The sequence below is a fragment of the Sporosarcina sp. SAFN-015 genome (genome assembly GCF_059415085.1).
On the sequence record NZ_JBPFDR010000002.1, the window covers coordinates 476,893 to 524,980 of the forward strand.

General features: G+C 44.9%; 48 protein-coding genes, 6 tRNA genes and 1 pseudogene. 46 read left to right on the plus strand and 9 right to left on the minus strand.

Translation table 11 applies throughout. The features are described 5' to 3' along the window. Positions 1-36: 36 nt before the first annotated feature. Complete coding sequence (locus ACR65H_RS05505; RefSeq protein WP_440499155.1) at positions 37-1,089, minus strand: P1 family peptidase; 1,053 nt, start codon at positions 1,087-1,089, stop codon at positions 37-39. A gap of 205 nt (positions 1,090-1,294) precedes the next feature. Between ACR65H_RS05505 and ACR65H_RS05510 the strand changes: the two genes are divergently transcribed. The 3 genes from ACR65H_RS05510 to ACR65H_RS05520 are packed head-to-tail and all read left to right on the plus strand — an operon-like array spanning position 1,295 to position 4,890. Continuing rightward, positions 1,295-1,666, plus strand: a complete 372-nt coding sequence (locus tag ACR65H_RS05510; RefSeq protein ID WP_440499156.1) for an ArsR/SmtB family transcription factor — start codon at positions 1,295-1,297, stop codon at positions 1,664-1,666. Next, positions 1,647-3,755, plus strand: coding sequence for a heavy metal translocating P-type ATPase (locus ACR65H_RS05515; RefSeq protein WP_440499157.1), 2,109 nt, complete (start codon positions 1,647-1,649; stop codon positions 3,753-3,755). The genes ACR65H_RS05510 and ACR65H_RS05515 overlap by 20 nt, the downstream gene beginning before the upstream one ends. A gap of 28 nt (positions 3,756-3,783) precedes the next feature. Next, positions 3,784-4,890 (plus strand): GNAT family N-acetyltransferase, encoded by a 1,107-nt coding sequence (locus tag ACR65H_RS05520; protein ID WP_440499158.1) that lies wholly within the window; start codon positions 3,784-3,786, stop codon positions 4,888-4,890. 30 nt (positions 4,891-4,920) lie between these two features. On the opposite strand, the gene ACR65H_RS05525 is transcribed toward ACR65H_RS05520, so the two are convergent. Then, the gene (locus ACR65H_RS05525; protein WP_153009923.1) at positions 4,921-5,076 is read right to left on the minus strand and encodes a lmo0937 family membrane protein; all 156 of its coding nucleotides are present in this window, start codon (positions 5,074-5,076) and stop codon (positions 4,921-4,923) included. Positions 5,077-5,196: 120 nt separating this feature from the next. On the opposite strand from ACR65H_RS05525, the gene mntR reads away from it, so the two are divergent. From mntR to ACR65H_RS05550, 5 genes are all read left to right on the plus strand, one after another. Next, positions 5,197-5,607 carry a transcriptional regulator MntR gene (gene mntR, locus ACR65H_RS05530; protein ID WP_440499159.1) on the plus strand — a complete coding sequence of 137 codons (411 nt, stop codon included), beginning with the start codon at positions 5,197-5,199 and terminating at the stop codon, positions 5,605-5,607. Positions 5,608-5,628: 21 nt separating this feature from the next. Next, complete coding sequence (locus tag ACR65H_RS05535) at positions 5,629-6,492, plus strand: CvfB family protein (RefSeq protein ID WP_440499160.1); 864 nt, start codon at positions 5,629-5,631, stop codon at positions 6,490-6,492. 60 nt (positions 6,493-6,552) lie between these two features. Next, positions 6,553-7,440: a DUF1002 domain-containing protein gene (locus ACR65H_RS05540; protein WP_440499161.1), complete on the plus strand. Its 888-nt coding sequence runs from the start codon at positions 6,553-6,555 to the stop codon at positions 7,438-7,440. 45 nt (positions 7,441-7,485) lie between these two features. Then, the gene (locus ACR65H_RS05545) at positions 7,486-7,767 is read left to right on the plus strand and encodes a GNAT family N-acetyltransferase (protein WP_440499162.1); all 282 of its coding nucleotides are present in this window, start codon (positions 7,486-7,488) and stop codon (positions 7,765-7,767) included. A gap of 371 nt (positions 7,768-8,138) precedes the next feature. Continuing rightward, positions 8,139-8,612, plus strand: coding sequence for a DUF4064 domain-containing protein (locus ACR65H_RS05550; protein ID WP_440499163.1), 474 nt, complete (start codon positions 8,139-8,141; stop codon positions 8,610-8,612). A 44-nt stretch (positions 8,613-8,656) separates the two neighbouring features. Here the strand turns inward: ACR65H_RS05550 and ACR65H_RS05555 are convergent, their stop codons facing one another. Beyond that, positions 8,657-9,154, minus strand: a complete 498-nt coding sequence (locus ACR65H_RS05555) for a GNAT family N-acetyltransferase (protein WP_440499164.1) — start codon at positions 9,152-9,154, stop codon at positions 8,657-8,659. 287 nt (positions 9,155-9,441) lie between these two features. On the opposite strand from ACR65H_RS05555, the gene ACR65H_RS05560 reads away from it, so the two are divergent. The 3 genes from ACR65H_RS05560 to ACR65H_RS05570 all read left to right on the plus strand — a co-directional run bounded on the left by ACR65H_RS05560 (position 9,442) and on the right by ACR65H_RS05570 (position 11,202). Then, entirely contained in the window at positions 9,442-9,786 is a 345-nt protein-coding gene (locus ACR65H_RS05560) for a YbyB family protein (protein ID WP_440499165.1), read from the plus strand. Between the two features lie 315 nt (positions 9,787-10,101). Further along, entirely contained in the window at positions 10,102-10,899 is a 798-nt protein-coding gene (gene yidC, locus ACR65H_RS05565; protein ID WP_440499166.1) for a membrane protein insertase YidC, read from the plus strand. Positions 10,900-10,956: 57 nt separating this feature from the next. Next, complete coding sequence (locus ACR65H_RS05570) at positions 10,957-11,202, plus strand: hypothetical protein (RefSeq protein ID WP_440499167.1); 246 nt, start codon at positions 10,957-10,959, stop codon at positions 11,200-11,202. A gap of 35 nt (positions 11,203-11,237) precedes the next feature. Here the strand turns inward: ACR65H_RS05570 and ACR65H_RS05575 are convergent, their stop codons facing one another. Beyond that, a complete protein-coding gene (locus ACR65H_RS05575) occupies positions 11,238-12,392 on the minus strand; it encodes an MFS transporter (RefSeq protein WP_440499168.1) in 1,155 nt (384 codons plus the stop codon). A gap of 138 nt (positions 12,393-12,530) precedes the next feature. On the opposite strand from ACR65H_RS05575, the gene ACR65H_RS05580 reads away from it, so the two are divergent. Continuing rightward, entirely contained in the window at positions 12,531-13,496 is a 966-nt protein-coding gene (locus ACR65H_RS05580; RefSeq protein WP_440499169.1) for a M15 family metallopeptidase, read from the plus strand. Positions 13,497-13,551: 55 nt separating this feature from the next. Here ACR65H_RS05580 and cls read toward each other — a convergent pair whose 3' ends face one another. Beyond that, on the minus strand, positions 13,552-15,003 hold the full coding sequence (cls, locus tag ACR65H_RS05585) for a cardiolipin synthase (RefSeq protein ID WP_440499170.1): 1,452 nt from the start codon (positions 15,001-15,003) through the stop codon (positions 13,552-13,554). 277 nt (positions 15,004-15,280) lie between these two features. Between cls and ACR65H_RS05590 the strand changes: the two genes are divergently transcribed. Continuing rightward, complete coding sequence (locus tag ACR65H_RS05590; protein WP_440499219.1) at positions 15,281-16,606, plus strand: L-cystine transporter; 1,326 nt, start codon at positions 15,281-15,283, stop codon at positions 16,604-16,606. 44 nt (positions 16,607-16,650) lie between these two features. Here ACR65H_RS05590 and ACR65H_RS05595 read toward each other — a convergent pair whose 3' ends face one another. Then, positions 16,651-17,823: an XRE family transcriptional regulator gene (locus tag ACR65H_RS05595; protein ID WP_440499171.1), complete on the minus strand. Its 1,173-nt coding sequence runs from the start codon at positions 17,821-17,823 to the stop codon at positions 16,651-16,653. 319 nt (positions 17,824-18,142) lie between these two features. On the opposite strand from ACR65H_RS05595, the gene ACR65H_RS05600 reads away from it, so the two are divergent. From ACR65H_RS05600 to ACR65H_RS05620, 5 genes are all read left to right on the plus strand, one after another. Continuing rightward, positions 18,143-19,444 (plus strand): MFS transporter, encoded by a 1,302-nt coding sequence (locus tag ACR65H_RS05600; RefSeq protein ID WP_440499172.1) that lies wholly within the window; start codon positions 18,143-18,145, stop codon positions 19,442-19,444. Positions 19,445-19,460: 16 nt separating this feature from the next. Then, complete coding sequence (locus ACR65H_RS05605; RefSeq protein ID WP_440499173.1) at positions 19,461-20,732, plus strand: S41 family peptidase; 1,272 nt, start codon at positions 19,461-19,463, stop codon at positions 20,730-20,732. 113 nt (positions 20,733-20,845) lie between these two features. After that, on the plus strand, positions 20,846-22,237 hold the full coding sequence (locus ACR65H_RS05610; RefSeq protein ID WP_440499174.1) for a TldD/PmbA family protein: 1,392 nt from the start codon (positions 20,846-20,848) through the stop codon (positions 22,235-22,237). Positions 22,238-22,240: 3 nt separating this feature from the next. Then, positions 22,241-23,593 carry a TldD/PmbA family protein gene (locus ACR65H_RS05615; protein ID WP_440499175.1) on the plus strand — a complete coding sequence of 451 codons (1,353 nt, stop codon included), beginning with the start codon at positions 22,241-22,243 and terminating at the stop codon, positions 23,591-23,593. Between the two features lie 189 nt (positions 23,594-23,782). After that, positions 23,783-24,040: a DUF3923 family protein gene (locus tag ACR65H_RS05620; RefSeq protein WP_440499176.1), complete on the plus strand. Its 258-nt coding sequence runs from the start codon at positions 23,783-23,785 to the stop codon at positions 24,038-24,040. A gap of 128 nt (positions 24,041-24,168) precedes the next feature. Here ACR65H_RS05620 and ACR65H_RS05625 read toward each other — a convergent pair whose 3' ends face one another. After that, on the minus strand, positions 24,169-25,329 hold the full coding sequence (locus ACR65H_RS05625; protein ID WP_440499177.1) for an MFS transporter: 1,161 nt from the start codon (positions 25,327-25,329) through the stop codon (positions 24,169-24,171). Between the two features lie 375 nt (positions 25,330-25,704). Between ACR65H_RS05625 and ACR65H_RS05630 the strand changes: the two genes are divergently transcribed. After that, positions 25,705-25,845 (plus strand): Lmo0850 family protein, encoded by a 141-nt coding sequence (locus ACR65H_RS05630; RefSeq protein ID WP_440499220.1) that lies wholly within the window; start codon positions 25,705-25,707, stop codon positions 25,843-25,845. A gap of 316 nt (positions 25,846-26,161) precedes the next feature. Here the strand turns inward: ACR65H_RS05630 and ACR65H_RS05635 are convergent, their stop codons facing one another. After that, a complete protein-coding gene (locus ACR65H_RS05635) occupies positions 26,162-27,394 on the minus strand; it encodes an FtsW/RodA/SpoVE family cell cycle protein (RefSeq protein WP_440499178.1) in 1,233 nt (410 codons plus the stop codon). Between the two features lie 289 nt (positions 27,395-27,683). Between ACR65H_RS05635 and ACR65H_RS05640 the strand changes: the two genes are divergently transcribed. From ACR65H_RS05640 to ACR65H_RS05665, 6 genes are all read left to right on the plus strand, one after another. Continuing rightward, entirely contained in the window at positions 27,684-28,748 is a 1,065-nt protein-coding gene (locus ACR65H_RS05640; RefSeq protein WP_440499179.1) for a D-alanine--D-alanine ligase, read from the plus strand. A 12-nt stretch (positions 28,749-28,760) separates the two neighbouring features. Beyond that, entirely contained in the window at positions 28,761-30,134 is a 1,374-nt protein-coding gene (locus ACR65H_RS05645) for a UDP-N-acetylmuramoyl-tripeptide--D-alanyl-D-alanine ligase (RefSeq protein WP_440499180.1), read from the plus strand. Further along, positions 30,131-30,835: an alpha/beta hydrolase gene (locus ACR65H_RS05650; protein ID WP_440499181.1), complete on the plus strand. Its 705-nt coding sequence runs from the start codon at positions 30,131-30,133 to the stop codon at positions 30,833-30,835. The genes ACR65H_RS05645 and ACR65H_RS05650 overlap by 4 nt, the downstream gene beginning before the upstream one ends. A 355-nt stretch (positions 30,836-31,190) precedes the next feature. Then, complete coding sequence (gene cshA / locus ACR65H_RS05655; protein ID WP_440499182.1) at positions 31,191-32,675, plus strand: degradosome RNA helicase CshA; 1,485 nt, start codon at positions 31,191-31,193, stop codon at positions 32,673-32,675. 113 nt (positions 32,676-32,788) lie between these two features. Further along, the gene (locus tag ACR65H_RS05660; RefSeq protein WP_440499183.1) at positions 32,789-33,268 is read left to right on the plus strand and encodes a PH domain-containing protein; all 480 of its coding nucleotides are present in this window, start codon (positions 32,789-32,791) and stop codon (positions 33,266-33,268) included. Next, positions 33,258-34,763: a PH domain-containing protein gene (locus tag ACR65H_RS05665; RefSeq protein WP_440499184.1), complete on the plus strand. Its 1,506-nt coding sequence runs from the start codon at positions 33,258-33,260 to the stop codon at positions 34,761-34,763. Before ACR65H_RS05660 ends, ACR65H_RS05665 begins: the two co-directional genes overlap by 11 nt. Positions 34,764-34,798: 35 nt before the next feature. Here ACR65H_RS05665 and ACR65H_RS05670 read toward each other — a convergent pair whose 3' ends face one another. Next, on the minus strand, positions 34,799-35,401 hold the full coding sequence (locus ACR65H_RS05670) for a rhomboid family intramembrane serine protease (RefSeq protein WP_440499185.1): 603 nt from the start codon (positions 35,399-35,401) through the stop codon (positions 34,799-34,801). Between the two features lie 98 nt (positions 35,402-35,499). Here ACR65H_RS05670 and acpS point away from each other — a divergent pair, with 98 nt between their 5' ends. From acpS to ACR65H_RS05775, 21 genes and pseudogenes are all read left to right on the plus strand, one after another. After that, positions 35,500-35,853 (plus strand): holo-ACP synthase, encoded by a 354-nt coding sequence (acpS, locus tag ACR65H_RS05675; RefSeq protein WP_440499186.1) that lies wholly within the window; start codon positions 35,500-35,502, stop codon positions 35,851-35,853. 87 nt (positions 35,854-35,940) lie between these two features. Next, complete coding sequence (locus tag ACR65H_RS05680; RefSeq protein ID WP_440499187.1) at positions 35,941-36,942, plus strand: LolA family protein; 1,002 nt, start codon at positions 35,941-35,943, stop codon at positions 36,940-36,942. Positions 36,943-37,014: 72 nt separating this feature from the next. Then, entirely contained in the window at positions 37,015-38,121 is a 1,107-nt protein-coding gene (gene alr / locus ACR65H_RS05685; protein WP_440499188.1) for an alanine racemase, read from the plus strand. 171 nt (positions 38,122-38,292) lie between these two features. Continuing rightward, a complete protein-coding gene (locus ACR65H_RS05690) occupies positions 38,293-38,559 on the plus strand; it encodes a transcriptional regulator (protein ID WP_440499189.1) in 267 nt (88 codons plus the stop codon). A gap of 4 nt (positions 38,560-38,563) precedes the next feature. Next, the gene (locus ACR65H_RS05695; protein ID WP_060205884.1) at positions 38,564-38,914 is read left to right on the plus strand and encodes a type II toxin-antitoxin system PemK/MazF family toxin; all 351 of its coding nucleotides are present in this window, start codon (positions 38,564-38,566) and stop codon (positions 38,912-38,914) included. Between the two features lie 327 nt (positions 38,915-39,241). Further along, entirely contained in the window at positions 39,242-40,072 is an 831-nt protein-coding gene (locus ACR65H_RS05700; protein WP_440499190.1) for an RsbT co-antagonist protein RsbRA, read from the plus strand. After that, the gene (locus tag ACR65H_RS05705; protein ID WP_060205888.1) at positions 40,069-40,431 is read left to right on the plus strand and encodes an STAS domain-containing protein; all 363 of its coding nucleotides are present in this window, start codon (positions 40,069-40,071) and stop codon (positions 40,429-40,431) included. The genes ACR65H_RS05700 and ACR65H_RS05705 overlap by 4 nt, the downstream gene beginning before the upstream one ends. 2 nt (positions 40,432-40,433) lie before the next feature. Further along, positions 40,434-40,843 (plus strand): annotated as a pseudogene (locus ACR65H_RS05710) (anti-sigma regulatory factor). Between the two features lie 14 nt (positions 40,844-40,857). Next, entirely contained in the window at positions 40,858-41,868 is a 1,011-nt protein-coding gene (locus tag ACR65H_RS05715) for a PP2C family protein-serine/threonine phosphatase (protein ID WP_440499191.1), read from the plus strand. A gap of 71 nt (positions 41,869-41,939) precedes the next feature. Continuing rightward, entirely contained in the window at positions 41,940-42,281 is a 342-nt protein-coding gene (locus ACR65H_RS05720) for an anti-sigma factor antagonist (protein ID WP_440499192.1), read from the plus strand. Beyond that, positions 42,268-42,741 (plus strand): anti-sigma B factor RsbW, encoded by a 474-nt coding sequence (rsbW, locus tag ACR65H_RS05725; protein ID WP_440499193.1) that lies wholly within the window; start codon positions 42,268-42,270, stop codon positions 42,739-42,741. The genes ACR65H_RS05720 and rsbW overlap by 14 nt, the downstream gene beginning before the upstream one ends. Beyond that, a complete protein-coding gene (sigB, locus tag ACR65H_RS05730) occupies positions 42,716-43,501 on the plus strand; it encodes an RNA polymerase sigma factor SigB (protein WP_440499194.1) in 786 nt (261 codons plus the stop codon). The genes rsbW and sigB overlap by 26 nt, the downstream gene beginning before the upstream one ends. Beyond that, the gene (locus ACR65H_RS05735; RefSeq protein ID WP_440499195.1) at positions 43,501-44,097 is read left to right on the plus strand and encodes a PP2C family serine/threonine-protein phosphatase; all 597 of its coding nucleotides are present in this window, start codon (positions 43,501-43,503) and stop codon (positions 44,095-44,097) included. Before sigB ends, ACR65H_RS05735 begins: the two co-directional genes overlap by 1 nt. Positions 44,098-44,185: 88 nt before the next feature. Next, the gene (locus ACR65H_RS05740; protein ID WP_440499196.1) at positions 44,186-46,345 is read left to right on the plus strand and encodes a Tex family protein; all 2,160 of its coding nucleotides are present in this window, start codon (positions 44,186-44,188) and stop codon (positions 46,343-46,345) included. Between the two features lie 21 nt (positions 46,346-46,366). Beyond that, positions 46,367-46,822, plus strand: coding sequence for a SprT family protein (locus ACR65H_RS05745; protein WP_440499197.1), 456 nt, complete (start codon positions 46,367-46,369; stop codon positions 46,820-46,822). Positions 46,823-46,990: 168 nt separating this feature from the next. Next, positions 46,991-47,065 (plus strand) — tRNA-Glu (locus ACR65H_RS05750). Between the two features lie 103 nt (positions 47,066-47,168). Then, positions 47,169-47,243, plus strand: a tRNA-Gln gene (locus ACR65H_RS05755). Between the two features lie 191 nt (positions 47,244-47,434). After that, positions 47,435-47,510 (plus strand) — tRNA-Lys (locus tag ACR65H_RS05760). Between the two features lie 65 nt (positions 47,511-47,575). Continuing rightward, positions 47,576-47,662: transfer RNA gene (locus ACR65H_RS05765), tRNA-Leu, on the plus strand. Positions 47,663-47,683: 21 nt separating this feature from the next. Further along, a tRNA-Arg gene (locus ACR65H_RS05770) sits at positions 47,684-47,760 on the plus strand. Between the two features lie 10 nt (positions 47,761-47,770). Beyond that, positions 47,771-47,844: transfer RNA gene (locus ACR65H_RS05775), tRNA-Gly, on the plus strand. The last annotated feature ends 244 nt before the right edge of the window (positions 47,845-48,088 follow it).

Sequence of the window (48,088 nt, forward strand, 5' to 3'; positions counted from 1 at the left end):
GCACTCACGCTCAAGAATCGCATATCGCCCCCGCGCTCAAGAATCCGCTTGCTCAACAAACGACCATCGCTCCACAGTCCGTCCATGCCTTCCAGTTGTCGTTTTTGCATGCATCAAGGATTGATAAACCGCTTCTTCCGTCGCCTCGATGGCTGCCTGGAAAAGTTTGTTCATCACTTTGGCATCGTCACGCAACAATGTATAAGTTACTGTATCTTCGTCTGCACCCGAATGTGGAATTGTATAAGCGTTAGAGAAAGCAATGATGATGTCTCCGCTGCCGTTATGGATATGAGAGCCTGTTCTACCGAGGCCGATAGAAGCGCGTTTCGCGAGCCGTTTCAATTGCCGGCTGTCAACCGGCGCATTCGTCGCAACGATGATCATGACGGAGCCGTCGGGTTTTTCGCTTTTCATCTCTGCGGAAGAATTCACTTTGTCAGCAGCCGACTTCAATTGTATTTCATTGCGCACAAGCCACTCATCAATCAAGCATTCTTCCGGACTACCGAAGTTTGTCAATGTTAGGACGCCGACTGTGTATGCATCATCTCCATGGGGAACGACTCTTGAAGAGGAGCCGATCCCGCCTTTCTGGCCGAAGCAGATCATCCCTTTCCCTGCACCGACATCGCCTTGCTCGAACTCGCCTCCGCCTGCATTCCGAATTGCTTCGATGGCATGTTCCGGTCTCACTTTCATTGACCGCATCGCATTTAAATAACTGTCATTACATTCGCCTACTACGATATTTAAAGAGCTTGTAGAATCGCCGATTGCGGTATTTTCCTCAAGCATATGACGCAGCGTCCCTTCGAGCACCGCCCCGACGCTGAATGTATTCGTAAGCATGATGGGGGATTCAATGACACCAAGTTCCTCCACTTGAATGAGTCCCGCTGATTTGCCGAAGCCGTTTAAGACGAAGCTCGCTGCAGGCAGTTTTTGCTCAAAGTAGTTTCCACCGTGCGGCAAAATGGCTGTCACACCTGTGCAAGCACTATCTGTATCGGGCTCTTCATATAAAGTCACATGTCCGACTTCTACACCCGGTACATCCGTAATCGCATTCCACTTTCCTCTTTGCATCGTTCCACACTCCTGTTTAACGTATTGATCAATACTCTGTTTCGCAATTTTATAGGAATGACTATCAAATTCCATACTGATGATTAAAACCCTTTATTTTTGAGTGAAATAAACAATCAAATGGTTGTTTGATTATCCTTGCATTCAGAAAAGGGGAAACATATACTGAATTATAATCAAACGATCATTTGAATGAGGTGTCGAAATGAATGTGAAAGATACATGTGATGTGACTGTTGTGCATGAAGATATAGTCAAAAATGTTCAAAAGGGACTGCCTGACGTTGGCGGCATGGTGCGAATTTTCAAAGCGCTGGCGGACGAAACAAGATTAAAAATCGCTTATTCGCTAACGTTGGAAGAGCAAATGTGCGTCTGCGACGTGGCAGCGGTCATCGGCGCATCAAACGCGACGGCTTCCCATCATTTGCGCTATTTGCGGGAGCATAGTCTTGCGAAGTCTGAGCGTAAAGGGAAGATGGTTTATTACTCCCTTGCGGACGCCCATGTATTTGATCTTGTGAAAATAGCCCATGACCATGCAGCGGAAAGGGAGGATGATTCGGATGGCCGCTAAAACAGAGTACAGACTTGAGAATTTATCTTGTGCAAACTGTGCGATGAAATTTGAAAACAATGTGAGGAGCATCCCGTCAGTAACGGAAGCGAACGTCAATTTCGGCGCGGCGAAGCTCTCTTTTGCAGGAGATGCAACGATGGAGGAGCTTCAGGCGGCAGGTGCATTCGATGGCATTCGAGTTGTGCCGTTGACGAAAAAAGAACCTGATCCGAAAATCCCGTTTTTCCGGAGGAAGGAAAATATCGTCACGTTGCTGTCCCTTATTTTCGTTATAGCGGGTATGTATTTCACCTATCGAAACGTCCCTTATCCAGCTGTCGCGACAGGCTTTTTTGCAGCCGCAATCCTGATCGGCGGAACGGGCATGTTCATTACAGGCATCAAAAACCTTGTAAGGCTTGATTTTGACATGAAGACACTGATGACGATTGCAATTATCGGCGCGGCTATCATCGGAGAGTGGCAGGAAGCGGCGGTTGTCGTATTTTTATTCGCAGTGAGTGAAGCTCTAGAAGCGTACTCGATGAATAAAGCGCGTCAATCGATCCGCCAGCTTATGGATATCGCGCCAGCATCCGCGCTAGTAAAACGAAATGGAAGCGTTATGGAGCTGTCGACGGAAGATATCCGAGTCGGCGACGTCCTGCTCGTGAAGCCGGGACAGAAAATTGCAATGGACGGCATCGTTCTGAGCGGTAAATCGACTGTCAATCAGGCAGCGATTACCGGGGAATCAGTTCCTGTATTGAAGCAGGCAGAGAACGAAGTATTTGCAGGCACGTTGAATGAAGAAGGTGCGCTCGAAGTGGCCGTAACGAAACTCGTCGGGGATACGACCATTGCGAAAATCATCCATCTCGTCGAGGATGCGCAAGCGGAGAAAGCACCGTCCCAAAAGTTCGTCGATCGGTTTGCGAAATATTATACGCCGATCATTATTGGCATTGCGATTTTAGTCGCCATCGTTCCGCCTTTATTCGGGGGAGATTGGCATACATGGATTTACCAAGGACTCGCAGTTCTTGTTGTCGGCTGCCCTTGCGCACTCGTAGTTTCCACCCCCGTTGCCATCGTAACGGCGATCGGGAATGCTGCCCGTCAAGGTGTCCTTATTAAAGGCGGCGTCTTTTTGGAGGAGATGGGCCGCATTCATGCAGTCGCATTCGATAAGACAGGCACATTGACGAAAGGATATCCCGAAGTGACGGATTTTATCGCAGAAGATGGAGAGAAGCAATCTATCCTACAAGCAGTCGCTGCAGTAGAATCGATGTCCCAGCATCCTTTGGCAAGAGCGATTGTCGACTTTGCGAAGGAACAAGGAACAGGCGCGGCCGAAATCCAGAACTTCCAGTCGGTCACCGGAAAAGGGGCTTTTGGGGAAGTGAATGGAACGATCGTCCACGTCGGAAGTATGAAGTGGGCGTCCGAACTTGCGGAACTTCCTGCAGAAATGAAAAAACGCGCGGAAGGCTTGCAAAAGGCCGGGAAATCCGTAATGGCGGTTGTTGTTGATCGTGCGTTCAAAGCGTTAATTGCGGTGACAGATCCATTAAGGGAGGAAAGTGCTGCTGTATTACGTCAATTAAAAGATGTCGGAATCCGGCATACAGTCATGTTGACGGGAGACGATGTAAGGACGGCCGAAGCGATTGCGAAACTAGCAGGCGTGACAGATGTGCGTGCAGGACTCATGCCTGAAGACAAGTTGACGGCTGTTAAAGGATTGATCGGTCAATACGACAGAGTTGCAATGGTCGGCGACGGCATCAACGACGCGCCAGCGCTTGCTGCGTCTTCAATCGGAATTGCGATGGGCGGTGCAGGGACGGACGCTGCTCTCGAAACGGCGGATGTCGCTTTAATGGCGGATGATCTTCGTCAATTGCCATATACAATGAAATTAAGCCGAAAAACGTTGCAGATTATTAAAGAAAATATTATGTTTGCATTAGGCTTAAAAATTGTAGCGCTGCTTTTGATCATCCCAGGATGGTTGACTTTATGGATTGCAATCTTCGCAGATATGGGTGCGACGTTGCTTGTCGTGTTAAATTCATTGAGGTTGATGCGGATCCATAAGTAATGTACGCAGCCCGAACGGGGGAATGAAAATGAAATTGCGAGAATGGACGATGGAAGAACAGGAACAGCTCATCCATTTTTTAACGACGAATACGTGGCCGTTTCATGGAAATGCACATCCGGAACGTGAATTGATAGAAAAAACGATAGAAGATGGCGGATATGAATCGGATGAAGTAAAGACGTTCTGGGTGCAAAACGATGAAGATGTCATCGTAGGTATCGTGAAAATCCATGATTTACAGGATGAAATTCCGTTATTCGATTTGCGGATTGCGGATCGTTATAGAGGATTCGGGTATGGACCAAAAGCGCTCCGCCTCATTACGGAGTTCGTCTTCGGAATGCCGGAGGAAAAAATCCGTTTGGAAGGCCATACGCGACAAGATAATTTAGCGATGCGAAAAACGTTTGAGCGCGCAGGGTTTGTTAAGGAAGCCCAATTGCGCAAAGCATGGTTTTCCCCGAAAGAGAATTCGTATTATGACGCTGTTACGTACGGGATGACAAGGGAAGACTTTTTAGCAGGCACAACAACGCCTGTCATGTGGGAAGATGCAAGCTATGGAGAAAAACCGAAAAAGCGAATTCCAAATGTCCCGACTGAAATCGAGTCGGAGCGGCTTATTATCCGGATGCCTGAAGTGGAGGATGCTCTTGACGTGTGGAATGCAATCCGTAATTCACAGCCTGCCTTAAAGGAATGGATGCCATTTGCGCAAAAGGCACCGGAACTTCATACGACGGAAGAAAATTTGCGACAGGCGATTGCGGATTTCATTACGCGGAAGGACTTGCGGCTGCATATGTTTTCAAAAGAAACCGGCGAGTTTGTTGGTTCGACTGGACTTCACCGCATTGACTGGGCAGTTCCGAAGTTTGAAATCGGTTATTGGCTCGACACGAAATTTGAAGGGCGAGGGCTTATGACGGAAGCTGTTGAGCGTTTGACTGTTTTTGCATTTGACGAGCTGGGCGCCCGAAGAGTGGAAATAAGATGTGATGAGGAAAATGTAAAAAGCCGTTCTGTCGCTGAACGGGCAGGATTTGAGCTTGAAGGGACGTTAAAATGCGATTCCCTTTCAGTGGATGGAAAGCAATTACGAAATACGTGCATATATGCGAAAATAAAATAAGAAAGGGTGCCCACGATAGGCACCCTTTCTTTAAACTGATCGTCTGCCGGTCAACAGCTGGATGACGAATATAATTCCTGCGATGACTAATAGTAGGTGGATAAGTCCGCCTCCAACCTTCATGACAAATCCAAGCAGCCAGAAGGCAATTAATGCTACGATAATAATCCAAAGTATTTTACCCATTATTTTCACTCCTTCGAAGTGGTATAGTGAATTTACCCGTAAGTTGTAAAATGTAAACTGCCTTGCATGCATGATTCATGATCAATTGGGCAGGGAATGTACATACTGGAGGTGGAACGATTGGCAACGCCAAGTATGGAAGATTATATCGAACAAATTTATTTACAACTTGAGGCGAGGGGAGAGGCCCGTGTCTCCGATGTGGCAGAAGCGCTTTCGGTATTACCTTCCTCTGTTACGAAAATGGCACAGCGGCTTGACCGTGAAGGGTATGTCGTTTATGAGCGATATAGAGGGCTGGAACTGACGGAAAAAGGTTTGGCGTTCGGAAAGAAGCTCGTCAGAAGACATGATCTTCTTGAACAGTTTCTTAGGATCATCGGTGTGGAAGAGAAGAACATCTATCAAGATGTTGAAGGGATTGAGCACCACTTAAGCTGGAATGCGATGGACCGGATTACGGATCTCGTGGAAGCGATGAGTGAGGACGAGGATTTCGTACGAAAATTGAAAGAACGGCAAAGCTTCTAAATGGAAGAGGGATTAGATGAAATGACAGAACACAAACCAGGGTATATTGCCCAACTGACCGTAATTGGCCAAGAAGGATCCAGATGGATTTTGGATGGCGGCGAACAAGAACAAAGGATTATGATCAATGCATCGGAATTCGATTCCCCGATCAAAGAGGGAGACGACGTTGAAGTTTTCCTTTACATGAACAGGAGAGGCGAACTAACAGCGACTGCAAATATTCCGAAGATGACGTGCGAATCATTCGGGTGGGGGAGAGTCATCCGGATCGATGAAAAGGAAGGCGCTTTTGTAGATATCGGTTCCTCATTTGAAGTACTTGTGAATAAAGCGGACTTGCCAAGAGTAAAAGCGTTATGGCCGAAGACGGACGATGAGCTGTTCATGACATTGCGCACCGATCTTGGCGGCAATATTTTCGGGCGTCTTGCGACAGAGGAGAGAGTGCTGGAATTGATTGCAGATGCACCTGAAACGACTTTCAATAAAAACTTGAAAGCGCGGGCATACCGTCTTTTGCCGGTAGGTTCCTTCTTTTTAAGCATTCCCGAAACATACCGTATTTTTGTCCATCATACAGAGCGATTGCAGGAGCCGCGTTTAGGAGAAGAAGTGGACGTCCGGATTATTGATGTGCGTGAAGATGGCACGTTGAACGGCTCGTTGCTTCCGAGGAAGGAAGAGCGTCTCGGTGATGATGCAGAAACTGTATACCGATATTTGACGGAAGTCGGCGGAAAGATGCCGTTTTCCGATAAGTCGACTCCGGATGAAATAAGTGAGATGTTCGGCATGAGTAAAGGCGCGTTCAAACGGGCGCTCGGCAAGTTGATGAAGGAAGGGAAAATCACGCAAAGTGAAGGCTGGACAACCTTGAAATAAAAGCTGGAACCTTTTTCAATTGCGCAACGTACTACTTCATAGTACTGGAGGGGAATACTTATGAAGAAATTATTGATGGCAGCGAGCGCATTGCTGCTTGTCGTTGGTGGAATGCTGCCGATGAATGCAAAAGCCGATACGGCCATTGATGAAAAATTAGGTGTGCCCATTGTCGTGTTAGGGGCAAACTTGACGGACGCGGAAAAAGAAAGTGTTAAAAAGAGCTTGAACGTTGAAGAGAATGCGGAAGTCGACGAAATTACGGTCGACGGAAATGATCTTGTGAAATATATTAAAGATGGAAATAGCCAGGCAAGAATGTATTCATCCGCTAAAATTACAAGGCAGGATGAAGGAAAAGGCCTCGTCATCAAAATTGTAACACCTGACAATATTACGCAAGTGACGAACGAAATGTATGCAACAGCGATGCTAACTGCAGGAATTGAGGATGCAATTGTTGAAGTTGCCGCTCCAAAGCCGGTGACAGGACATTCCGCATTAGTCGGGATTTATAAGGCGTATGAAGTATCCGGTGAAACACTCGATACCGAGCGGACGGATGTTGCGAATGACGAGTTGAATTTGGCGACGAAGTTTGCGAAGGATTCGGGCATCGATCAAGACAAAGTGGCAGAGCTTCTAACGGAAATTAAGAAGGCGATCGCTGATAACAAGCCAGCGACGAAGGAAGAAGTCGAGAAAATTGTAAATGATCAATTGTCGAAGCTGAATATCGAGCTGAACGAGGCCGACCGGCAAATGCTGATTGACTTAATGGACCGCATCCGGAACTTGGACATCGATTTTGGTAAATTGTCCGAGCAATTATCCGATATGGCGGCGACGATAAAAGAGAAGTTCGGCGAAATCGACCCGGGCTTTTGGGATAAAGTGAAACAGTTCTTTGAAGATCTTTTTGAATCGATCAAGTCTTGGTTCAAGTGATACATGCATGCAATATGATAGAATATTGTAAAAGGAGAGGATCACATGGAATTTGAATTTGTAGAGCTTGGCGGAGATGCCTTCGCATTCCGTAACGAAAAGGACGGGAAGATGCAAGCTGAAATCACATGGACGCTTCTCGGGGATGTCATGGTCATGGATCACACGTATGTGTCCGAAGAATTACGCGGCGGAGGCGTGGCGAAGCAACTGCTTGACCGCGCTGCAGATTACGCCCGTGAAAAAGGTTATAAAATGGAAGCCGTATGCTCCTTCGTCGTCTCGGCATTCGAGCGACTTAAGGATTACGACGATGTAAAGGCATAATCCCAAACCGAAGTCTAGACGATGAAAACAAAAAAAGGCAATCCTTCGATCATCAAAGGGTTGCCTTTTATTTATAATACCAATGAATTAAAGTCCCCATGCCATTGTAACGAAATAGACGATGCCAGTTAGGACAGATGCGCCTGCGACGGTGTAAAGCATGTCCGTCGAGGTGAACATTAGTTTTTTCCCCATATTTCATGCTCTCCTTTCGCTCCCTGTTGTAAATCCTTCATAGGAACATAGTACCCGAAATTAGTAATTCCAAAACTTCCCTTGTGAAAAGAATATAAGTGATATGAAACTTATTGTTTTATCTCTCGTATACTTGTTATGATTAAAAAAACTAGTAGAAGGAAAGGGTGCTTTACTTGAATCGTACAGCAGAAAAGGTATTATCAATCATTGCAGTCATAATGACTACAATTGGAGTAGTTTTTGGATTTTTAGGGATGGCGTTAATTAACTTAATGAAAAATGATCCGACATTCAAGCAGGAGTTCGAAATGGAAATGATGGCTGACCCAGCAATGACACAAGCTGATATGGACGCTATTTATTCAGTGTTTAGCGTCATGGGGGGGTTCATATGGCTAATCATCATCGGAATGATTATCAGTGTCGTATTGAATATTGTTGGGATCGTTAACATCTGGAAAAATAAAAATGCTAAGCTTGCAGGAATTATGTTCATTATCGCGGGTGTTCTTGGCGGGATTGTTTCGCTGCCTTCCATCTTGCTATATGTCGCAGCAATCCTTTGCTTTACGAAAAAGCCTACATTGCTGGATGATGTGCAACACGGAGATCAGTCGTATGACGGCGATGGAATGAGACCATTGTAAATATAAAAAGACGCTTTCCCACATCGGGAAAGCGTCTTTCGTTCTTATACGAGCACGGGCTCATGAATATAGTAAACATACTGAGCTGTTTCAACGGGATATCCTTCGAAATACTCCTCGAAGACTTCCAGCAATTCAAATCCTTGTTTTTCATAAAATGCACGACCGGCAGTATTTCGGCTATCTACGTAAACGAAAAGCTGTTTGGCGTTGCCAAGCATGTTGAGTGTTGAATCGAAAAGTTTTTTGCCATAGCCTGTATGTTGATAGGCTGGTAGGATATACATGGCAGTCAATTCTGAATCACCATCTTCGTCTTCCCTCGTAAAGTTGAGAAAACCTATCGGAGTCCCTTTATCACATTCAGCGACTAGCACATGTGTTTTTTCCATCCGTTTCATCATCATGGCATCGGAATAGTTGCTATTGAGAAATGCCGTCTGAATGTTTTCAGGAATGATCCCCGCATATGTATCATTCCACGTAATGTGGGCGATTTGTTGTATATAACTAATGTCTTCGGTAGTCATCGGTCTGATCATGACGAGTCACCTCCGCAATCCTTTTCGTTATCATAACAAAAATAAGGTCAATAAACTATGCTTGTAATCATAATGAAATATAAAAAAGTAAATTATCTAAAAAGTGAATATAATTAGTGAGGAATCAACTGAATTATTTGAAATGCAATTAGCTATGTGAGATGCTACTATCGAGGAAGATGCCCTGAATATCGAAATTGATTTCAGCTGCCTGAGAGTTTTCAAAATCGAGATAAGGGTATACTGCAAGTATAATACGATTTTTATAATAATGGAGGAATGATATTATGGCACGTAAAGGCGGAAATGGATTGCTTCTTGCTACGTTGGCAGCAGGTGCATACGCATATTTTAGTAAAAAGGAAAACCGGGACAAAGCTATGGTCGCGGTAAATAATATGAAAACAAAAGTTGATTCCTTTATACAATCGCAAAAATTGAACCGTTCCGATGATACGAAAGCCGGTCATTCGGATCCATACGATTTGCAAGATAATAAAATGGTGAGTGAAGGTGCACAAACAAGTGTCCATTACTATAACCAAGAAGTGGAAGATAAGTCCAAGGAGTCAGAAGTGGACGGTCTATACCATAAAAAAGAAGATCCAAGCCAAGCTCCACAAAACCAATAATAAAGTGAAACTTCACTCAGGGGGATCCTCCACTGAGTGTTAGTTGAACCAATCGTGCATTTTCTGGCAGTTGAACTCCCGCTAAAGTGGGAGTTTTACCGCCAGTTAATGCGGGACAAACTCGCTTCCGTTACGGAGGCGTTTTTTCTTTATTAGGATAAAATAGGATTGAAGCGAAAGGCGGAGACTCCCGCGGAAAGCACCTGCCTGTAGCGGAAATCCATTTAAATACTTACAAATAACGAACATTGATTGTAATTGCACAGTGAATTGATGTATACTTTTCAGTAGTTTGAAATAGTGAAGGTGAATTTATTGAAAAAGAAAATTGGTTTATTCACGATATTGATAACCGCTGCCGTTTTCTTGAGTGGTTGTTCCGGAGTCCAAAATAAAGAAGGAACGTTCTATAATATTTTCGTAAAGCCAATGGAATGGCTTCTTCATTATCTTGGTGAGACATTCAATGGGAGCTATGGGTTGGCAATCATTGTCATTACCGTTGCGATCCGTCTTGTGTTAATGCCGCTTATGTTGAAAAACTATAAGTCGCAGCAGGAAATGAAAGTAAAAATGGATGCTCTCCGTCCTGAAATGGAAGATATCCAAAAGCGTCTGAAAGCAGCGAAAGAAAAGGAAGATAAAGAAGAACAGATGAAACTTCAACAGGAAATGATGGGCTTGTATTCCAAGCACGGCGTCAATCCGTTGAACATGGGCTGTCTTCCGTTGATCATCCAAATGCCGATTATCATGGGTCTTTACTTTGCAATTCTTTACGCGCCGCCAGAAGTAAAGGAACATCAATTCCTATGGTTCAATTTGGGCGAGCCGGATAAAATTATGATGCTAGTTGCAGGTGCGGTCTATTTCGTCCAAGCCCGAGTGTCATTGTGGACGATGCCAGAGCAGCAAAAGCAACAGATGAAGCTGTTCATTTATATGTCACCGATTATGATCATGTTCATTTCATTCACAGTGATGGCGGCACTTCCGCTCTACTGGGCGGTCGGTGGGCTATTGCTTATATTCCAAACGTATTTGGGCCGGAAGTTTTATTATAAGGAAGTACAACCGGTCCCTGCTACGGATACGGAGAAAAAGAAAGATTGAACAAAGGCATACGAGAGGCTGGAGAGCAATCTCCGGCCTTTTTTGGAGGGATTTAACATGACGCAAAAGAAAGTGGGCATTGTCGCAATAGTTTTGTTAGGAATTGTGACTTTGTTTTTCGTCGTCAGAGGGAAATTAGATTTTGCGATTCTAACGATGATGGCTCTTTTTACGTTGACAAACGCATCGAGAGCAAAGTCGTTTAAGGAACAAGGATATGATAGAGAGTCCAAGTGGATGCGCTACCTATCCATCCTCTTCGCTATTGCATTCGTTGTCGTGTTATTACTCATTATTTTGTAAAAAAATAGACCCCCTTATGAAGGGGGACGTGTATATCAATAAGCTAATCGTTTACGAGTTACAAGTACAATAATGATAGCGGGTATTGAGCAGACGGTCATTCCTAAAAAAGCGGTTCCCGGTGAGATCTCATATAGATATCCGGCTGGGAACGTCAGGATCGCCGTGCTCAAACTCATTGCGAATGCGGCGTAAACCCCTTGCGCCGCAGCAATCTGCGAATTTGGAAGTTTTTTTGAAATATATTGGATGAATGCATAATGGGCAATGCCGAAAGATGCGGCATGCAAAACTTGCGTCGCGATAAAAACGATGGCGGTCGGGAAGAGAAAGACGAGCACCCATCGCAAAGTAGATCCGATTGCTGCAATCAGGAACATCGTTGAGATTCGAACGTCAGATAACAAGCGATCCGCTTTTGTGAAAAAAAGAATTTCAAATAAAATGGCGACATTCAAAATAATGCCGATATAAAACCCGTTGACATCCAAGTCATCGAGGAACAGGAAGCCGTAATTATAGTAAGATGCATGGGCGCCTTGCAAGAGGATAGCGAGTACCATGACGACTTGAAAGCCTTTTGTTGCAAATAACGTCTTCAATCCTATTTTTTGATTGCGAGAATCCTTTCGAACGGGCATGCTCTGTAAGGCGGCAGGCGCTGGACGGGAGTAGAAGATGGCTGCAAATGCGAGCCCGGCGATCATCATATATAGAATCGCTTTCTCAGTCCACAACGCTGTAGCGGCGCCGACGAGCAACAGTGCGATTGTATACCCGATCGAGCCGAACGAACGGCTTTTGCCATAATGGACATGCTCCTTTTGCATAAGGACGGACGCCCCGCTTTCGACAGCCGGCAAAATAATCGGATAAACGGCGCTGAACAAAACTGTAATAATAAATAATGCTATGAACGGCGAGTTGGGAATGTAGAGAATGGCAAGGAGCAATGACAATACAGTCATCCACTTCATGACACGTACATACGACATCCTTTCCGTCAAATACGGAAAGACGAGGAACGTTGAAAACGAACGGGCAATCATTCCGGCACCCATGACGATGCTTGCATCCTTTACAGTCAATCCTTTTTCAATCGTCAACCAGCCTGTCCAATAGGGAAGAAAAATGCCCCATGTAAAGAAAAACGTTAAAAAGCTTATCGAAAGCCACCGTTGATTATTCATAGATTACTCCTCGCGATCATTCATTTACACTTTAGCAAATAAATGATAGCATACACGGATTGGAAAGAACATCGTCATATGGCGATTTACTCATATTTGAAATAAGAGATACCTAGAATAGAAGGAAGGCCAACTAAGATGAATCAGAAACGAAAGTATAAAAGTCGGAAGAAATCCAACAAGACATTGACAATAACACTGCTTCTGACTGGCTTGATCATGACTGCAATTGTTGTGTGGATCGGTATGAACGGTTGGGATGTAAATAAAACATTGAGACAAGCCGGCGTCGGCGAAAAGCAAGCGCCACCTGTTGAAGAGCAAGTAATAGAGGAAGACACAAGCGAACCGGAAACGAATGAGGAAGTGGTTGAAGTGCCGGAAGAGGAAACACCGGTAGTCGAGGAGAAGCCTGTTGAAGAAGAAGAACTGCCTGCGGAAAAAGAAGAGACGGAAACAAAGGAGCAGGAGAAAAATGTGACTCCTGCAAAACCCGCTCCGAAAAAAGAAGAGAAGCCGAAAGTGACGAATCCGCCGGCAACCCCGAACAAAAGTGGCTATGTCGACGGTCAAAAGCTGCCTGCTGAACCGACAGTCATTGACGGGATCCTCATCGCGAATAAAAAACATCCTTTGCCGAGCACGTACGCACCTGGTGAAAGCAAAGAAGCCCGGGCTGCATTCGACGAGATGGCGGCTGAGGCTAAATTGTCAGGCATCAACTTGACGGCGTTCAGTACATATCGTTCGTTTGAGTACCAAACGTCGCTCTACGACCGGTACGTAAGCAAGGATGGTGTGGAGAAAGCGGACCGCTATAGTGCACGACCGGGCTATTCCGAGCACCAAACAGGTCTCGCGTTTGATATTGGAGAAGTGAATTACGAAAAGTATTGGGCTTCCAATAAATTTGCAGAAACGGAAGCTGGGAAATGGGTAGCGGCAAATGCGTACCGCTATGGTTTTATCCTCCGTTACCCGGAAGGCAAAGAGCACATTACAGGGTATATGCATGAATCGTGGCATTTCCGTTATGTCGGCAAAAGTCTCGCCGAAGAAATCTTTAAACGCAATATAACGTTAGAAGAATATCTTGGTTTATAATGAAAAAATCCTCCTCCATCCTATTACAGATGGAGGAGGATTTTTCTTTGTTTCGTTACAAAATAGGTGATAGTAATCGCGAAACGGATTCTTTAATTTTGATCCAACGTGTCCGATTCATATACATTTCATATGTCAGCTCTGTTGATAATTGCATATCCTGCTCGAATAGTTCGGCAAGTTCGTGGGACTTTTCGCGGTCATAAATAAATGCATTAATTTCAAAATTGAGCTTGAAGCTCCGTACGTCGATATTTGCAGTTCCGACGGTGGACAACTCGTCATCAACAACAATCTGCTTAGAATGAATGAATCCATTTTCGTAAATATACACCTTTGCGCCCGCTCTTAATAGCTTTCCGACGTTGGAATACGTCGCCCAGTAGACAAACATATGGTCAGGCTTATTCGGGATCATAATGCGCACATCGACTCCCGATAGACACGCAATCCGCAGAGCGTCAAGGAAGCTGACATCCGGGATGAAGTACGGCGTCTGGATATAAATATACTCCTTCGCCAGAAAAATCATTTTCAAATAGCCATCTTTAATCTGCTCCCACTCTGCGTCGGGACCGCTCGATACGATTTGCAGTCCTACCGATCCCTTTCGCGGAATTGCGGGGAAGTAGCGCTCGGCGTATTCGATATCTTCCATCTCGGCTGCTTGGTTCCAGTCAAGGATGAACCTTGTTTGTAGAGGGTGGATTGCGCTTCCTTCGATGCGAAGATGCGTATCGCGCCAATAGCCGAATCGTTTATTCAGCCCTAAATACTCATCACCGACATTGAAGCCGCCGACATACCCGACGCGCCCGTCAATGACAACGATTTTCCGGTGATTCCGGTAGTTAAGCCGAGGATTGATGAGTGGAAGGAGGGCAGGAAAGAACGCGGCCACTTCGCCTCCGCAATCGATCAACTCCTTTAAATGGTTGACGCGGAGTCCACGTGAACCGATATCGTCAAACAAGACGCGCACTTTGACGCCTTGCTTCGCCTTTTTGATCAAGACTTCCAATATCCGCTTCCCTAATGAGTCCAATCGTAAAATATAATATTGAAAATGGATATGGTCTTTCGCATTTTCAAGATCTTTCAGCAGGGCATCGAATTTTGCAACCCCGTCATTAAAAACCTGAACGTCATTATCTTGCGTTAAAACGGCGTGGTTATTGCGAAGATGTAGGTAAATCTTATCTTTGTAATGTGCGGTGTCATCCAGTCTGAAATCGAATGTCCCTTCTTCGATCGATTCGATTTGGTAATCGATCAATGTTTCAATTCCGATTCGGTTTTTTCCTTCCCATCTGAATAAATGCTTTTTCCGCAGCTTTCTTCCGAATAATAAATAGATGATAAAGCCGAATAATGGTACGAAGAAGAGGACGAGAATCCACGCCCACGTTGCGGTAGGATCTCTTCGTTCAAGGAAAATCAGCGCAATCGCAAGGAAGATGTTCAATATGAAAATGGATGTTACCGTAATCGTGATTAAACCGGCCATATAAGCCCTCCTTTAGTGACTGCTCATTATTAGTATACCGAAAACCAACCGAAAAAGAAGGGAATAACAACCACAAGTGGATACTATTGTAGTTTACACTCCACTTGTTGGAGAAGATTATAAGAAAGAGAGTTAATCCTACTTGACTGATATGATTTAAGGGTATATAGTCTATTATAGTTTTTTATTTATTCCTGAAGGGGGAAAAGAAGTGAATACAGTTTTATTACTTATAAATATAGTAGCGCTCTTGCTTTTAATAGGACTTCTATATACTATGCATCGGAAAAACGTTTCGTTTTCCAAAAGGGTTTTTACTGGGTTAGGACTTGGAATCCTATTCGGTTTCATCTTGAACATTGCTTACGGAGCCGACTCGGAAATACTGGCGAAATCGGTAAGCTGGTTTAACATTGTAGGGACAGGCTACGTTAAGCTGCTTCAAATGATTGTCGTTCCACTCGTTTTCATATCGATTCTTGGCGCATTCACGAAAGTGACAATCGGCAAGAACTTCGGAAAGATGGCGGGAATGATTTTAGGGATTCTCGTTGGGACAACTGCAATTGCTGCGGCGATCGGTATTTCAGCATCACTGTTGTTTGGCCTGGACGCTTCAGAAATTGTCCATGGCGATGCGGAAATTGAGCGCGGTGTCTCCATGGAAGAGCGTTCTGCGGAAATGGCTGGAAAAGCATTGCCGGATCAAATTCTCGACCTATTGCCAGCAAATCCGTTCCTAGACTTTACTGGCGCACGTCCGACATCAACGATTGGTGTCGTTATCTTCGCGGCGTTTCTTGGATTTGCCTATTTGGCATTAACGAGACGGGATGAAGAAAATGCAAGCCTAGTGAAGAAAGGGATTGACGCTCTTTATTCATTGATCATGGGTGTTGTACGGATTGTGTTGCGTTTGACGCCTTACGGAATTTTGGCGATCATCGCAAGGACTGTTGCAACGTCTGACTTTGCGGCAATTTATAGCTTAGGGAAATTTGTCCTTGCTTCGTATGCCGCTTTAATTGTCATGTATCTCATCCATTTGATCATCATTACGATTTCTGGACTGAATCCGATTACTTACGTCAAGAAGACAGCAGAAACGCTGCTGTTCGCTTTCTCGTCAAGATCGAGTGCGGGTACTTTACCACTTAACATCAAAACACAAACCGATCGTCTCGGTGTTCCAGATGGGGTTGCAAACTTTGCAGGCTCTTTCGGATTGTCGATCGGACAAAACGGTTGTGCTGGCGTGTATCCAGCGATGCTTGCTGTCATGATTGCACCGACTGTCGGCCAAAATCCATTGGAACCGACATTCCTGCTTACGTTGATTGCGATTGTGGCGATTAGTTCATTCGGAGTTGCTGGAGTCGGCGGGGGAGCTACATTCGCGGCAATACTTGTACTGTCTGCCTTGAATCTCCCGGTTGCATTGGCAGGTTTGTTGATTTCGGTAGAGCCGCTTATCGATATGGGCCGGACGGCATTAAACGTAAGTGGTTCGATGACTGCAGGTGTAGCCACTGCACGTATTAATGGCGAGTTGGATAAGGAAGTCTTTAACGGTCCAATTGAGCAACAATCAATTGAAGCATAATAGTAAAATGCCGAGGAAGCATATGTGCGCTTCTTCGGCATTTTTTATTTTTCGTGTAGCAGTTCATAAGTTTCCATAATGAAATCTTTATAAGGCGTGCGTGGCATATTGGACACATTCTTCACGGCAATTTCAATTGAACGGTGAGCTTCCGCTTTTTCCCCTAATTCTAAATGGCAAAGCGCGGCATATGCATCTTTTTCGAAAAAGATGGATAGATCGAATGGATGGTGGATATAGTCTGCAATCACCACTTTTTCAAAGCATGAAAGTGCCTCTTCATATCTTTTTATTCCATACAGTGCCTTTCCTTTTTCCACATAAGCATAGGCAGTGTATGAATTGGAGAGGTGGAGTTCATCGTAATAAGCGTCTAAAAGATGCGATGCCTCCTGATATGCTTTCTTGTAGGAAGTTAAATAATGGACACTCGCAAATTTAGTAAAAAGAACCGAATCTTCATCATCCGCAAACTCCCCATAGAGTAACAATTTTCGCTCGTAATACTCCATCGATTTTGTGTCTCTATTCATCATCGCATGAAAGGTCGCCAAGCGGTAAAGATGATCAATCCGATAAAAGACCTGTTTTTCCTTTGAGAATTCAACCCCTTCATTCATGACTCGAATTGCATCTTCCGAGTTACCAACTGCATAGTGCAGAACTGCTTCCAAATAATCAAAATCGAGACGTGTCAGGGGATCGATAAATCCATTTCTCGCTTCGATTTCGAATCGCTTTTCCAACAAAATTGAAAGGGCACTATTATAATCATGTTCATTGAACTTTACCATCGCAGGAAAAATTCCGACAGTTGCAAGGTGGCGCGTAATATTCAATTTATCGTAAATGTCCGCAGCTTTTTCTAAATACGCCATCCAACCGTCTTCTTTTTCATAATAAAGAGCGCGGCCGTAGATGTCATATAGTCTCGCAGCCTCGTAGCTTTGTGTCAATTTCTCAATATACGGCTCTATTAAAGCGAGAACCTGCTCATGTTCATCCGTTAGTTCATCAAAATCCACCCTTAAAAGTTGCTCAGCAGTTTTCAAAACATCCCGCAATTCCTGTGGATTCGTTTCTTCTAATAGCTCGGACGTTTCAACACCAAGCCGCTCAGCGATATACGATAGACTCTCCATCGAGGGATTCGCTTTATTATTCTCAATTAAACTGAGCATTCCTTTTGTCAGCTGCTCTCCCGCCAGTGCTTCCAATGTTAATTTTCGTTGTTTACGCAGCTTCCTAATACGTTCTCCTAATGTATTCAGCAGGAACACCTCCAATTATGTTTTGTATTTATATGAAAAACACATGTGTCTATCATTGTTTAATGATGAATGAGAACTCTTTGGTCGTAAATGAGAACTCATACACCAATAATGATTCATTTATCCCCGTTACACTTCACAAACAACCGTCATATTATAACTCTGTGAGTATTGTTTAATTATATTAAACTTTTGCTTGAAATGGAAGAGGGAGCATGATATTATTTGTTTAACTAAATTAAACTTATTGAATGGAGTGACTATTTTGAGTGAAGTGATAAAATTAAAGAGGGCGACGTATCATCTGTGGACGTTTACTATCAGTAAGCTGATTTCGTCATTCGGCGCGCAAGTGTATGCGTTTGCCATAAGTTTTTACATTTTACAACTGACAGGATCTGCAACCAGCTTTGCGACGAATCTGATTTGCAGCATTTTGCCGCGTACACTCATGGCGCCGTTTGCCGGTTATGTCGCGGATCGATATTCGAGGAAGACAATCGTCATAACTGCGCAGATTGCAACGACTTTAGCGATTGGCGGCCTTCTTACGGTCAGTCTTACTTTAGGGATTTCACTTCTCGCAATTTATGCAACTACAGCTGTTTTGGCTATCACTTCCACTTTTTCTGGTGTGACATTCAGTTCATCGATAACAGGACTGGTTGATGAAGCACGTATTCAAAAGGCGATGTCACTAAATCAAATGTCAATCTCCTTTGCTGCAATCGGCAGTCCGGCAATTGCTGGAGTGCTATATGGCACAGTCCCAATGCCTGTGTTCCTTATTATTTACATGACAGCTTCAATGATTGCAGTCCTTCTTGAATCTACGATGAATTTTAAGCTGTTTGCAAAAAGGAAAGAAGTCGTAGAAGGGGCGCCGAAAGAATCGATGCTGCAAAGTATGAAAGCAGGTTTTTCCTACTTGAAACTTCAGCCTGTGCTCATGGCAATCATTTGGATTTCGCTGTTTATCAACTTCTTATTCGGTGCATTCATGGTTGGCCACTCTTTCATCCTCATCGAAAAGTTGAAAATGGCACCGGAGCATTTTGGTCTAATTGATGGAGCATTAGCCGTTGGGATGTTGCTCATGTCGCTGTACTTATCAATGCGAAAAGAAGTGAAATTCCCTCTTTTAGTTGGAAAGCGAGGCATCATCGGAATGGCTTTTCTTATGAGCGGAGTAGCATTACCGCTTATCATTTCCCTGCCATATTCATTGATGTTCGCCTATTATGCAACGCTTTTGTTCGGTTTCGGATTGACTCAAATAATTGTCAATACACCATTGATGGTTATGATGCAAAAGACGATCGACGACGATTACAAAGGTCGTGTCTTTTCCATTCTCGAAACGATGGCAATGGCACTGATGCCTCTAGGAATGGTTTTATACGGGTTTCTGTACGATGTATTACCGGCACCGTGGATCCTGATTGTCTCTAGTCTGTTACTAATCGGGGTTGTCCTCGTATTGGCTAGGCCATCTGTTGTACGAATGGCGCATCCGGAATTAGATAAAACCAACATTGTAAAACCTGAAATTGTGCAAGAACAATAGAATGGGGGCAAAAGGAATGGAAAAGATCTTTAAGGAAATTGTGGATATTATGCATAACGATTATGCGGGTTGTCAGGATAAGCAAGGTTGTGACAGACCGGAGCATTTCCTCCGAATGATTAAAGGGAATGACCAGCTAACGAAAAAGGAATTCAAGGGGATTGTTGAAGATTACTTGTTAGATTTCAACGATCAACATATTCATTTCGTTATGGAAAGTGAAGGAAGTGAAACGCTGAAAAATCGTGGTTTCAAAGTACGCCGCTATGAAGAACGACTTTACGTTACGGAAGTGGATTCGGAGGAGCGTCTTCGGCCAGGAATGAGTTTTGTTTCGTTGGGGGGTAAAAGCATCCCTGAATTGAAAGAGCTGCATCATGCACGGTTGAATGAAAACCATCCAGAGCGGGAAAATTGGACGCCTTTACTGATGCTATACCCAGAAGGTGAAGTGGCAGACGAGAGTGGAAAGCGGACATTCACATTCGGCTCCTATGATAAAAAAACCTATGTTCCAACGTACACCGTAGAGAAAAGAGATGACGTGGTTTTCATTACGATGACCGACTTTGCAAACCCGGACGCCATTGTGGAAATGGTCGAGGGCAATAAAGAGCTCCTTGAAACTATGGATAAATGGATTATCGATGTACGCGTGAACTATGGGGGATCTGATTCCAGCATTTATCCATTACTGCCTTATTTGATGCCTGAAGAGGGCGTGGAACTTGCGGATTCTACTGGCGATAAAATGCTGTTCAATTGCACGGAAGCAAGTGCGGATCGTGTATTGCCTGAATTAAAAGAAATGCTCGAGGGAATAGATGATGAGCAAGCACGTCACGTACTGTCTGTTTTTAAGCGTGAATGGGAGCGCAACAGAGGAAAAGGCTTCGTCGAATTTAATTTTGGCGACATGGTCAGTGATACTTTCCTTATTGGAACGAAACACCCCTCGCAAATCATCGTATTGACGGATGTTTATTGTGGTAGTTCAGGAGATTCATTCGTGGAACTCGTGAAGAAATCTAATAAAGTGACGGTTATGGGCAGAGCGACGATGGGACTGAATGATTACGCAAACTTGGTGAGCATGAAGTGGGATGAAGGGTTTGAGCTAATGTACCCGTCATCGAGGCTTTCTCGAATTGATAAAGGGGAAGGGATGACTGGCATTGGCATCACACCGCATATCCACATCCCTTGGTCACCTGATCATATTGAAGTGGACGTTGACGTAAAGAAGGCCTTTGAGCTCTTATTACGAAACAATGCAGTGATAAATTGACGGTACTTCTTTGTAATGGTTAGGCATTTTGCATGATGGAATGAAACTATTTTCAAAATGTGCCGTATATTTATATGTTTAATTAACAGAAAAGTAGGAACAGGGGGAAGATTATGCTGAACAAAGCGCTTATTGAAGATGTGTTGCAAGCTGCACTTGAAACGGGCGGCGATTTCTCGGAAGTGTTTGTTGAGGATCGGTACACAAACCATATGGTCCTTCAAAATTCCCGATTGGAGAAGAATTTATCCGGACGCGATTTTGGCGTTGGGATTCGTGTATTTCATGGGCTGCAAAGCGTCTATGCTTACACGAATGATTTCTCAAGGGATGGACTTTTGAAAGCAGCTCGTACAGCTGCGAAAGCTATCCAAGGGAAAGAAGATGGAAAAACGACAATTATCCCGCTCCTTAAGGAAACGGCTCCGTTGCTCCATCCGATAAAAATCATGCCAACTGAAGCAGCGAAATCGCAAAAACTTGCTGTTATGCGAAATGCGAATGATATTATCAGAAACTACGATCCGGAAATCGTGCAAGCAATCATTAACTTGATTGACGAGGAGCAAAACGTGCTCATTGCCAATTCTGAAGGAAAGTTTGTGGAGGATCAACGCGTAAGAAGCCGAATGTCTATGGTATCGATCGCTTCAAATGGAGCGGATATGCAGACAGGTTTTTATGGTCCTGGCGCGTATCAAGGTTTTGAGTTTATTGAAAACCTTGATCTTAACCATTATGCGAAGGAATCTGCTCGGATTGCCAAAACGATGCTCCATGCTGATCCGGCTCCTAGCGGGAAGTTTCCTGTCATTATCGACAATGAATTCGGCGGCGTCATTTTCCATGAGGCTTGCGGCCATAGTCTTGAAGCGACATCAGTAGCAAAAAATGCTTCTGTTTTTGCGAATAAATTGGGCGAGAAAGTAGCGTCAGACCTTGTTACATACATTGACGACGGGACGCTAGAAAACGAATGGGGCTCACTCAATATTGATGATGAAGGGGAAAAATCCCGTAAAAATGTACTCATTGAGGACGGCATTTTGAAGGGATACATGATCGATAAGTTGAACGGCAGGCGGATGGGAATGGAGTCTACAGGCTCCAGCCGCAGGCAGTCGTACAGATTCGCTCCGACATCCCGGATGACGAATACGTATATCGCTCCTGGAAAATCCACTCCTGAAGAGATTATTGCGGATACAGAATTCGGCATTTACGCAAAATACATGGGTGGTGGTTCCGTCAATCCTGGAACCGGAGATTTCAACTTTGCCATCAATGAAGCGTACTTGGTCAAGAATGGCAAAATCGAGAAGCCGATCCGAGGAGCTACTTTGATCGGAAATGGAGCGAAAACAATTTTGAATATCGATCGCGTTGGCAATAATTTAGGCCACGGCGCAGGAATGTGCGGCGCATCCAGTGGCAGTTTGCCAGTGAACGTCGGGCAGCCGATGGTACGTGTCAGTGAAATTACAGTCGGTGGAAAGGAGGCGTAACAAATGAGCGTTGAACAATTGAAAGAGCGGCTGTTTGCTGAAGGTGAGAAATTGGGGTTTACCGATCTAGAACTATATTATGAGAAAAAAGAAAGTCTTACGATTGGTTTATATGAAGGTGAAGTGGATAAATACGACTTCTCCGATGTTCAAGGGGCATCTATCAGGGGGATGCATAATGGGAAAACCGGTTACGCCTTTACTGAAAAATTTGATGAGGATTCGGTTGCATTCTTGCTGAAGAATGCAGTAGAAAATGCGGAACTGATCGAAAATGAACCGGAAGAGTTATTTACGCAAAAAGCCGAGTATGAAGAAATCCAGTTTTACAGTCCAGAATTGGATACCGTTAAGCCGGAAGATATGATTCTATTTTTGCAGAAAGTGGAGAAGAAAATTCTATCATCTGATCCGCGGGTAAAGAAGGTCACTACATCCCAAATGCAGAACCAGAAATTTGAAAAAGGCCTTTTCCACGATAAAGGGTTGGAGCTTAAGGAAGCGAATAACTTTTTACTATTTTATGTATCCATTCTCGTGCAGGAAAAAGACGAATTGAAATCTGGATTTGTTTTTAGAATCAGTAAAGATTTTAATGAACTGGATATAGACGAAATCGTAAAAGAGGTCGTGGAACAAGGTGTTAGCATGTTAGGGGAAAGGAATTATCCTAATAAAAATTACCCTGTAGTATTGAAAAACGAGGCAGCTGCTTCTCTTTTGTCGACATTCACATCCTCTTTCTCGGCCGAAGCTGTACAAGATAACCGATCCCGCCTGAAAGGCAAAGTAGGCGAGAAGATTGCGGCGGCTCATGTGAATCTGATTGATAACCCATTTCTGCCCGCGGGGATTCAAAGTGCGACATTCGATTCTGAAGGAGTTCCGACGCGAAAGCTTAACATTGTGGAGGAGGGGAACTTACAAACCTACTTCCATAACTTGAAGACTGCGAAAAAAGATGGAGTGGAGACGACAGGTCATGCATATCGCAGTTCCTATAAGGGTTCTGTCGAAGTGAGCCCGTCTAATTTCTATATTGAACCTGCCTATCAAACGTATGAGCAGCTTTACGCAGGGTTTGAGGAAGGTATTGTCATTACTGATTTAGCTGGGTTGCATTCCGGTGCAGACCCGATTTCAGGTGACTTTTCATTGGCAGCAAACGGATATTTTGTAAAGGACGGCAAAATAGTCGGGCCGACGAAGCAAATGACTGTAGCGGGGAACTTCTTTGAAGTACTCCAAGACATTGAGGGTATTGGCAGTGACCTAGTCTTCTCGCCGATGAGCTTTAGCGGGTACATCGGTTCTCCATCGTTGAAAATTAAGGGTTTGGCGGTTACAGTGGATTAACAAATGATTGGAAGTAAATAAGACAGGGCACGGCATATTGCACGATAAATATGTTGTGTCTCTTTTTTTGCTACCGAGTTTTATACGCCTCAAGACTTAGCTTAAATTATATCTCAGGTCCATTACCGTGAATTCGCCTTTGCTGTACAATGAATTCAGTAATTATGTGAATTGTTAGGATGTGAGAATATGAAAAAAAGATGGCTTTTTTGGTGGGTTGCTAACGCTTTTTGGATTGTCGTTTTAGCAGTAGGTTCAGCTTTTGTTTGGCTGAGGGAAGTTGATGGTGCAGGTGTTATTCAGACGCCTGAAGCAAAATTAGTAGCATTTATAGTTTTATTAATCGCATTTATAATTCCGGTTATACTTCAAGTTGTATGGCTAATTGTTAATCTTGTAATCACTAGTAATAAAAAAATAGAATATCATAATGAATTATCGAGTTAAAGTATCATGCGTATTCTGAGAGTAAGAATCGACTTTTGCAAATGGGGACGCGAAAAAGTGAATAGTCAAGGGCATGCCATATTGTTTGTAACCAACAAGGAATGCCCTTAACTTTATGTCTACTTCAATTACGCTGAACGCAATGTCTTCGAAGATTTGCGATACATGAAAATGAAGACAATCGAAATGACAGCAAGTGCTGCGGAAATATAGTAGATTTCGCCTGTCATCCTTGTGAATAGCCATGTGAATAAAAGTGGTCCGATGATGCGTCCCATATTGTCCATCGAATACGTCATACCTGCAGCTGTCCCATATTTGCCGCCAGATTCCTTCGAAGTCAATGAAACAAGTACCGTACGGGCGAGTGCGTTCCCTGCCGTAAAGACGCTGAGCGCAACACCCGCCCAGAAAAGGCTCCCTGTGAAAGGAATCAAAATAAGTCCAACAGCCGTAACGATTTGGCCGCCTAAAATCCACTTCGTCTCCGAACCATTTTTTACCCGGCGGACGACTCCGCCTTGAATAGCCGCATCAACAAATCCGCTTGCCATGAATAAATAACCGACTTGCTGCGGTGTGATTTCAATCGCAGATATTTGGAACAATTGGAATGTCGATTCGATTCCTGCCAAGATCAATGTCACCATGAAGGAAAGCAAGAATAAGTTCCGGATCCTGTATTGCCAGAGCATAGCACCGCCTTTCGGTAACAATGCGCGCTTATTGGCCTCGCCGAGACGTTCCGGCTCTTTCAATATCGCGCCAGCATAGATGACCAATAACAGGGTCAGAATGCCGGACCCGATGAACGGTAGTTGCAAACTGTAATGACCTAGTACGCCTCCGATTGCTGGTCCGAAAATGAACCCGAGCCCGATTGACATACCGAGCAAGCCCATATACTTATTCCGATTTTCCTCCGTCGTCATATCTCCGACAAATCCGGTAACTGCCGTATACAATGCCCCAGAGAAAATCCCTCCAACAACACGTGAAAGATACATCATCGTAAGACTCTCAGTGAAGAACCCGAATAGGAAGAAGCTTAAGCTAAAGCCGATAAGTCCGACGATGATCAGTTTTTTACGTCCTGTGCGATCGGATAATGAACCCCAAAGCGGGGCAGTGAAGAACGATGCGAGAGAATAAACCGTCAACAATCCTCCGACATGTATTTCAGACAGATTTTGTTGCACGATCACTTCTGGCAAAATGGGAATGATAATGCCGAATCCGAGATATACAAAAAATTGTACAGACATAAGTAGTAGAATTGATTTTTTCATAAATGAACCCGCTTTCAATTGACATCAATATGACTATTTTACTCTGCCTTTCACATAGTGACAAAGGAAAAGGCATTGCGTGCGAATAAATCATCTCCTGCTCACTCATTTTTGTCTCGCCTGTTGCATAAAAGAGAAAGTCGGCCGGAAAGCAGCGTATAGACGTTAATCATTTCAATCGCAAGCTTTTATTTTTAGTTCTTGTATAAAGCATTTACAAAAGGCGAACAATTTGTAACATAATTGAAAGATTTAAAAGTGGACAGGAGTGGTATGATGTGTATAGATGAAAATTGGTATGAATTTCATATCAATGATGAAACTTTCCAATGCGAAGATACGTCAACAACATATAGAAAGGTCGAGGTGGAAAAGATGGCGAAAGAAAAAGTTGATTTGAAAAAAATCATCACCAACTTGGCGAAGTTGGGTGTTTCGGCAACAGCAACGAAATCCCGTATGGAAATGCTGAAAGCCCTCGCGCCACCTTCAAATGACCCACAAATTCAGTCATAACAAAAACCTCCCGCATGCGGGAGGTTTTTTTCGCTTTGCGGTATTGTCCAGCTCTGGGCGCCCTCCGCTTTTCTTACTGTCCAGCTCCAACGACCAGGTCCTCGGGTCATAAGCCGGATCGGCTGTGCGGCAAAAAGCGCCGCTTCGCCAATCCGTCTTATACCTTTCGGACCTAACCGGTCGTTTCCGCTTTTCTTATTGTCCAGCTCCAACTACCAGGTCCTCGGGTCATAAGCCGGATCGGCTGTGCGGCAAAAAGCGCCGCTTCGCCAATCCGTCTTATGCTTTTCGGACCTAACCGGTCGTTTCCGCTTTTCTATTCATCGTCATCCGAACTAAACATATACGTCCGATGATGGAACTTCATGCTGAAGACGAGGCCGATTGCGAGCATGTTGCCCATTAATGAACTGCCCCCGTAACTGATAAATGGCAATGGAATACCTGTTATTGGCAACAATTGGATCGTCATGCCGATGTTTTCGAACACGTGGAATGTGATCATTGCGATGATGCCTGCGCAAATGTATGTGCTGAATGGATCCTTAAGTTCAAGCGTGATTTTCGTCATATGATAGATCAGGAAGAAGTAAAGGCAAATAACGACACTCGCGCCGATGAATCCCCAATCTTCCCCGATGGTGCTGAAAATGAAATCGGTATGGCTCTCGGCCACATAAACTTCACGCCCTTGAAACCCTTTCCCGAATATTTCTCCCGACCCGATGGCATTCAGTGATGTGATGAGATGTCGCCCTTCATTCGACGCATACGAATAAGGATCGAGCCATGAGTAAATTCGTTCAAGCTGATACGGCTTAACGCCGAGTTTCGCCAAGAAGTCTTGAGCGTACAACGCCATCCACAGAAGTGTTCCCCCCAAGGCGGCAGTGCCGATGAAAATCGGAAGGATAATCCGCCAAGTGATGCCCGCGACGATGATTAAAGCAGTCGTAATGGCGATGAAGACGAGACCGGTACCCAAGTCAGGCTGAAGCATGATGAATAGAAATGGAATGCTGAAAACTGCAAAGATTTTACCGAGCAGCAGAAAGTCTGTCTGCAACGTCTTTTCCAAGTAGCGTTCATGGTGTTTCGTAATCGTGCGTGCCATCCCTATGATAAAGAACGTTTTCATAAATTCGGCTGGCTGAATGCTACCGATGCCGAATGGAAGGTGGAACCAGCTTTTTGCTCCGTTTCTGCGAGCGACAAGATCCAAGCTATCAGGCAAAATGTAAAGTGCAACTAAGAGGAATACCCCGCCTCCATAAATGATCCAGGCGGCTTTCTTATACTGTTCTGGCTCCAAATACATTGTAATTGCGATGATAATAGAGCCGATGACATACCATTGGATTTGCGACGGGATGAAGTTTATCGGGACGGAGTTTATCTTGTATTGTCCTGTCGTCTGAGCGGATGCGATGGCGATAATGCTGATCGTGAAGAATAAAAGCATAATGAACGCAAGCGGCCAGTCGAACCGGTCTACGGGTTTTTTATCTATATTCATATATTTCACCTTATCAGTTAATTGGTTTGGCATGGAAACCTCATATTATTATAACGGAAAACAGTTTGTTTGTACGGATTTTTCTATAAGTCAATTATTCAAACTACTCATTGCCCGTGCATACATATACAGTGAATGAAACTTTCAATCTATAGTATAGCGTATACCGTGTCCATATTCATGTCCTTCAAAGTGACGTCCCGCCAGGCAGGAAGTTGCCTAGAAACAAAAAGGTCCTTCTGTATCATGATATTTTACGAACGGGCAAGTCGTTTCGTGGTAAACTAAAGGAACGAAATCTAACGGTAAATGAGGGAGATCGATGAAAAAGAAATTGGGTTTAGTGTATGGCGGGAAGTCCGCAGAGCACGAAGTATCCCTATCGACTGCTACGGCGGTAACGAATGCAATTGACTTTGACAAATATGAAGTGATTCCTGTCTATATAACGTATGAAGGTGAATGGAGGAAAGGGGAACCGCTCGCCGCCCCTGCGGAATCGATTGAACAGCTGCGATTAAAGCGTGCTGATGGGAAGCCTGACAGCATCCACGATTTTCTAAACGGCAACGGAACGCCGGACATCATTCTGCCCCTATTGCACGGGACGAATGGGGAAGACGGAACAGTTCAAGGGCTGTTCGAAGTAATGAATATCCCATATGCAGGAAATGGAGTGCTATCTTCTTCTGCGGGTATGGATAAAGTAATTATGAAACAGCTTTTCAACCAAGTTGGGCTGAAGCAAGTTCCTTACGTCTATTTCATCCGAACTCAATGGAAAAAGGACCAAGAGCATTGGGTGAAGAAAATGGAGAAGGAATTGACGTTCCCGATGTTCGTAAAGCCGGCAAACTTAGGTTCAAGCGTCGGCATTAGCAAGGCGACTGATCGGGAAAGCCTTATTGCCGCAGTTGAATTCGCATTGAAATTCGACCGGAAAATTATCGTCGAGCAAGGTGTCACTGCGCGTGAAATCGAGGTTGCCATCCTAGGTAATGATGATCCGAAGTGCTCTGTCCTCGGAGAGATCAAACCGGTAGCGGCATTTTATGATTACGAAGCGAAATACCAAGACGGCAATACGGAGCTGCTCATCCCTGCTCCGGTAACCGACGAAGTGGAAACGACATTGAAGGATATGGCGATCCGGGCATTCAAAGTGCTTGATTGCGCTGGACTAGTGCGCGCGGACTTCTTCGTGACAGACCAGGATGAAGTGCTTATCAATGAGATCAATACGATGCCTGGCTTCACACCGACAAGCATGTTCCCGTTGCTCTGGCAAAACACAGGAACGTCTTACCCGGAATTGATTGATAAGCTGATTGAACTTGCACTTGAACGGCATGAAGAAAAGAAACAGATACAATATACAATGGATTGAGTGTGATAAAGAATGAGACGTTTATTGACTGAATTGGCGGGTTGGCTACAGGCTGAAGGGCAACAGATGGACGAAGTCGTTGTAACTGGTGTGTCGTTCGATACGCGCACATTGAAGGAAGGCGACCTGTTCATCCCGTTCCGCGGCGAACAGGTGAATGGCCACCAATTCGTCCGACAAGCGATTGAAAAAGGGGCGTCAGCGTCCCTTTGGATGAAAGATGAACCGAACGCACCTGCAGATATCCCGCTTATTTTCATCGATGATCCGGAACTCGCGCTGCAGCAGCTTGCACGCGCCTATCGGGATCAACTCGCATGTAAATTCATCGGCATTACCGGTTCGAACGGCAAGACGTCGACGAAGGATTTAGTTGCTAGCGTCCTATCGCCTTATTTCAATGTGCGAAAGACGGAAGGCAATTTTAATAATGAATTAGGATTGCCGTTGACTATCCTTTCATTGGATGAAAATACGGAAGTCGCTGTCCTTGAAATGGGGATGAGCGACTTTAACGAAATTTCGTTCCTCTCATATTTGGCGAAGCCACACTACGCTGTCATTACGAATATCGGTGAAGCGCATATGCAAAATCTCGGATCGCGTGAAGGGATCGCCAAAGCTAAATTCGAAATCATTGATGGCCTTCAGGACGATGGCGCTCTTATCTATGATGGCGACGAACCGTTATTAAATACGCTAGTTGCTGATCATCCGGAGCTGAGAGCGATTTCTTTCGGATACGGAGAACACGTGCGTCTTTCTCTCGATTCAACAGAATCGGGGGATGAAGGAAGCCGTTTTGCCGTCAAAGGAATTATCGATAGCCAATTTACAATACCGGTTTTTGGATCCCATCAAGTGAAAAATTCGCTCGCTGCGATTTTGATTGCGCATGAACTCGGTCTTAGCAATGAACAGATTGACACGGCACTTCGTCAGTCAAAGCTTACGGATATGAGAATGCAGCCGGTCGTCGCGCAAAACGGAGCGCTTTTCATTAATGACGCATACAATGCGGCGCCGACATCCATGCAAGCGGCCCTTTCATTCTTGAAAGAAACGAAGCTTCGTTCTAAAAAATGGGCTGTTTTGGGAGATATGCTCGAACTTGGCGAAAATGAACGGCATTACCACGAATCGATTGCCGGACAGCTAGGCACAATACATGCAAACGGAATTCTTTTATATGGCCCGCGAATGAAGTGGCTTTATGAAGAGCTTAAGAAAAATGGGAATGAAACAAAAGTCATCTGGTCGGAGAACGACTACGATCCATTGATTGCGGAGCTCCTTTCATCCATTGACAAGGACACAATCGTCTTGCTGAAAGGGTCAAGGGGAATGGCGCTGGAAACAATTATGGATGGCGTGCTGCAAGCATGAAAACAGGCGTGTTGTTCCTCCATGGCTTTACAGGAGGGACGTTTGAAGTCCGCCCTTTCATTCAGTATGTGGAGGAAAGGACGGACTGGATCACTTCTATCCCGATCTTGCCGGGACACGACTTTCCTATCGATTTACGCAAAGTATCGGCGGAATCGTGGATGATGGAAGCGGAGCTCGCCCTCAACCGGTTACGGAAGGAAGTTGACCATATCATCATTGTCGGCTTCTCGATGGGCGGCATCATCGCCCTGTACTTGGCATTGCGGTACAAAGTCGATAAGCTCGTACTGCTTAGTGCGGCAGCGAAGTATATTAGTCCCCGCATACTGCTGGAGGATGCAGCCATTATGCTTGCCGAATCCGTAACGAAAAAGTATCCGCCGAACACGTTTTATCATTTGTATGACTACAAGTTGCGGAATACACCGCTTCATGCCGCAAAGGAATTTGTGCGGGTCGTCAAAATGGTGGAACCGTATTACGGTAAGATCACAACGCCGGTTTGCGTTGTACAAGGAAAGAAGGACGGCATCGTTCCTTTTTCTACAGCGGAGCATCTATTGCGTTCTCTCGGTTCGGAGCAGAAGCAGCTCATCATCTCCGAAAACGGGAAACATCATATTTGCTATAGTGATGACTGCCATGAATGGTACACAAAAGTATATGAATTCATGAAGAAAGACTTATACGAATTCTGATTATTACTTTTAAGGCGGATTGATTGCGGATGACCGTCAAGCGTGATAAACTACTATAAGTATTGGATACATTTACACGAGACTCTTCCGGTGGCGAAGAGTACTTTTTTTTGAATAAAACGGTTTACAGTCTCTCGAAGCACTACACTGGAGACTAACCCGATCGGCAAAGACCAGCTTTCCTTTCACAATGCCTCTGAAATTTATGAAGTTCAGCCATTTGAACTTTTGCCCACTCCAGAGAAAACAAAATATCGGAAACGTTCCCATAGAAGTTTAAGGCTCGAATTTGCCGTGCTTTCATTTGCAAATGTAACCAATTGCTAAATGAAGAAACTAAAGGAGATTGAGAAGTTTGACGAAATTTTCAGAACTAAATATTAGCGAATCCACACAAAACGCTCTACAGCGCATGGGATTTGAAGAAGCGACACCGATCCAAGAAGGCACAATCACATTCGGCATGGAAGGCCGCGATGTAATCGGTCAGGCACAGACAGGTACAGGTAAGACTGCTGCTTTCGGTATTCCGATCATCGAAAAAATCGATGTGAACAATCCTGCAGTACAAGCACTAGTCATTGCACCAACACGTGAATTAGCGATCCAAGTGTCCGAAGAAATCTATAAAATCGGATACGGCAAACGCGCGCGTGTGTTAACTGTATACGGTGGCCAGGAAATTGGCCGGCAAATTCGAGCTTTACGCAATAATCCACAAATTGTTGTTGGAACTCCGGGACGTATTCTTGACCATATCAACCGTAAAACGTTGAAATTGAACAATGTAAATACGCTTGTCCTTGACGAAGCGGATGAAATGCTTAACATGGGCTTCATCGAAGACATCAATACGATTTTGGCAGCCGTACCGGCAGAACGCCAAACGCTTCTGTTCTCTGCAACAATGCCTCCAGCAATCCGTAAGATTGCGGAAACATTCATGAAAGAGCCGGAAATGGTGAAAATCAAGTCGAAAGAAATGACAGTCGAAAACATTGACCAATTCTTCGTGAAAGCACAAGAAAGAGAAAAATTCGATGTCCTTTCACGTTTGTTGAACGTTCACCAACCTGAACTTGCAATCATCTTCGGACGTACGAAGCGTCGTGTTGATGAGCTTTCACATGCATTAAGTATCCGCGGTTACCTTGCTGAAGGAATCCACGGCGATTTGACGCAAGCAAAGCGTATGTCGGTTCTACGCCAATTTAAAGATAATAAAATCGATATCCTTGTTGCAACAGACGTGGCAGCACGTGGATTGGATATTTCAGGCGTAACGCATGTTTACAACTTCGACATTCCACAAGATCCGGAAAGCTATGTACACCGTATCGGCCGTACAGGTCGTGCAGGCAAAAGCGGTATGGCGATCACATTCGTAACACCGCGTGAGATGGGTTACCTACGTGTCGTTGAAGAAACGACGAAAAAGCGTATGACTCCACTTGAGCCGCCGACAGAAGACGAGGCATTGATCGGACAACAACGTCTTGCGATAGAACAGCTATCGGAGATTGTTGAGAAAAATGAACTCAACGACTATAAGGCACTAGCATCTGAGCTTCTTGAGAAATTCGAAGCGAAGGATATCGTCGCGGCTGCGATTAGATCATTGACGAAAGAACCAGATGACACACCTGTTAAAATTACGGAAGAACGCCCATTGCCATCGCGCAAAACGGGCTCCCGTGATCGTGGCGGCTTTAAAGGAAGCCGTGGCGGAGGACGTTCACACGGTGGCGGACGCGGTTATGGCGGAGGCGGCGGTTCACGTCGTGGAAGCCGAGACGGCGGCGGACGCAGAGATCGTTCAAGAGGCAAATCGGAAAGATAATACACACCCCGGAGAGATGAAACTTCATCCTCCGGGGTTTTTTCTTTTTCGAAATGAAACATTTTTATTATCACTACGTATACAATGGAAGAATAGAAAGAGGTGTTGTGGAAATGAGAGTTCAACCTGCAAACAGGATTTCTCCGAAAGGCTTGAAAGTTTGGCGATTATACGGCTTAATTCAAACAATCATTCTCGCGTTGGTAGCCATTGGCGGCGGCGTGCTCGTATACATATTCGAATGGCCATGGTGGATCTATCCGATTGAAGCTATCGTTCTCGTACTATTCGCCTACTTCATCATCATTTTGTTTCCAAAGGTGAGATGGATGAGATGGCGCTATGAAGTGAGAGAATCTGAAATTGAATTGCAGCACGGCCTTTTCATCGTAAAAAGGACGCTCATCCCGATGGTTCGTGTCCAGCATGTCGACACATCACAAGGTCCGATTTTGCGGAAATATGGATTGGCTGAAATCTCGATATCAACAGCTGCCACAGTCCATACAATCCCAGCGTTGATCATGGAGGAAGCTGATGAACTGCGCGGCAGGATTTCCGTGCTTGCAAGGGTGGCGGAAGATGATGTCTGAACAGCAACGTTATAAACTTCATTGGATCACTGCAATTATCGAAGTGCTGAAAACCATGAAAGAGGCAATCCTGCCGCTCGTTGTTTTAATATTTGCGAATGGATGGAAACGTGGAGGGACAGGGCTATGGTACATTGATTATTTGTCCTTCATCATTTTCGGAGTCTTGATCATCGCGTTGGCCATTGCGGGAATTGTGAAATGGAGACGGTTTGAATATTGGTTTGAGGATGATGAGCTTAGGATCGAGTCAGGTTTATTCGTGAAAAAGAAACGATATATCCCGTTCGACCGAATCCAGAGCCTGGATTACACAGAAGGAATTTTCCATCGGCCGTTCGGGCTTGTGAAAGTGAAAGTGGAAACAGCGGGCAGCTCCTCGGCGAAGCAAGCGGAAGGGGAATTGACGGCGATTACGAAAGAAGCCGCTGAACGTGTCGAAAAGGAAATGGCCGAAGCGAAGAAACGGCAAAGGGAAATGCCGATCACAGAAGGCGAAATGGTGAATCTTATCGAGGAAGAGATACCTATCGAAGAGGTATCGAAGTTACGAAAGATCTTCACGATGACGACAAAGGATTTGTTGGTGCTCGCTACGACTTCTGGCGGTGTTGGAGTGATCTTGTCCGGGGCGGCAATTTTCCTTTCTCAGTTCAGTGATCTCATTCCGTTCGAGTGGATGTTTGAGGAAATTTCCGCATTCATCAAATTCGGTGTGTTAATTGTAGCAATTGCTGTGTTCCTTGGATTGCTCGGTGTATGGATATTATCTGTCGTGATGACATTCCTTTCTCATTTTAATTTTACGATTGAACTGGATAAGGAAGATATTATCATTACGAGAGGGCTGCTAGAGAAGAAGAAAGTAACCGTTCCTTTGAAGAGGATCCAAAGTGTTGTAGTCGTCGAAAATCCTTTCAGGAAGCTATTCGGCTATGCTTCCGTAGCAATCCATAGCGCAGGGGGAAGCATTGGACAAAGTTCGAAAATTAATTTATTCCCGATTGTGAAAAGGAACAAGGTGGAAGCTTATTTGGAGGAGATTTTCCCTGACTTGTGTTTGGAGGAGCCTACGAAAAAGCTGACGGCGAAGGGAAGGCCGTTTTACTATCGCATTGACTTTGTCTGGATGCTACCCGTCATCGGTGCCCTCATATACTTCTTTTTTCCGTACGGTCTGTTTTCGCTCGCAATCATTCCTGTCATCATCGCATACGGCATGTGGCAGCACCGCTCAGCTGCGTATGATATGATCGGGAACCAATTGACGATGCGGTTCAGGGCATTCAGTTTGCAGACGGCCTACATGATGAAAAAACGGGTCCAGTCGATGGAGATGAAACAAAGCTACTTCCATAAACGGAAAGGTGTAGCGACGATTATTGCCAATATTAAATCGGGCATGGGCAGCTATCACGCAACCGTTCAACATATGGAAGTGGAAGAGGCGGAAGAAATTTTGAGCTGGTATGAGAAAGGCAAATCTGTCGAATGAAAAAAGCCTGCGAGCGTTCGCAGGCTTTTAAATATCTAACGCCAACTGATGATCCTCTTCGGATGGAAGTAGCTTAATCCGATGATGAAGCCGACGATCAGGCCGGCGATATGTCCGATGACATTGACGCCAGGCTGAAGGAAGGTCATAATCACGCTAATAACGATGATCGGCAGCATAATTTGACGCAGCTGGGGAAATGCATTTTTCGTATAGTAGACGAGTGCACCAAAAGCGCCGAAAATACCGAATATCGCACCGCTCGCTCCGACATGGGGAATGAGGTCATCTCCGAGGAAGAAGTAGGCGATGTTCGCAAAAATCCCCGACAGCAAGTAGATCGTCAGAAAGCGCGCCTTGCCGGCAATCCGCTCAAGCTCGGGACCGAAGATGAACAGCGAAAACATATTGAACAATAGATGCATGAGACCTGCATGTAAAAACATCGGCGTGACGAGCCGCCACCATTCACCTTCGGAAATCAATGGATTGTACCCGACACCCATATAATACAAATACCGGCTCCCTTGAATCGGTAATCCCGTTACAATGTAAACGAGGATGTTGATTGCTAGCAATGCGGTTACGAACGGATATAAACGGATATATTGGGAGAAGTTTTCTCTTCGAATAAACATCTATTTCACCTGACCTTTGGTTTTTATTATACATAGTTTATGAACGGATAAGAAGTATGAACTACTAGCGAAAATAGTGCGTGAAAGGGACGAAGACAATGATAACAGGCATCGGATTGGATATTGTGGAATTGGAAAGGATTGCAAAGTTAGATGAAAGATCGGATAAATTCCGGCTGCGCATCTTGACTGCAAAAGAGTTGGAACTGTACGAATCACTCCAGCCGCATCGGAAGATTGAATTTCTCGCGGGGCGGTTTTCTGCGAAAGAGGCATTTGCGAAAGCGAGAGGAACAGGAATCGGCAATGGTTGCCGGTTCGAACAAATAGAAATACTCCCGGAACCGTCCGGGAAGCCGGTGTTGTCCTTCGATGGCAAGGCTGTGGCAGGGTTTGTCTCCATTACTCATACGAATACAGTTGCTGCCGCACAAGTCATTTTGATGAAATAATGTTTTTGAAATTGAACAAGCTCGCATAAATGACTGTCCACTCTCATAAGATGACCTACCCGATTGAAATGAGAAAGGATGAACTGTATGCGCAGCCGAATTTTTGTTTTATTGCTAGTTGCAATCATGACACTGCTAGCAGCTTGTGGATCACCGTCTAAAGAGGATGTCATGAAGAAGCTCAGTGGGAAGTGGAACGAGACGAAAGGGTATGAATTGCAGGCGACAATGGAAATTAAGACGGGGTCTGAACCAAGAGTGTACGACGTAACTGTATGGCACACGAAGCCTGATTTTTACAAAGTCAACGTTTCACAAGCGGGTAGCCAAGATTCTCAAATGATCGTCAGAAATGAAGAAGGTGTTTTTGTCATCACGCCGTCACTCGGAAAAACGTATAAGTTCCAAAGTGATTGGCCGACGCAAAACAGCATGCCGTACTTGATCGGAACATTATCGGACGATATCAAGGCGGATAAGAATTCTACGATGCAAGAAAAGGATAAGACGTATATATTCGAAACGGCATCAAGGAATAACCATAAGAAAGTCCTTCCGACACAACAAATCCATATTGATAAGAAAACATTGCTGCCGAAGTACGTGTCGGTCATGGATGAAAACAAGGAAGAAAAGATTCGTGTGACGTTTAATAAAATCACACTTGGTGTAGAGCATAAGGCATCTGACTATGCAGTCGATATGGAAGGCCAGCCCGTAAAAAAACCGCAATCGACTGAAGATGGCCAAACAGGAATGATGAAGTACTATCCTAACTTGGATTGGGAAGGTACAGTCGTTGAAGAAGAAATGGTCGCAACAGAGAACGGGGTTCGAACATTCATGACTTTCAGCGGCGCAGACAAGGAATTCGTAGTCGTACAAGAGCCGGCGGAAACTCCGGACAATGAACTGCCAGTCTCTATCGAAGGAGATCCGGTCGACCTGGGCTTTACAGTGGCGGCATTGACGGCTAACTCAATCCGTTGGGAGCAAGATGGAGTAGCTTTCTTTGTAGCATCCTCCACATTGACACCTGACGAATTAATAGAAGTGGCGTCTTCCATGCATCCGGAAGATAGCAAATAAGTTAGAATTAATTGACGTAGAAAGCTAATAGGATTGATAATAGAATCATCAATAGAAAAACGAGGGATTCATGTGGAATATTATCGTCCTACGAAAGCAATCGTCGATTTACATGCGATACAAGAAAACATTAACAGTTTGAAACAATATTTGCCTCATCATACTTCCGTCATAGCCGTCGTAAAAGCGGACGGCTATGGCCATGGTGAGGTTGAAGTCGCACAAGCCGCAATTGAAGCAGGGGCTCGGATGGTATCGGTTGCGACACCTGATGAAGCCTTACATTTGCGAGATGGGGGCGTTACTGCGGATATCCTTGTGATGGGCCCGTCCCCGGTTAGTTTTGCGGAAAAGGCTACAGAACTCGGAATCCGTGTCACTGTTTCGGATGCACAGTGGCTTCGTCAAGCAAGTGAGATGATTGAGAGAGTAGACCGCCCGTTGAATGTCCATGTGAAAATAGATAGCGGCATGGGTCGTATCGGTCTGCGAGATGAAAAAGCCATCCGAGAAATTAGTGAAGTAATTGAAGGAACGACTACTATACGTCTTGAAGGGACTTTCACTCATTTCGCCTGTGCGGATGAGGAAGACTCTTGCAGAACAGAGGAACAATTCAACCGGTTCATGGAATTGGTGGACAAATTCCCGCAAAGGCCACCACTCGTCCATGCTTCGAACAGTGCAGCAACGCTGCTATATCCGGAATATGCACTCGATGCTGTCCGTTTTGGCATCAGTCTCTACGGCATCGCGCCTTCATCATATGTCGGAACGAAATTGCCGTTTGAGCTGAAAAAGGCTTTCACGCTCGAGACAGAACTGGCTTATGTGAAAAAGCTTGAAAAGGGCAGCAAGATCAGCTACGGGGGAACATATGAAACCGAGCAGGATGAATGGATCGGCACATTGCCGATCGGCTATGCAGACGGTTTGAAACGTGGGCTTCGCGGGCAAGAAGTGTTGATCGCTGGCGAACGGATGCCGATTGTCGGAACGATTTGCATGGACCAATGCATGGTAAAGCTGCCTCGTGAATTGCCGGTCGGTGAGAAAGTGACATTGCTCGGACGACAAGGCGAGGAAGAGATCACGATGGAAGAATGGGCGGACCGGCTCGGGACGATTCCTTACGAGATTGCGGTTACAATTGGAAAACGTGTACCGAGAATATATTGAACCTCACATGGATAAGATGTATACTGTTCCAACTTTCGACAAAAGACCACTTTATTTGAAGATTCTTGTCAATAAAAATCCTTCTTTGTCTTCTCATTGTCGAAGTTCAATGGTAAGATAGATTTTGAATAGAATCGATCGAGGGAACGGGGTCTGTCGGAGGTGCTAGAATTGCGAGAGAAAAACATAAAAATCGTAAAAGTATCTAAAGGGAATGAAATTGAACATACGGCCGTCCATCAGGAGCCGGAGCGTGGAGAATTCGTTTACGTTTCAACGAAGCGGAATATGACAGATCGTGAAGCGGATACGATCCGTGAAGCGATGATGATCGGCTACGTTGAAATGTCGCAAATCAACTTACGAATTGCAAAGGAATGCTTGCATGCGGAACTCGAAGCCCAGCATACGGTGGAACGTCTCGTAAGCGGAGGATGAAAAGTTGGCAATAAAACGTGGGGACGTCTTTTTTGCAGACCTGTCACCCGTCGTTGGTTCAGAACAGGGAGGGACGAGACCGGTCCTTGTTATCCAAAACGACATAGGCAACCGGTTCAGCCCTACAGTGATTGTTGCAGCAATTACTGCACAAATCCAAAAGGCTAAATTGCCGACACACGTTGAAATTGATGCGGAACGGTATGGGTTCGAGCGGGATTCCGTAATCCTGCTCGAGCAAGTTCGCACAATCGACAAGTCAAGGCTGACGGATAAAATTACCCATTTGGATGAACCATTGATGGAAAAGGTAGACGAAGCGTTAGAAATCAGCTTCGGGTTAGTTAAATTTTGAATACATATGTAAAAGCACTGCGGACCTCGACTTCCGGAGTGTTTTTTGTTTTGTGGGTAATCTTGAGCATGCGGCATTCACAGTTAGGTGTATATTACGCGCTTTATGCGTTGTTTTAGCGAATTATGCGCTCGTTGTTGCATTTATGCGTCGTTTTATCCATTTATGCTTCGAATTCAGGACTTATGCACTTAATCGGTGTTTTATGAGCTATTACGGCATGCTGCGCGTTTTTCCAACCTTAGTTGAAATAGCTGTCCAATTCAACTTTTTTCTGTACAATGGACATATGGGATTTTCATTTTGGCGAGGAGGCAATTTGACGTAATGAATAAAATAATGGTAGAAGGCATCAATCAGAATATGGATGAAATCATCGACCGTTGGATAAAAAGGATGAAGGAAGAGAAGGGAGAACGTTTCTTCCACTTCATGCCTGACCATCTTGTCGAAAAAACAAGCCGAGAATTCGCAGTGCTTATGACTTCCAATATTACCGATTCATCCGCTGCAAATACCGAAAGGATTAACGACTTCACCGAGAAAGTTGTACGGTTCGGCTGGGCGATCAAGTTTGTGAATAAGGCAATCGACAATTTTTCAGATGTCGTATACGAATTTCTGGAAGAGAAAGAGATCATTAACGACAGCAATCTGAGGGCTTTCAACGTCCTGTTCAGAAATTGGATCAATCCATTGCGGGAAAGCATTATTGATGCATATTCGACGGAATGGGAAAGAACGGTCAGCTTGCAAAAAATCGCATTGCAGGAGCTGTCCGCGTCTTTGATTCCAGTATTCGACAAAATTTCGGTCATGCCTTTAGTCGGAACGATCGACACAGAACGCGCGAAGTTGATTATGGAAAACCTTTTGGAAGGCGTAGTGAGCCAGCGGGCTGATGTAGTACTGCTCGATATTACCGGAGTCCCGGTCGTGGATACAATGGTTGCGCATCATATCATTCAGGCGGCGGAAGCGGTGCGTTTAGTCGGAGCGAAGTGCATGCTTGTCGGTATACGACCTGAAATCGCACAAACAATTGTAGCCCTTGGTATTGATTTACACGAATTCACGACAAAAAGCACATTGCAAAGGGGAATGCAAGCTGCTTTGGGAATGACGAATCGAGCAATCGTGGAGGTGAAAGCTAATTGAATGCACGTATACCGATTTTGAAATTGAATGAAGTCCTCATCGTCTCTATCCAATGGGAACTGGATGACCAGACGGCTATTCAATTTCAAGAAGATCTGTTAAATAAAATGCATGAGACTGCGGCACTCGGAGTTGTAATCGACTTGACGCCGATTGATTTCATTGATTCCTTCATCGCAAAAGTATTGGGGGATGTGATCAATATGACAGGATTGATGGGCGCAAAAGTTGTAATTACTGGCATTCAGCCAGCAGTCGCCATTACATTGATCGAGCTTGGTATTCGATTGAATAATGTAATGACAGCACTAGACTTGGAAAACGGTTTGGATAAACTTTATAAAGAATTGGAGGCCTGACAATGAACTTTAGGTCTTCTGTAGAGATAATCACGGAATGGGATATCGTTGCTGCAAGGCAGTTAGGGCGTAACGAAGCAAAGAAGGCCGGTTTCGGAACCGTCGACCAAGCGCGTATCACGACCGCAATCAGTGAATTGGCGAGGAATATTTATTTGTATGCGGGTATGCGGGAAAAGGGAAGATCGAGATTGAAAGAGTAACGGAGGGCGGGTTATTCGGCATCAAGATCATCGCCTCCGATGAAGGACCAGGAATTCCTGATTTGCGTAAAGTGATGGAAGACGGCTTTTCAACTTCGGGCGGTCTCGGAGCAGGAATGCCGGGAGTAAAGCGGCTTATGGACGAGTTCAAAGTTGTTTCGGAACCTGGGGCAGGGACAACTATTACGACAACAAAATGGCTTCATTGAGGAGGTGATGGTGGATGCCACAAGAAGTCGGAAGGCAGTACAAAGAGATAATGAAAAAATATTTGGAGAGCCATAGCGAAGAGGATCTCTATGTCGGGCAACAATTTAGCAGGCGATTCATTGAAAAAGAGATTGCGCCGGAAGATGTTATCAGCATACACAAAAACGCATTACTCGAGCTTCATCCTCAACTGCGAAACGAAGTGTGGGATTCACTGGACTTTCTGATCGAAATGATGATCCACTACGGGCTTACATTGCGTGAGCATCAAAGCCTCATTCGTAAACAGGAAGCGATCCAAATGGAAATGAATGTCGCGACGAAAGTGCAAGATACTTTGCTGAAAACGAAAATGCCAAGCGTCAGCGGGCTGGACGTCGGGTATATTTCGCAGCCGGCAAAACAGATGAATGGGGACTATGTCTATTTCCTTAATAAGGAGCATGAATCGGGCGTCGCCGTAGCAGATGTGATCGGTAAAGGGATTCCTGCGGCGTTATGCATGTCCATGATCAAATTCGGCATGGACGGCTTGCCCGATGAAAATACGAGCCCCAAAAATGTACTTGGCATCATTAATCGAATTGTCGAGAAAAGTGTTGACGACTCGATGTTCATTTCCATGTTTTACGGCAAATATAATTCCGAGGATACGACGTTCTCGTATGCATCTGCTGGACATGAACCGGCATTGCATTTCGATTCCAGAGCTGACGTGTTTTCAGAATTAGACGCAAAAGGACTTCTTCTCGGCGTCAAACCGGATGCTCAATATGAGGAGCATTCGGTAGTGCTTAACGACGGGGACTTCATTGCAATGATGACGGACGGCGTTACAGAAACAAGAACTGCAGATGGATTTATCGACATTGCAACAATTCAAGATCTTCTTCACGAAGTGAAAGATCGATCTGCCCAGCAAATTGCGGAGCATGTCTATCATACTCTTTCTGATCTTCAAAACTATCGACTGAGCGATGACTTCACGATTGTAATTTTTAAAAAAGAGCCGAAACGGGTTTAATTTTTTGAGTGGCGGGTATGAAGATGTGTAGTGTATTATCCAACACAAAAATCGAGAGTCGGGGTGCAGAAATGAATTTACAGGTTGAGTTACTAGAAGAAAATAGTGTTCAATACTTTAAGGTTGTCGGGGAAATAGATGCATTCACGGCACCTGTGCTGAGAGAACGTTTAGCGGCCGTGGAAAATATTCAAGGATTGAAAGCTGAGCTGGACCTATCCGAAGTGGACTATATGGACAGTACAGGCCTCGGTGTTTTCGTCGGTTTTTATAAGGCCGTTTCCGCAAATGGCGGACATGTGAAGATAACGGGCTTAAACAAACGTTTGAACCGCCTATTTGAAATTACCGGTCTGAATGAAATTATCGATATTGAACAGAAGGAAAGTGAGGACAATAATGCAACATTATGATTATATAGAAATCAAAATACCCGCAAAAGCTCAATACGTTGGTGTTGCAAGATTGATGATTTCGGGAATCGCAAGCCGGCTAGGGTTTACATACGATGACATCGAAGACTTGAAGATCGCTTCAAGCGAAGCAATCACGAACGCTGTCCAGCATGCTTACGGCGAGGATGAAGAGGGAGAAGTCGTTGTCGGGTGCGCTTTGTATGAAGAGCGGTTGGAAATCATGATTGCAGATCACGGAGCGAGTTTCGACTTTGAAGAAACAAAAAAACATATTGGACCATATAGCGACACATCAGATGCTCGTTTCCTCCGCGAAGGGGGACTTGGGCTTTATTTGATGGAGACGCTCATGGATGAAGTGAAATTTCATCATGAGGAGGGCGTGACGGTCTTTATGACCAAATATCTCGGCAGAGAGCGGGGCGAAGAAGATGTCAAACGAACAGCCAACTCATAAGCCGGATACGAAAGAACAAGTATTGGAATGGATCAGGCAATACCAAGAGACAAATGATGATGAAGCGCAGACGAATCTCGTCCTTCATTATGAACGGCTCGTCCACTCCATCGCCCGTAAATATTCAAACGGGAAACCGTATCATGAAGATATTGTCCAAGTCGGCATGCTTGGGCTCCTCGGAGCGATCCGCCGATATGATCCGGAACTAGGGCGCAGCTTCGAAGCTTTTGCCGTACCGACGATTGTCGGGGAAATCAAACGGTTCTTGCGCGATAAAACATGGGCAGTACATGTGCCTAGGCGCATCAAGGAGCTCGGTCCGAAAATTAAGGCCGCGGTCGAAGCGTTGACGATTGAAATGCAACGTTCACCTCTCGTAAGTGAAATTGCGGAATACTTAGGTACCGATGAAGAATTAGTCTTAGAAGCGATGGAGATGGGAAGGAGCTACCAAGCTCTTTCGATGGACCATACGCTGGAAGCCGATTCGGAAGGCGGCACAGTCACCTTGTTCGATATTATTGGTGAAGCGGATGATGGTTTTGAGCGAACGGACCATCGACTCGTTGTGGCGAATGCGCTCAATGTGTTGTCGGAACGTGAAAAGCAGATCATCCAGTATACATATATCGAGCAGTTGAGCCAAAAAGAAGCGGGTGAACGTCTCGGTATTTCGCAAATGCATGTTTCAAGACTGCAACGGAAAGCGATTAAGAAACTTCAAGAAGCCATAGTGGCAGCCGGTGGTGCATCGTAGTGGAGACGTTCAAAAATGATCATGTAGAGGCGTATGTCTATAACGCAGCAAAGCATGGCAATATGGAGTCGGGGGATACGTATTATATCCATTCCGAAGAAGATTACTTCATCTGTGCGATTGCTGATGGTTTGGGAAACGGAGTAGTCGCAAGACAATCCGCGGAAGTCATCCCACATGTCCTCGAGCGCTATCATCATGAATCTCTCGATGAACTGCTGAGCCGGTGCAATGAATATATGGTTCAAAAACGCGGTGCGGCCGTTGCGATCGTGCGCGTGAATTATAAGGAAGGCACGATTGAATACAGCTGTGTCGGAAACGTCCGACTTTACATTCTACACGGCTGCGACAAGATGATATATCCTCTGCCTGTCATGGGATATCTTTCAGGAAGACCGCAAAAAATGAACACGCAAAAATATAAGTACGACGTAGGCGATTTATTTTTCCTTCACTCGGACGGAATTACGCTGAACAGTCCGAAAGCAAGTATGAAGCAAAGCTCTAACGCCTATGACTTGTACAAAATCGTAAAAGAATCCGCACAATCCGGCGACGACGCGACATTCATCGCCGGTAGCCTGCTTCAGTAAATTGAAGCAGGTTTTTTTCATGGGCTGGATTGGAGTAAGTGCAACGGGAAATGGTAAACTTATAATAAGAAAGAAAGGGTGGGAATGAATGACGGATAAACTAATAGCAGCAACAGCAAAAAGAGCATCGATCAGTACGAAGCAAACCGCAAATGTCATCTCTCTTCTTGACGAAGGCAATACGGTCCCTTTCATCGCGCGGTACCGGAAAGAAGCAACCGGATCCCTCGACGAAGTGGAAATCAAGGCGATCGAGGACGCGTATCATTATGAAAAAGGACTGGAGCAGCGGAAAGAGGAAGTCATCCGGTTAATTGAAGAGCAAGGAAAACTGACTGACGAGCTGAAGAAGGACATCGAATCTGCCACTGTTTTGCAGCGGATTGAAGACTTGTATCGGCCGTACAAGCAGAAAAGACGCACCCGTGCGATGATTGCGATCGAAAGTGGACTTGAACCGTTGGCGGACAAATTGATGGCATTCGGTCCGGAAAATCCGGAAGACTTTGCATTATCATTTGTGAATGAAGAAAAGAATATTGCATCCGTAGAAGAGGCACTTGCGGGAGCGCGCGATATTATTGCAGAACGGATTGCAGATGACGCAGCGCTCCGGGAAATCGTTCGGAAACTTGCCTGGTCGGACGGTCAAATGGCTTCCACGTTCCGTAAGGGCGCTGAAGATGAACGTGGCGTATATGAAATGTACTACGAATATGAGGAACCGTTGAAAAAAATTGTTCCACACCGTGTGCTTGCTTTAAATCGAGGTGAAAAAGAAGAAGTTTTACGCGTAGGTGTAGCATTTCCGACAGAGCGGATTGTCGGCACCCTCGAACGAGAATTAATTAAAAAACAGCAATCTCCATCTGCGGTGCATGTGAAAGCAGCGACGGAGGATGCATTCAAACGGCTGATCGCACCATCTGTCGAGCGCGAAATTAGGACAGCTCTGACGGAAAAGGCGGAAGCCCAAGCAATTCATGTATTCTCGGAAAACTTGAAGAGCCTTCTATTACAGCCGCCGCTAAAAGGCAGAATGGTACTAGGCGTCGACCCCGCTTTTAGGACAGGCTGTAAATTAGCGGTCATTGACGAAACTGGGAAGATGCTCGAAGTGTCGGTTATTTATCCGCATCCTCCGAAGACAGACAAGGAATCTTCTAAGAAAACGATTCTTTCGCTACTAGCGAAATACAATATACCGATTATCGCAATCGGAAACGGAACTGCATCGAGGGAAACGGAAAAATTCATCGCGGATTGCATTAAGGAGTCGAAGGATCCGGTTGCATACGTCATTGTCAATGAAGCAGGAGCGAGTGTTTACTCGGCATCCGCTCAAGCGCGAGAAGAGTTCCCTGATCTGCAGGTCGAACAGCGGAGCGCCGTTTCCATTGCGAGGCGATTGCAGGATCCATTGTCCGAACTCGTGAAAATCGATCCTGAATCGATCGGTGTTGGACAATACCAGCATGATGTTGCCCGGAAGAAATTGTCCGAGTCTTTGTCGTTCGTCGTTGAAACAGCAGTAAACCGGGTAGGTGTGAACGTAAATACCGCCTCTTCTTCGTTGCTGCAATACGTGGCGGGCCTTTCAAAGACGGTTGCAGAAAACATCGTCAAGGCGCGTGAGGAAGAAGGGCTCTTCCACAAACGTACCCAACTGAAGAAAGTTCCGAGACTCGGTGCGAAGACATATGAACAAGCGATTGGCTTCCTTCGTATACCGGAAGCAAAAGACCGTTTCGATTCGACAGGTCTCCATCCTGAAAGTTACTCTATTGCGGAACAAGTATTGTCGGAAGCCGGAGTGGACAAAAGTCTGTTAGGGAAGGAAGAGGCGGTCGATGCTTTATCCGCATTGGATAGCAAGGCGCTTGCAGAGAAACTGGATATCGGCGAAGTGACATTGCGCGATATTATAGACACATTGAAGCGGCCGAACCGAGATCCGCGGGACGACTATCCGCAACCGATTTTAAAAGCGGACGTTCTCGACATGAAAGATTTATATGAAGGACTTGAGATGCAAGGGACCGTACGGAATGTTGTCGACTTTGGCGCATTTGTCGATATCGGCGTTCACGAAGACGGCCTTGTCCATATATCGAAATTGAAAAAAGGCTTCGTCAAACACCCACTGGACGTCGTCGCTTCTGGTGACATCGTAACCGTCTGGGTGGAAGCTGTAGATAAAAACAAAGGCAGAATTTCATTGACAATGATTCCGCCTAAAGGGAATTGATTCACAAACGTGAAAACGAGCATGACTCAAAGTGAATTGCAGCAACTCGTCCAACGACTATCTATAGAAGCATTCGGAAAACCATTCAAACACGAAGCCCGATTCAACGCCCGTCTTCGAACGACGGGCGGACGCTATAAATTGCTCGACGGCTCCATCGAAATCAACCCTGCTGTTCTTGCACTTTACGATAGGGAAGAACTCGTCGGCATTATTAAACATGAGCTATGCCATTACCATCTGCACCAAGAAGGAAAAGGATATCGCCATGGGGACGTGGACTTTAAAAAACTATTACGAGAAACCGGCTCGCCAAGATATTGCAAGCCACTAGGGAAGGCAAACAGCAAATCCAAAAAGATCTATCTATATGAATGCAAATCCTGCCGTCTTGAATACAGACGGAGAAAAAGAATGGACGTACGGAAATATCGTTGCGGTAAATGTGCCGGTGAGATTGTCTTCATACAAAATTAAAGCCCTCGCCAAGCCGCTTAGCTATGGGCTTGGCAAGAGCTTACTCACATCTTCAAAAAAAAGTTCAACAAAAGTATTGACGGATGGATGATCAGTGTCTATAATAGGAAAAGTCGATTAGGGAATGACGTTAAAGCAAATTGAACTTCCTACTCGAATTAATAAAACGGCCCCTTGGTCAAGCGGTTAAGACACCGCCCTTTCACGGCGGTAACACGGGTTCGAATCCCGTAGGGGTCACCAACTTTTTATGTATAACTTCTATGTTTATGTTCATAGTAAAAAGGGTAAACGAAATAAGCGCCTTAATTTACAAAGAGAAAGACATGAAGATTAATCAAATCGTTGGGGTATAGCCAAGCGGTAAGGCAACGGACTTTGACTCCGTCATTCGTTGGTTCGAATCCAGCTACCCCAGCCAAACTTTTTAAGCGCTTCGCGATTAAAAAGTTTTGCGAGAAACGCCTTTGGCGTTTGGAGCAAATCGGTTTTAATAACCAAAGCACTAATCCTTAAAAGGAATAGATGCAAAATAGCTTTAAAACAAAAGCAATCCAACGTCTTCATATAAAAGGATCTCATTCCTTAACAACAAGACATAACACCAAGCACGAGCCATTAGCTCAGTTGGTAGAGCATCTGACTTTTAATCAGAGGGTCGCAGGTTCGAATCCTGCATGGCTCACCATTTTCTTTAAAAAACTTATTGACATTCTTACTGAGAGTTGTATAATAAAGTGTGTCGCAAATAATGCGGTAGTGGCGGAATGGCAGACGCGCTAGGTTGAGGGCCTAGTGGGGGTTAACCCCGTGGAGGTTCAAGTCCTCTTTACCGCACCAAATTCCATATTAAAAAACCGAGCGCCCGTAGCTCAATTGGATAGAGCGTCTGACTACGGATCAGAAGGTTATGGGTTCGACTCCTGTCGGGCGCGCCAAATTTCATACGCGGGTGTAGTTTAGTGGTAAAACCTCAGCCTTCCAAGCTGATGATGAGGGTTCGATTCCCTTCACCCGCTCCAATTATTTTTAAAAAAACGCTTGACGCGTTTTGGGTAATGTGTTATATTAGTAAAGTCGCTAAAAGATAGCGATGAAATGAACCTTGAAAACTGAACAGCAAAACGTCAACAAATAAAGTCTTGCAGCCGACTTGTCGGTGAAGAGACGAAACGAATCTTTGGATTCAAAATTGACATCTTAAATGATGCCAGCAAGAAACTCGAGCTACTCGAATTTCTCTATTATGGAGAGTTTGATCCTGGC

What these genes read in the sequence shown, in the direction of transcription:
- ACR65H_RS05505 (WP_440499155.1), bottom strand. Translation starts at nt 1,089, where the DNA reads ATGCAAAGAGGAAAGTGGAATGCGATTACGGATGTACCGGGTGTAGAA.
- ACR65H_RS05510 (WP_440499156.1), top strand. Translation starts at nt 1,295, where the DNA reads ATGAATGTGAAAGATACATGTGATGTGACTGTTGTGCATGAAGATATA.
- ACR65H_RS05515 (WP_440499157.1), top strand. Translation starts at nt 1,647, where the DNA reads ATGATTCGGATGGCCGCTAAAACAGAGTACAGACTTGAGAATTTATCT.
- ACR65H_RS05520 (WP_440499158.1), top strand. Translation starts at nt 3,784, where the DNA reads ATGAAATTGCGAGAATGGACGATGGAAGAACAGGAACAGCTCATCCAT.
- ACR65H_RS05525 (WP_153009923.1), bottom strand. Translation starts at nt 5,076, where the DNA reads ATGGGTAAAATACTTTGGATTATTATCGTAGCATTAATTGCCTTCTGG.
- ACR65H_RS05535 (WP_440499160.1), top strand. Translation starts at nt 5,629, where the DNA reads ATGACAGAACACAAACCAGGGTATATTGCCCAACTGACCGTAATTGGC.
- ACR65H_RS05540 (WP_440499161.1), top strand. Translation starts at nt 6,553, where the DNA reads ATGAAGAAATTATTGATGGCAGCGAGCGCATTGCTGCTTGTCGTTGGT.
- ACR65H_RS05545 (WP_440499162.1), top strand. Translation starts at nt 7,486, where the DNA reads ATGGAATTTGAATTTGTAGAGCTTGGCGGAGATGCCTTCGCATTCCGT.
- ACR65H_RS05555 (WP_440499164.1), bottom strand. Translation starts at nt 9,154, where the DNA reads ATGATCAGACCGATGACTACCGAAGACATTAGTTATATACAACAAATC.
- ACR65H_RS05560 (WP_440499165.1), top strand. Translation starts at nt 9,442, where the DNA reads ATGGCACGTAAAGGCGGAAATGGATTGCTTCTTGCTACGTTGGCAGCA.
- ACR65H_RS05570 (WP_440499167.1), top strand. Translation starts at nt 10,957, where the DNA reads ATGACGCAAAAGAAAGTGGGCATTGTCGCAATAGTTTTGTTAGGAATT.
- ACR65H_RS05575 (WP_440499168.1), bottom strand. Translation starts at nt 12,392, where the DNA reads ATGAATAATCAACGGTGGCTTTCGATAAGCTTTTTAACGTTTTTCTTT.
- ACR65H_RS05580 (WP_440499169.1), top strand. Translation starts at nt 12,531, where the DNA reads ATGAATCAGAAACGAAAGTATAAAAGTCGGAAGAAATCCAACAAGACA.
- cls (WP_440499170.1), bottom strand. Translation starts at nt 15,003, where the DNA reads ATGGCCGGTTTAATCACGATTACGGTAACATCCATTTTCATATTGAAC.
- ACR65H_RS05590 (WP_440499219.1), top strand. Translation starts at nt 15,281, where the DNA reads ATGCATCGGAAAAACGTTTCGTTTTCCAAAAGGGTTTTTACTGGGTTA.
- ACR65H_RS05605 (WP_440499173.1), top strand. Translation starts at nt 19,461, where the DNA reads ATGGAAAAGATCTTTAAGGAAATTGTGGATATTATGCATAACGATTAT.
- ACR65H_RS05610 (WP_440499174.1), top strand. Translation starts at nt 20,846, where the DNA reads ATGCTGAACAAAGCGCTTATTGAAGATGTGTTGCAAGCTGCACTTGAA.
- ACR65H_RS05615 (WP_440499175.1), top strand. Translation starts at nt 22,241, where the DNA reads ATGAGCGTTGAACAATTGAAAGAGCGGCTGTTTGCTGAAGGTGAGAAA.
- ACR65H_RS05620 (WP_440499176.1), top strand. Translation starts at nt 23,783, where the DNA reads ATGAAAAAAAGATGGCTTTTTTGGTGGGTTGCTAACGCTTTTTGGATT.
- ACR65H_RS05625 (WP_440499177.1), bottom strand. Translation starts at nt 25,329, where the DNA reads ATGAAAAAATCAATTCTACTACTTATGTCTGTACAATTTTTTGTATAT.
- ACR65H_RS05630 (WP_440499220.1), top strand. Translation starts at nt 25,705, where the DNA reads ATGGCGAAAGAAAAAGTTGATTTGAAAAAAATCATCACCAACTTGGCG.
- ACR65H_RS05635 (WP_440499178.1), bottom strand. Translation starts at nt 27,394, where the DNA reads ATGCCAAACCAATTAACTGATAAGGTGAAATATATGAATATAGATAAA.
- ACR65H_RS05640 (WP_440499179.1), top strand. Translation starts at nt 27,684, where the DNA reads ATGAAAAAGAAATTGGGTTTAGTGTATGGCGGGAAGTCCGCAGAGCAC.
- ACR65H_RS05645 (WP_440499180.1), top strand. Translation starts at nt 28,761, where the DNA reads ATGAGACGTTTATTGACTGAATTGGCGGGTTGGCTACAGGCTGAAGGG.
- ACR65H_RS05650 (WP_440499181.1), top strand. Translation starts at nt 30,131, where the DNA reads ATGAAAACAGGCGTGTTGTTCCTCCATGGCTTTACAGGAGGGACGTTT.
- ACR65H_RS05660 (WP_440499183.1), top strand. Translation starts at nt 32,789, where the DNA reads ATGAGAGTTCAACCTGCAAACAGGATTTCTCCGAAAGGCTTGAAAGTT.
- ACR65H_RS05665 (WP_440499184.1), top strand. Translation starts at nt 33,258, where the DNA reads ATGATGTCTGAACAGCAACGTTATAAACTTCATTGGATCACTGCAATT.
- ACR65H_RS05670 (WP_440499185.1), bottom strand. Translation starts at nt 35,401, where the DNA reads ATGTTTATTCGAAGAGAAAACTTCTCCCAATATATCCGTTTATATCCG.
- acpS (WP_440499186.1), top strand. Translation starts at nt 35,500, where the DNA reads ATGATAACAGGCATCGGATTGGATATTGTGGAATTGGAAAGGATTGCA.
- ACR65H_RS05680 (WP_440499187.1), top strand. Translation starts at nt 35,941, where the DNA reads ATGCGCAGCCGAATTTTTGTTTTATTGCTAGTTGCAATCATGACACTG.
- ACR65H_RS05700 (WP_440499190.1), top strand. Translation starts at nt 39,242, where the DNA reads ATGAATAAAATAATGGTAGAAGGCATCAATCAGAATATGGATGAAATC.
- ACR65H_RS05715 (WP_440499191.1), top strand. Translation starts at nt 40,858, where the DNA reads ATGCCACAAGAAGTCGGAAGGCAGTACAAAGAGATAATGAAAAAATAT.
- ACR65H_RS05720 (WP_440499192.1), top strand. Translation starts at nt 41,940, where the DNA reads ATGAATTTACAGGTTGAGTTACTAGAAGAAAATAGTGTTCAATACTTT.
- rsbW (WP_440499193.1), top strand. Translation starts at nt 42,268, where the DNA reads ATGCAACATTATGATTATATAGAAATCAAAATACCCGCAAAAGCTCAA.
- sigB (WP_440499194.1), top strand. Translation starts at nt 42,716, where the DNA reads ATGTCAAACGAACAGCCAACTCATAAGCCGGATACGAAAGAACAAGTA.
- ACR65H_RS05740 (WP_440499196.1), top strand. Translation starts at nt 44,186, where the DNA reads ATGACGGATAAACTAATAGCAGCAACAGCAAAAAGAGCATCGATCAGT.
- ACR65H_RS05745 (WP_440499197.1), top strand. Translation starts at nt 46,367, where the DNA reads ATGACTCAAAGTGAATTGCAGCAACTCGTCCAACGACTATCTATAGAA.